The following is a 57671-nucleotide window of genomic DNA, read 5'->3' on the forward strand; positions in this document are numbered from 1 at the left end:
GCCAATGGATTTGGATATGATCCAATCTTTTTTATACCTGAGCTTGGAAAAACGATGGCACAACTAACTTCTAAAGAAAAGAATGAACGGAGCCATCGCTCTATGGCGATCAATAAATTATTTGCCAATCAAGCTGAGTGGAGCTAGGATTAGGAGAGGAGGCTAAACGGATGAAAGCATTAATTATAAGCGATAGCCATGGGTTAGAAGACGAGTTAAACGAAGTCATTGACCGTCATAAAAATGAAGTGGATATTTTCATTCATTGTGGCGACTCAGAGCTTACAAAGGATCATTTTGCTCTCCAAGGCGTAAACGTAGTCAAAGGAAATTGCGATTACGGCGATGATTTTTTAGAAGAATGGGTAGAAACAATTGATGATACCACAATATATGTCACGCATGGTCATTTATATAATGTGAAAATGACCCATGTTCCTTTAAGTTACCGTGCAGAAGAAAAAGGGGCTCAAATTGCTTGTTTTGGCCATTCTCATGTCGCTGGAGCCTTTGAAGAAAATAGCGTGATTTATATTAACCCAGGTAGTATTCGCATGCCGCGCAATCGCAAAGAAAAAACATATTGTATTTGCGCACGAACGTCTACTGAAACAACTGTAACTTATTATGAACAAAATGGTAAAGTCGTTGAAGACCTTACAAGTCGTTTTTAAATAAACTAAAACTTAGGTCTCCCTACTCGATTCTTTGAGACAAGAGTGGGGAGATTTAATAAAAAAATTGAGAAGCTGTTGACATTTAAGATTATTTTGGTTATATTAATATATGTCTTCGACAGAAAAATCACCTTTACTGTGCGGGTGTAGTTTAGTGGTAAAACCTCAGCCTTCCAAGCTGATGTCGTGAGTTCGATTCTCATCACCCGCTTTTTTGTCTCAGTAGCTCAGCAGGATAGAGCAACGGCCTTCTAAGCCGTCGGTCGGGAGTTCGAATCTCTCCTGGGACGTAATTAACTTTGAGAAAACTTAATAGTATCAACGATTGCTTGAGTAAAGTATTTCGAACGGGATTCTAACCCATAAGAAATTTCATCAAGATTTCGTTGCAATCAACCTTCAATTATTTTAATTGGAGGTTTTTTGTTTTGACTAAGAAAAAAGGTATTTTTGACGTTACAGTATCTACTGAAATACTGAAACCGAAAAAAGAAACAATTGCAAAAGGAATGGAAATTGAAAAAGCACTTTCCATCATTGAACGGCAAATGAAATTAAACGGTTATCGTGAGCGTACACTAAATGATTACAATTTAATTTTTAATCAGTTTACTGAAGCAACTGGAGTGAAATATTTAGAAGAAATAACTGTACCAAAAATTTATGAATGGTTGGACAGCATGAATGTTTCTAATTCAACTAAATTAACGAGATTGAAATGTGTCTGAAAGCAGTATTGGGAAAATGTTTTAACAATGGTTACTTTCAATCTAAATTTTGGTTAACAGTTCAAATCAAGGTCGATAAAAAAATTAAAACTGGTGCAAAGGAAAACGATTTAAACGTATTGTTATCGTTATTAGATACCACAACATTTATTGGACTTAGAGATGCCGTAGCAATTCTAACATTTTATAAAACTGGTATCCGAATTAATACACTCGGATAAATGCGAGAAAGTCATATTGATTTTAAAAATAAGATTTTAAATCTTACAGGCGATATTATGAAAAATCATAAATTTTTAAAGTTACCAATAGATGACCAACTAATTGACCTGTTCAAAGTATTAATTGAGCAAAATAATAAAATTCGAACTTATTATGAGCAAGAGAATGACTTCTTGTTTGTTACGATGAAAGGCACAACTATTAATACGAGTAGCACGAATAATGCAATATCCAAGCAGTTAAACAAATATGCTAAACGATATGAGTTGCCTAATATCAACCCTCATGCAATCAGACGAGCATTTGCGAAGAATCTGTATGACAAAGGAGCTAGATGTTGCGTTGATTTCTAAAGCACTTGGTCATTCAAATTTAGCGGTAACTACGCAGTATCTAGATATTAGCATTGAAGAAGTAGCGCAAAGCTTGCTTGATTATTTATAAATTCATTGAGGCAATCACTAAATTGTGATTGCCTTTTATTATGTTAAAATATAGAAAAAGGAGGTCGTAATATGGATATAAAAAGTATGCTAGGAGATTCAGATGTAACTATTTTAGCTAAATTTGTAGAACCCCAATTTGTTGAAACAACTATGGCTGGAAATATTTATTTTGCTAGAAATAAATATTTCATCGAACTGGAAGAAAAAGAAACTAATAAAGGAATAGCAGATAAACATGAAGGCGGTTGGAGCTTTTTACTTCAAAAGGGTGACCAAATAATATTGGAAACAGATGAAGAAAAGCTGGTATTACCTGTTACTCCGAATGTAATTCATACTAGATATGATGTAATATCACAAATTCCAATTTGTTGTTTTGTTTATTTATCGGTAAAAAACGATTTTAAAATTGTACCTAATACAAATCAAATAAAATTAAAACCAGAAGTAGAGATTGAATTAAGAAAACAGTTTAAGGGACGACATTTGATTTTGTTTAGCGATATTACAAAGGTTCTAGAACGCTTTGAAAAAGCAGCTAAAGCAATGGATTTTCATCTAGCAAGAGGGTTGGTCGAATATTTCGATGAACAGAATGATCCACACCCACTCATTAAAGAAGAATATGAAACAAATCCGATTGCTGCATTATTTTATAAAAGTAAATTTTTTGAACATCAAAAAGAATTTCGGTTTGTTATTAGTAAGTTTTTGGATAATGATGTAACAGTAAACGTAGGGAATATTAAAGATATTGCAGTTGAATTAGGCTTGGTTGAAATAGATAAAGAATTACCAATTGAAATGATAATCAAGGAATAATTTTTAATCAAGTTATAGGCATTGCTCGTCATGGAGCGATGTTTTATTTTTGTTTATCAACTTATCTGCTCAGTAAATAAAACGCACACATCGGAAAGCTGTGCACGTTTACTGATAATAAGGCAATCATTGTTTTATCAATTTTGTTCTACTTTATTCCGTATTTCATCTGTAACTTCTACAAGTAAATCAATTGTTTCATGAATAATATTTAAAAATTCAGTTGAAGTTGTATAATTCCCAACTGAAAGTGTTCTTATCACGGAGCCATCTGCTTGTTTTTCTGGGTTTCCAATTCCTGAATCAATTTGGCTTGGTCGGAAATTATGAACGAGATTATTTCTGTATTCATTCATTTTTTTAAACTTTATATTTTGCGGAAGATCATTTAAATAATCAAATAAATCTTTATCTACTGTTTCAAGTTCATTTAAGACCTTTTTTCTAAAACCTAGTTTAGGTTCCACACCCAAATTAAATTTTACATTCACTAAATGATACACAGTATCAATTAAACCTTCAGCTCTTGTAAAAAAGCTTTCCATGTAAAATCCAAACCAATATAAATTAGCAAAATGTCGTTCTTCAAAATGTGGGAAATACGAAATACTAGCACCGTTTTTACCTGGTGATATGTACCATTCATCGTCAGGTATTCCAGCGTCAAAATAAGATTTTAATAATGTGTAATTTTGTGTTAAATCAAACGCTCTATTATTATATTCTCTCACCCAATACTTCAGTTCCACACCATTGTCATATCCAAATAAATCTAATAAAGTGTCCTGTGTTGTTGGTGGTTCAAACCCTAATTTTTCAAATGCACTTGCTTTTTCTTTACAAATTTCTTGCCAATCTTCTTTTGCCGGGTACTTAGCGTAATCATAAATATCCATATTAACACCTCCTACAATACTATTCAACAATTGGAGAAAGATTCCTTTTTAGTTTTCTCTTCCAATATAATTAATATCATCTGTCAAATCTTTACCGATATATATTTCCAATAAGGAAATGTAATTTTATAAATAACTTTCATTGTGCCAATTCCAACATAATATCTTGATATTAACAATCAATTAGCCCTCCGATAATTAGTGAATTTATTTATGTGCAAAAAGGTACACTTTTTGGAACGCATATCATGATACGGTTGAATAAGGGTTTGGGTAGTCTCATATGGTATCTAGCTTACTTTTGAAACGTATCATTTTTACAATTGACCTTTTGATACTAATTCGATACGATAAGAGTATTAAATAACAAGGTGGATTTAACCAATGGATAACAAAGAGTTCGGATATGTTCGAGTAAGTAGTAATGACCAAAACGAAACACAACAACTGGATAGCATGTATGCTATTGGAATTGATGAGCGTGATATCCATATCGATAAGCAAAGCGGAAAAGACTTCAATAGACCTCAATACCAAGCTTTGAAATTGCGTTTACGTAAAGGAGATACATTATACATACATTCATTAGATCGACTTGGTCGTAACAAAAAGGTGATTCTTGACGAGTGGAAAGATATCACACAGAACATCGAAGCGCATATTGTTGTAATTGACATGCCATTATTAGATACACGTAAGTATAATGATTCGATCGGATCTTTTGTAGCTGACTTAGTATTACAGGTTTTGTCGTGGATTGCTGAGGAAGAGAGAATGAAGATTAAGACTCGTCAAGCTGAAGGTATAGCTTCTGCAAAGGCTCACGGTAAACACCTAGGAAGACCTAAAACATCTATAACATCTGAATTTGAGCAGGCTTATAAGCAATGGAAAGCGGGGGATATAACTGCAGTAGAAGCAATGAAGAAATCAAATCTAACTAAGGCTACATTTTATCGCAAGGTAAAGGAATATGAGGCAAGTTAAGAGACTCCTCATGGGGTCTCTATCTAATGAGGATAGAGGGGGATAATTCCACATTTTTAATATGACTATAAATGAGATAAAAGGTAGGTTGGTTCATTCACACCCTATGATTTTTTTGAAACTTTGAATAATTGCCAGAATTACTTAAAGATTTCAATATGTTATCATATTAAATATGAGGACTTGAAAGCAGGTGTAATCATTGTGCAATTAAATGAAAATACAAGAAAGCTTGCCATCGAAATTATTGTGAATTTAGTTAATATAAAGAATCTTATGTATGAACATATCTTAAAGCCAGCTGGCGTTAAAAAGGAGCAATTTGCAAGGTTAAGAAGCCTTAAAAATCCAGAAGGAAAGCCGTTAACAAAAAGAGAAATTGGTATATTATTGTTGGACGAATCAAAAAATCAGATAGAAGAGAAGAAGTTTATTAAATCCCTAATTGAACTTGCTGCCAAGTGGAATAGATTTCATTTAGCTGATAATGAATATAGTGCCAGAGCTATCGTTCAAAAGGCGAGGGAAGAATTGAATACAATTGAAATAATGGAAGCTAACGAGGCACAATTGCTTGAAGAAGAGAAAAAACGTGAAATTCTTAGAGTTGAAGAATTAAAAAGGAAAGTAAGGCAAGATAGAAAAAAAGAGATCTATGAGCGTTCCAAATTATTGTTGCTAATGTTTGACGAGATGGCTACCAAGGAAAAAAATCCACAGAGAAAAGGATATTTGTTAGAAGAATTAACAAATATGTTATTCCAGCTTTATGACATTGCGTTATTAGAAAGCTTTAGAAGGAACAACGGTGGTGAACAGATCGATGGAGCATTTAAATTAGATGGATGGCATTATCTTGTTGAAATGAAATGGACCAATCAACTTACAGATATGAGTCAATTGGATTCATTATATGGGAAGGTTTCCCGTTCTGGCAAACAAACTATGGGATTATTTATATCTATAAATGGATGGTCTCAAAATGTAATTCCTTTAATGAAACAACACCCAGATAAAACTATCTTTTTAATGGATGGATTTGACTTAAGAGTGGTTCTGGCAGGTGAAATAGACTTAATTGAAATTCTGCATAAGAAGATAGCGAAGTTTAACTTATTAGCAGAACCTTTTGTTGGTGCAAAAGAACTTATTTGATAAGGTAAAGGAATTAAGTCATACAACAAAAATTTTCGCAAGTTTGGTATTAAAAATCCTAATGTTACACTTACTATATAACAAGAAGAAGGAGTGGATAGCGTGAGTAAAAATACCAGGCTATATTTCTACTTTGCAAATAAACTAATCATGTCTGGAACTGCTAAAGAATTTATAGAAATGGGAGTTTTTGTACATGATGATTCAAACAATGGAACACCAAAAGAAGAAGATGTACTACTACAACTTGGTGATCGTTTCACTCTGACTGACTTTCCCGCTGAAGGAAATACTATGATTGTTAGAGTGATTGAAATGAAGGCGGGTAACAACTTCGATGATGGAGATTTCATCAAATATTATCTTGAAGAGTACAAGAGTAAATGATTTACGCAATAGGTTATAGAGAAGTTATTAAAGAAGGTCAACACCAATTCATTATAGAAAAACACATAACAAAAGAAGAGTATGAAGAAATCCAGTCTATGTTAGGTGAAGCTAAAAAAATAAATTCAATGACCCATGTTTATCAACTTTTTGAAAGAAACGGTAATGAATTTTTAGCTTACATATCGAAAGTTAATGAAATACTGAATTCAGATAACGAACAAATATATTTAGAAGCCAACCGATTATTGATTAATTACCTTTCTTCCTTGTCTATGTTTATTGATTATGGAGAAAGATACAATCAAAAACATTTTGGAAAACAGAAATTGAAGGAATTTGAAAGTAAAACACATGATTTTTACGATAATCACGTATCATATCGATTTATGGCATTAATGAGGAATTATGCTTTACATTATGGTTTCCCCTTAACAAATATCAGGAGAAGTCTAGTAAATCAAAATGGTGTTTTTGCATCAAAGCGAACATTATTAGGCTTTAAGTCATGGAAACATGCTAGGGAAGATATTGAAATAATGCCTGAATTAATTCGAATTGAACCACATGTAGAAATTTCAATGCTTTTCATAAAACACTTATATGATTCTTATCTTTACGATTTGACTCCTGTCTTGATAAAAGGGCTAGAATACCTAAATGCCCTGATAAAAAGGAATGGTGGAAAAGTACCTTTACTTGCAACATTTAAAGATATTGAAGAATTAAAAAAAGGAAACATTTCAGTCGACCTTATTGAACCCAACACGTATATCAAGGTCCTCGAAATAATAAAAAGCCATCCAAGCATAAATATTATAGAAAAGTAATTGAAGGGAATTGCTTTAAAGTGTAAATAGGAACTGGCTTTAGTACCATTTTTTTAGGAATAACAAGTAATGAAAAGTACTAAAACAGTTATGAATAATTGATATAACTCCATTCAAAAGCCCTTTTGACCCGACCGTGATTTAATGGACAGCACGTATCAATGTCGAAACTATCAATTAAGAAGCCTTATTCCAATCTTCAAGAAATAAGGCTTTTTTTATTAAAAGCACTTCGAAATCATCATTTTTATTGTTTATATTGCTTTAAAGTTATAACTTAATTAAAATGAAGTAGCGATTACGGTCTAAGTTCGAAAAGTGACCGTTATACATAACCTAAGAAAACTATTGATATATTGAGGTTTCCCATTACTTCAAGCACACGCCTTCTAAGCGTGCGGTCGGGAGTTCGAATCTCTCCTGGGACGCCATTTAACTTACATAATAAACGTCTCCATTTCATATTGAAGTGGAGACGTTTTTTGCATGCGTTGGAGCATATTGTAACACTTGCTCAAAATAGATATGCTCATTTTGTAACAACAGTTTGGCATCGTAGAAGACGACACGCCACCTCTGCTTTTTTAATAACCGTACAATTCGCTTTTCGTCTATACCAGGACTAGTCTCTATTAAAGCTAGTTTGAATGGAACGAGTGCAAGGTTAATCCTCACACCATTAATCCAATAATGCGGAGTTGGATAATATAAGTTAGCTTGTAATTGTTCGTAGAGAAATTTTTCCGCAGGAGTATCACAAGTTTGTGATAAATCTTCTACAACAATAAGAGAAGCGCGTGTTCGATTTCTTACGTGTACAAACGGAAATCTCTTTGAAAGTCTCAACCACTTTTTAAAATACTTGACCATCATTTTATCACCCATTAATAGGATGTCCTACCTCTTAAGTTTCTATGCTATTCGTTCCAATGACTTTTTTTCTACAACCCATGTTTTTAAGGCGTCCTGTGGGGAAAAACCAAATTTCATACTAAGCCATTCTTTTAATTAAAATTTAAGCAATATCAATAAAAAATACCAAAGACTTTTCAAAGATTTCTTTCAACTCAAAACAATGCTAATTATCCATATAAATCAATGTTGTAAGCGTATACATATTGATCGACATATCAAAATAGTCAAATTATTTTTTCTAAAGTGGTTGACCATCTTCCTGAATGAGCGTATGATAAACCTCAAACAACAACTATTATATAAACAAATGTCCGCTCAAGAGAGAACATTTCATGCACAAAGCTACATGTATTTTATAGCTACTTAGAAAGTTGCATGAGACATAGGGAGAGTGAGCGTCATGAGTGAACAGTGGATTTATTTAAATGGCGAATTTGTTGAAAAACACGATGCTAAAATCTCCGTTTATGATCATGGTTTCTTATATGGAGATGGTGTTTTTGAAGGTATTCGAGTTTATGATGGAAATGTGTTTAGACTAAAAGAGCATCTTGACCGGCTCTACGATTCAGCTAAGTCTATTATGCTTGTCATTCCTCATACAAAAGAAGAAATGACAGATTTAGTTATAAAGACACTTCAAAGAAATAAATTGCGAAGTGCTTATATTCGTCTTGTTATATCTAGAGGTGTAGGAAATCTAGGACTTGATCCATCGTCTTGTGCTAAGCCACAAATCGTTATCATTGCTGAAGAATTAGCTCTCTTTCCAAAAGAGCTCTATGATAGCGGATTAGAAATTATTACGGTAGCAACAAGAAGAAATCGTCCAGATGTACTTAGTCCTAAGGTTAAATCACTGAATTATTTGAATAACGTTCTTGTCAAGATTGAAGCAAGTCTTGCGGGTGTAAGTGAAGCATTGATGCTGAATGATCAAGGCTACGTTGCTGAAGGATCAGCTGACAATGTGTTTATTATAAAGGGTAAGAAAATCCTAACACCACCAGGCTATATTGGAGCCCTTGAAGGAATTACACGCAATGCTATCATGGAGATTGCTACAGAGCTTGGCTATACTGTCAAAGAAGAGCCATTTACACGTCATGATGTTTATGTAGCTGATGAAGTTTTCTTAACAGGAACTGCGGCCGAAGTGATTGCAGTAGTGAAGGTCGATGGGCGCGTAATTGGAAATGGTGTTCCTGGAAAAGAAACACAACAGCTCCTAGAAGCTTTCCGACACCGTGTGATTGAAGACGGTGAGAAGGTATATAAAGAAGATCAAGAAATAGAAGTTAGTTAAATAGAGAGATAGAAGCAATTGAATAGGGAGCGGGTAGTATGAGAAGTAACATGATAAAAAAAGGTATTGATCGTGCACCTCATCGAAGCTTACTTCGAGCAGCTGGAGTAAAAGAAGATGAGATGGATAAGCCATTTATCGGAGTTTGTAACTCTTATATTGATATCATTCCAGGTCACATGCATTTAAATAAATTTGCAGAAGTTGCTAAAGAAGCAATACGTGAAGCGGGTGGAATTCCTTTTGAATTCAACACAATTGGTGTTGACGATGGTATTGCTATGGGACATATCGGTATGCGTTATTCACTACCAAGTCGTGAAATCATTTGTGACGCTGCAGAAACAGTTATTAATGCGCATTGGTTTGACGGAGTATTTTACATTCCAAATTGTGACAAAATCACACCAGGGATGTTAATGGCATCTGTAAGAACGAACGTCCCATCAGTATTCGTTTCAGGTGGACCAATGGAAGCAGGTAGAACGAAAGATGGTCAGAGCTTATCTCTTGTGTCTGTCTTTGAAGGAGTAGGGGCATTTGCTTCTGGAAAAATGTCACGAGAAGAATTGCTTGAAATTGAACAAAGTGCATGTCCGACATGTGGTTCTTGTTCAGGAATGTTCACTGCAAATTCAATGAACTCGTTGATGGAAATGCTTGGAATGGCTTTGCCAGGTAACGGAACGATTGTAGCAACTTCTAATGATCGTCATCAGCTTATTAAAGATGCCGCAAAGCACTTGATGAATTTAATAGAGAAAGACATTAAACCTAGAGACATTATTACAGAAGAAACAATTGATGATGCGTTTGCACTTGATATGGCAATGGGTGGGTCAACTAATACGGTCCTTCATACATTAGCAATTGCGAATGAAGCAGAAATTGATTATGACTTAAATCGAATTAATAAAGTCGCTGAGCGAGTGCCATATTTAAGTAAGATTAGCCCAGCATCTGATTATTCAATGGATGATGTTCACAAAGCAGGTGGCGTTAGTGCGATCATTAAAGAGCTTTGTGCAATTGAAGGTGCTATACATCCAGAACGAATTACAATCACAGGAAAAAGTTTGTATGAAAATGTAAAAGATGCAGAGATTACAAATGACGATGTTATCCGACGTAAAGATAACCCATATAGTCCAGTTGGAGGACTCTCCATTTTATATGGTAATATCGCACCAGATGGTGGAGTTATTAAAGTAGGAGCTGTAGATCCATCTATTAAAGTTTTTGAGGGAGAAGCAATTGTTTTTAACTCTCAAGAAGAAGCGCAAAAAGGAATTGATGATGGCCTTGTACGTGAAGGGCACGTTGTTGTAATCCGCTATGAGGGACCAAAAGGTGGTCCAGGAATGCCTGAGATGCTTGCTCCAACAGCAGCGATTTCTGGACGCGGATTAGGAACGAAAGTAGCTCTTATTACAGATGGTCGCTTTTCTGGGGCATCTCGTGGGATTTCAATCGGTCATATATCTCCAGAAGCAGCAGATGGTGGCCCAATTGCTTTCGTTGAAAATGGTGATCGTATTCGCATTGATTTAACAAATCGTACAATTGAATGGCTTGTATCTGAAGAAGTTCATGCAGAGCGTAAAGAAGGTTTTGTAGCACCTGAGCCAAAAGTGAAAAAAGGCTATCTTGCTAGATATGCAAAGCTTGTTACATCAGCCAACACAGGCGGAGTCATGAAAATTTAATAGCAAAAAACGAAGAAGAGGAAAAGTACTTATTGGTTGGACATCAACAGAGAGCCGTGCTGCTGAGATGCGGTGTTGTCACCAATGAGGAAGCTCACCTCAGAGTATCAGCCTGAACGATTTTCTAGTAAGGTTGATCGAGTGTTCACAGCACTCGTTATCAAAATGTGGTAAGTGCGAGCTTATCCATAAGATTGAATCAATTCGATTCAATGAATAAGGGTGGTACCGTGGAGAGAAAACCTTTTCACCCCTTAAGCCAACATAATGGCTTTCTATGGGGTGAAAAGGTTTTTTTGTTATATAGTTACCTATTGATTTGATAAATAGAAATTGAATGATTATGCGAGGAGGCACGAGGAGATGAGTATGAAGGTGAAGAAAAACGAAGAACAGACGAGTAATGAGCCAATCGAAGAGTTGTCAGGATCAGGAATGTTGATTGCAGCACTTGCGAAAGAAGGTGTCGATGTCATTTTCGGCTACCCTGGTGGCGCCATTCTTCCAACTTATGATGAAATCTATAAAAAAGGGATTCGTCATATTCTTGCAAGGCATGAACAAGGAGCGATCCATGCTGCACAAGGCTATGCTAGAGTGTCTGGAAAGCCAGGAGTCTGTATCGTGACATCTGGTCCTGGGGCAACAAATGTTGTAACTGGAATTGCAGATGCGATGATTGACTCACTTCCTCTTGTTGTTATTACGGGTCAAGTAGCAACAACTGTTATTGGAACAGATGCTTTCCAAGAGGCTGACATGATTGGGATCACAATGCCAATAACAAAGCATAACTACCAAGTTCGATCTGTAGAGGAGTTACCACGAATTTTAAAAGAAGCGTTTCATATTGCAACGACTGGACGTCCAGGCCCAGTGCTAGTTGATTTACCAAAAGATGTGTCACTGGCAACTGGATTATTTGATTATGACAAGGAAATTGATTTACCAGGCTATCAACCAACAATTGTGCCGAATCGTCTTCAAATTCGTAAGGTAAATGAAGCAGTTTCAACAGCGAAAAAGCCAGTTATTTTAGCTGGTGCAGGCGTATTACATGGAAATGCGTCAGATGAGCTTGTTACATTTGTTGAGAAAAATCAGATTCCTGTTGTCAATACACTTCTTGGGTTAGGCTGTTTTCCTGGAGAGCATGAGTTATTTTTAGGTATGGGTGGTATGCACGGCACTTATACAGCGAATATGGCGATTCATGAAGCTGATTTACTTATCAGCATTGGTGCTCGCTTTGATGATCGACTAACAGGAAATCTAGCTCATTTTGCTCCAGAAGCTCGTGTTGTTCATATTGATATTGATCCAGCTGAGATTGGTAAAAATATCGAAACAGAAATCCCTGTAGTTGGCGATGCGAAAAAAGCGTTGCAAATGTTACTGGAAGAGAATGGTGAGCCTGGAGACACAAAAGAATGGTGTTCAAAACTTCAACAACTGAAGCAAGAATATCCACTTTGGTACAAAGAAGACGGTGAAACAATTAAACCACAACAGTTACTTGAACTTATTCATGACGTAACGAATGGTGAAGCGATCGTGACAACAGATGTCGGTCAACACCAAATGTGGTCAGCCCAGTTTTACAAGTTTAACAGGCCAAACCGTTGGGTAACTTCAGGTGGGCTTGGAACAATGGGCTTTGGTTTCCCAGCAGCTATTGGAGCTCAATTTGCTGAGCCAGAGGCGACTGTTATCTCTGTTGTTGGAGATGCTGGTTTCCAAATGACAGCACAAGAGATGTCAATTTTGCAGGAATTAAATCTACCAGTGAAAATTGTCATTGTTAATAATGCTTCACTAGGAATGGTTCGCCAGTGGCAGCAGTTATTTCATGGCGAACGCTACTCTAATTCCCTATTTCCGATTCAACCAAACTTCGTAAAGTTAGCAGAAGCTTACGATATTAAAGGAATCAGAGTTGATGCAAAATCAGATCTGCGCGCTGCATTAGAAGAAATGATTGCTCACCCTGGACCTGTTCTAATGGATATTCGTGTAGCAAAAGAGGAAAATGTTTATCCAATGATTGCTCCAGGTAAAGGCCAGCATCAAATGGAGGGGATTAAGCCATGAAACGTACAATCACTGCCCTTGTAAATAATACGTCAGGTGTTCTAAATCGAATTACAGGGTTGTTTGCTAGACGTCATTATAATATTGAAAGTATTACTGTTGGAGTGACTGAGAACCCTGCAATTTCGAGAATGACTTTTGTCGTTGCTACTGACAGCATGCAAAATATTGAGCAAGTGATTAAGCAGTTGAATAAGCAAGTTGATGTTCTGAAAGTTCAAGATATTACCGATGAATCTATTGTAGCGAGAGAGCTAGCCTTAATTAAGGTTGTCGTTACTCCGCAACAACGAGGTGAGGTAGCTGCACTTGTTAATCCGTTTAGAGCATCAATTATTGATATCGGTCGTGAAAGCATGACCGTCCAGATTACGGGTGACCACCCAAAGGTTGAAGCTTTTATTGACCTCCTTCGTCCTTATGGGTTAAAGGAAATTGCCCGAACTGGTATTACAGCCTTTAAGCGTAGCACCAAACAACCTGTCAACGATCCTTATCGATTGACACTCATTAATTAGTAAGTGGAATTTTTTATTCCTTTTATAAAAAATAAAAACAACATTAGAGGAGAGATTTATTATGGCAAAGGTTTATTACAATTCAGATGTAAATGAAGGAATTTTAAAAGATAAGAAGGTAGCAGTTATTGGTTACGGTTCACAAGGTCATGCGCATTCTTTGAACATGCGTGAAAGTGGTCAGGATGTTATTATCGGACTTCGCCCAGGAAAGTCTTGGGATAAAGCTGTAGAAGATGGTTTTGAAGTGCTTAGTGTTCGTGAAGCTGCAGCTAAAGCAGATCTAATCATGATTCTTCTTCCAGATGAGCTTCAACCAACAGTATACAAAAATGAAATCGAACCTGAGTTAACAGCAGGTAAGACACTTGCATTTGCACATGGTTTCAATATTCACTTTAACCAAATCGTTCCACCAAGTGATGTAGACGTATTCCTTGCAGCACCAAAAGGACCAGGACATTTAGTACGTCGTGTATTTGAAGAAGGCGGCGGTGTACCAGGATTAATCGCTGTGTATCAAGATGCAACTGGTAATGCAAAAGAAATTGCATTAGCTTATGCGAAGCAAATCGGTTCTGCACGTGCAGGTGTTCTTGAAACAACATTCCAAGAAGAAACTGAAACAGATCTATTTGGTGAACAAGCGGTTTTATGTGGTGGAGCATCTGCACTAGTTAAAGCTGGTTTTGAAACACTAGTTGAAGCTGGTTATCAACCAGAAGTTGCATATTTCGAGTGCTTACATGAATTAAAATTAATCGTTGACCTTATGTATGAAGGTGGACTTGAAACAATGCGTTACTCTATTTCTGATACTGCTCAATGGGGAGATTACGTAGCAGGTCCTCAAATTATTACAGACGACACGAAAAAAGCTATGAAGAAAGTCCTTACTGATATCCAAACTGGTAAATTTGCAAAAGGATGGATCCTTGAAAATCAAGCAAACCGTCCAGAATTTACGGCGATCACTAGAGCTGAAAATCAACATCCAATTGAAGTTGTCGGCCGCGAACTACGTGAAATGATGCCATTCGTGAAAGCAAAATCAAAAATCTAAGGAGTGGTCTGTAGTGCGAAAGATTAATGTTTTTGATACCACGCTAAGAGATGGAGAACAATCAGCAGGTGTAAACTTAAACTTTCAAGAGAAGCTCGAAATTGCAAAGCAACTCGAACGTTTAGGTGTCGATATTATTGAGGCTGGATTTCCAGCCTCTTCACAAGGTGATTTTTCTTCAGTGCAAGCTATCGCACAAACAGTAAAGGGAAGCTCTGTTACAGGCCTTGCTCGTTCGCTTGAGCGTGATATTGAAACAACTTGGGAGGCGCTAAAAGATAGTGCTGAGCCAAGAATTCACGTATTTCTTGCAACATCACCGATTCATATGGAATACAAGTTAAAAATGACACCTGATGAAGTCGTTGAGAATGCTGTTGCAGCGGTGAAATTAGCAGCATCAAAATTCCCACAAGTACAATGGTCAGCAGAAGATGCAAGTCGTACTGAATTGCCGTTTCTTGCTCGCATCATTAAAGAAGTGATTGATGCAGGGGCAACGGTTATCAATTTACCAGATACGGTTGGGTACACGACACCATATGAAATTGGGCAAATGTTTAAATATGTGTCAGAAAATGTATCGAATATTCACAAGGCCATTTTATCAACACATAATCATGATGATTTAGGTATGGCAGTAGCCAATTCCCTTGCTGCGATTCAAAATGGAGCAGGCCAGGTTGAGTGTACGATCAATGGAATTGGTGAACGTGCTGGAAATGCAGCACTTGAAGAAATTGCTGTTGCCTTAAATATTCGCCAAGACCATTATCAAGCTGATACTGGAATCGTGTTAAAAGAAATTAAGCGAACAAGCACCCTTGTTAGCAAGCTGACAGGTATGGTTGTTCCAAGTAATAAAGCAGTTGTTGGAAATAATGCGTTTGCACATGAATCTGGTATTCATCAAGATGGTGTCTTGAAGAACAAGGAAACATACGAAATTATTACACCAGAGCTTGTTGGTGTTTCATCAAATCGTATGGTACTTGGTAAACATTCAGGCCGTCATGCGTTTAAAGATAAGTTAAAAGAGCTTGGCTTTAACGGAACAGATGAAGAGCTTCAAAAGATTTTCATTGCATTTAAAGATTTAGCAGACAAAAAGAAAGAAATCACTGAAGAAGATTTGTTTGCTCTAATGACAGAAGCGACAGTAGGAACAGCTATTGCGCATTACGAGTTAGAAACATTACAAGTCAACTATGGTACGATTAATATTCCGACTGCCACGATTACAATGAAGCTACCATCTGGTGAGGTGGTTCAAGAGGCAGCGACAGGTTCTGGTAGTGTCGAAGCTATCTATAATACACTTGAGAGAGTCATTGATGGTCCTGTTCTATTAACGGATTATCGTATTCAATCAATCTCAGGGGGCCGCGATGCATTGGCAGAAGTATATGTCAATGTGAAGTACGATGGTGTTGAATCATCAGGACGTGGCACAGCTCATGATGTTCTAGAAGCATCAGCAAAAGCTTATATTAATGCGGTTAATCGTACAATTAATCGTCAGCAATATAATCAAAAGCTAACAAAATCAGTAAATGTATAAGAAAAGGGAGGAAGAAAAATGAGAAAACGCATTGCGATTCTCCCTGGTGATGGTATCGGACCTGAAGTATGTGAGGCAGCGACACGTGTGTTAACAGAAATAGGACGTATTTATCATCATGATTTTGAAATAAAGAAAGGTCTTCTTGGTGGAGCGGCTATTGATGCGATTGGTCAACCTTTACCAGAAGAAACGATTTCCCTCTGTAAGCAAAGTGATGCGGTTCTGTTAGGCGCTGTAGGTGGTCCAAAGTGGGATACACTTCCAGGAGAACAGCGACCAGAAAAAGGCTTACTTGGCTTACGAAAAGCACTTGATCTTTTTGCCAACCTTCGTCCTGTAACGATTTTTGATAGTTTAGCTGAAGCATCACCATTGAAGGATGATATTATTGAAGGTGTTGATCTTCTTATCGTTAGAGAGTTAACAGGAGGCTTATACTTTGGTGAGCCGAGGGAACGTAGAAATGAAGGCGGTCAGGAAATCGCTATTGATACGTTAGTGTATTCACGAGCAGAAATCGAGCGAATTGTTAGACGAGGATTCGAGCTAGCAGAGCAACGCCGTGGCGTTTTGACTTCGGTTGATAAGGCCAATGTACTTGAGTCAAGTCGTTTATGGCGAGAAGTCGTTGACGAAGTAGCTAAAGATTATCCGAATGTTGAGTATAGCCATATGCTTGTCGATAATGCGGCAATGCAGTTGGTACGAAATCCAAAGCAATTTGATGTAATGGTAACAGAAAATATGTTTGGAGATATTTTAAGTGATGAGGCATCGATGATTACAGGGTCACTTGGAATGCTGCCATCTGCTAGTTTAAGTGAGTCAGGACCTGGATTATTTGAACCAATTCATGGTTCAGCTCCAGATATTGCAGGAAAAGGAATTGCTAATCCGTTAGCAACTTTATCTTCGGTTGCAATGATGCTTGCTTATACATTACAGATGCCAGATGAGGCTGAGGCTCTCCAAAAAGCTATTAATAATGTATTGGAAAACGGCTATCGTACAGCCGATTTAACAGAGAACCGTGAATCTGCATTGTCAACTGTCGAAATGACAGATAAGGTTCTTGAAGCACTTGATAAAACAACAACTGTTTCGTAAGTGGTAAATGGGGCAATGGAGAATATCCATTGCTCTCATTTCTACCTAAAACTATAAAAGAAGAGGAGGAGCGAAAGATGGCACCAAAAACGATTATCGAAAAAATTTGGGAGAAGCATGAAGTAGTAGCAGAAGAGGGGAAACCAGGACTTCTCTATATTGATTTACACATGGTTCATGAAGTGACATCCCCACAAGCATTCGAAGGATTAAGACTTGCGAATCGTCAAGTACGTCGTCCAGATTTAACTTTTGCAACGATGGATCATAACGTACCGACAGTTAACCGTTACGATATTACGGACCAAATTGCGCGAAAGCAAATGGAAACACTTGAAGAAAATTGCCGTGAATTTGGTATTGATCTTGTTGATCTTAAACATCCTGAAAATGGAATTGTTCATGTTATCGGTCCTGAGCTTGGTTTGACTCAGCCAGGTAAAACGATTGTTTGTGGTGATAGTCATACATCGACTCATGGCGCATTTGGCGCACTTGCATTTGGAATTGGCACGAGTGAGGTGGAGCATGTACTTGCTACGCAAACACTTTGGCAATCAAAACCAAAAACATTAGAAGTTCGTGTAACAGGTAAACTCGCTCCTGACATGGCTGCTAAAGATATCATCTTAGCAATTATCTCAAAATTTGGCGTTGATGTTGGAACTGGTTCTGTGATTGAGTTTACAGGTGAAGCGATTCGCGGGCTAACGATGGAAGAGCGTATGACGATCTGTAATATGTCGATTGAGGCTGGTGCAAAAGCAGGTTTAATCAGTCCTGATCAGGTGACATTTGATTACTTAGAAGGTAGAGAATTTGTTCCGTCTGGAGAAGCTTTTTCAAAGATAGTGGAAGAATGGAAGCAATTAGCTACTGACGAAGGAGCAACTTATGATCGTGTTGTTACGATCGATGCTTCTGAAATAGAACCGATGGTAACATGGGGAACAAATCCATCACAAGGTGTTGGTATTTCAAAAACTGTACCATCTCCTGCAGATGCAAAAAATGAACCAGATAGACGAGCGATTGAACAAGCTCTTGAATATATGGATCTTACACCAGGAACTCCAATTTCAGAGATTCAGATACAACATGTTTTCATTGGTTCATGTACGAATTCACGTCTTAGTGATATTCGTGCTGCAGCACAAGTTGTTAAAGGGCGTAAAGTAGCACCTCATGTACGTGCACTTGTCGTACCAGGATCACAACGAGTGAAACAGCTTGCTGAAGAAGAGGGTTTGGATGCTATTTTTACTGAAGCTGGTTTTGAATGGCGTAGCTCTGGCTGTAGTATGTGCCTTAGCATGAATCCTGATGTCGTTCCTGAAGGCGAGAGATGCGCTTCGACCTCTAACCGTAACTTTGAAGGTAGACAGGGTAAGGGAGCACGAACTCATTTAGTAAGTCCAGAAATGGCAGCTGCTGCGGCAATAGCTGGTCATTTTGTTGATATCCGTGAATTTAAAAATCAGCATGTTTCACAATAAAAAGAGGAGGGAGAACAATGGAACCAATTGTACAGCATAAAGGCAGAGTTGCGACAATGAATCGAGTAAATGTTGACACAGATCAAATTATTCCTAAGCAATTTTTAAAACGTGTTGAACGGACTGGATTTGGTCAATTTTTATTCTTTGATTGGCGTTTTCTAAAAGACGGGACACCAGATCCTGAATTCGAATTAAATAAACCTCATACACAAGGTGCAAGCATCCTTGTAGCTGCACATAATTTCGGTTGTGGTTCATCTCGTGAGCATGCACCTTGGGCCTTACATGACTATGGATTTAAAGTGATCATTGCTCCGAGCTTTGCTGATATTTTCTATAATAATTGTGTGAAAAATGGAATGTTACCAATCCGCTTAGATGAGGATAAGGTACATGAGCTTCTTACAAAAGAAGAGAATCAAGCATTCGATCTAGATGTAAATTTAAAAGAACAAACAATTAGCGGAGATGGATTTGAAGCTACTTTTGTCATCGACCCTTATTGGAAAGAAATGCTATTAAACGGCTGGGATGAAATTGGCTTAACGCTTAAATTTGATGACCAAATCAAAGCATACGAAGAAAAAGTTCTTAATAGCTAAAGAGTAAATTAGTATGAGTCTGACCTCTAAGAAAGCACATATTACTCATCGTACATATTATAATGAGTTTATGTGACAAACTAAGGTCAGACTTTTTATTTTTTCCTCGTGAGGAGAGGAATCGGTGTTGCCCACAGGACGTGGGCGAACTTAGCCGAGTATCTTTAGCTTAAAGACGAGGGCATATGGCCAGGCACTGTGAGGACTAGGATATTTGCAGCTGAATTTGCCTTCAGGATGAGGGTACTTGCCCACAGGAAGTTTCCTTAACCACTTTAATTGTCATGTGATGAGTGAACTGATAAACTGTAAAGAATAGGGTTATCAGACTCAATAGAGAGTGGAGCGGTTCCAATATGGATAAACGATTACATAAAAAAGACAAAAATGTTATTTTATATCCAGGTCTTGTGAAGCGTCTGATTGAAAAAGGGATGGACGCACTGAAGGAAAAGGATGGGGAGGCAGCTTACCAATTTTTTCTTTCAGCAGAGGAGCATGAGCCAGAACATCCTCAAGTGTTGTTTGGCAAAATGCTTAGTCTCGTTGAGTTAGGCCGACTTGAGGAAGCGGTTGAACATACGAGTGAATTATTGCGTGAAGGGATCGGTGATTATTACGATAACCTACAAGTGCATATTTCTTTGCTTGTGCAGCTTGGAAAATATCAAGAGGTTGTTGATATGTTAGATGCTGTAATATCAGAAGATCGCATTCCAGCCCAGTATGCAGAATCATTTTATCAGTTGCTTCATTTTAGTCGACAAATGGTGGGGGATGAGGAGTGGTTGCATCAAATTCAGCCAGATTCAAACCCAGTTCATAAAGACATTATACATATGCTCGAGTCCAAGTCACTAGAACTTCAATCAAATGCTATTCTACAGTTAAAAGAGATCAATCATCCTGATGCAACAGAAGCATTGATTTCCTATCTTATGAAAAGTGACCGTGACCTAGCCCTTCAAAGTCTTGCTCTTAAAGCGCTTTACGAAAAGAAGTATGACAAACCTATACATATAGAAAAACAAGGCAAGAAAATGGATGTCATTCCAAGTCAATTAGATGAACTCGCTCAATTAAGTTTTGGGCGTCGTGTGATTGACAGGTTAAGTGCTGAACTTGAACATGAAAATCCATTTCTATTTGAAATGACGAAGCAGCTTTGTTGGGCGCATTTATTTGCACTCTTTCCTTTTTTACCCGAGCCTAAAGATGAAAATTTCTGGGCTGCGGTATTTCACATTTGTGCATCTGAACGTATTGGAATGGACGGCGAGATGAATGAAATAGAAGAGCGATATCAAGTCATAAAAAAGAATCTACTTGAAAAAGTGACTGAGGTTAAGAAGTTAGAGGCAATGGTCTTTCAAATCGATTCAATTTACTCTCAAGATCAGAATAAAGACAGGGATTAACAGTCAATGAAGTATTATTTGAAATGAACAGCCATTATGGTATACTAGAATGGTTGTCAAAGATTATAGAAGAAATCTATCGTTCGGAAACGAAGATGTGTATAGTTGGAGGGAAAGAAAATGACTGCAAAATGGGAAAAGTTAGAAGGAAATGAAGGCGTTCTTACAATTGAAGTAGCAGCTGAAAAGGTAGACGCTGCTCTTGATCAAGCGTTCAAGAAAGTTGTTAAGAAAGTTAATGTACCAGGATTCCGTAAAGGTAAAGTACCTCGTGCTATTTTTGAGAAACAATTTGGAGTAGAATCACTTTATCAAGATGCTATTGATATCATTCTTCCTGATGCATATGCAAGTGCAATCGATGAAGCTGGTATTGAGCCAGTAGATCGTCCTGAAATTGACGTAGAAACAATGGAAAAAGGTAGTAATCTTGTTTTCACTGCTAAAGTGACTGTTAAGCCAGAAGTTGAACTTGGTGAGTATAAAGGTCTTGAAGTGGAAGAAAAGGATACGACTGTTACAGATGAAGATGTTGATGCTGAACTTAAAAAGCTTCAAGAGCGTCACGCGGAGCTTGTTGTTGTTGAAGACGGAACAATCGAGAACGGTGATACAGCTGTATTAGATTTTGAAGGCTTTGTTGATGGAGAAGCATTTGAAGGCGGACAAGCTGAAAACTATTCACTTGAAATCGGTTCTGGTCAATTCATTCCAGGTTTTGAAGAGCAATTAGTAGGTCTTAAAGTTGGGGACGAAAAAGACGTTGAGGTTTCATTCCCAGAAGAATACCATGCAGAAGACCTAGCTGGTAAACCAGCAACATTCAAAGTGAAAATCCATGATATCAAGCGTAAGGAACTACCAGCACTTGATGATGAGTTCGCTAAAGATGTAAATGAAAAAGTGGAGACACTTGAAGAGCTTAAAGCTGAACTAAAAGAAAAGCTTCAACAAGATAAAGAGAACGAAGCGCAAAATGACGTACGCGATACATTAGTTGAGAAAGCTGCTGAAAATGCTAAAATTGACATTCCTGAAGCAATGGTTAATACGGAAGTTGATCGCATGATGCAGGAATTCGACCAACGCTTACAAGCTCAAGGTATGAACCTTGATTTGTATTACCAGTTCTCTGGACAAGATGAAACTGCTATGCGTGAACAGTTCAAGATTGATGGAGAAAAGCGTGTTCGTATTAACCTTACATTAGAAGCAATTGCAAATGCTGAGAACATTGAAGTTGCTGACGAAGATGTTGATAATGAAATTGAAAAGATGGCTGAGATGTATCAACGTCCTGTAGATGAAATTAAAAATATTTTTGCTGCTCAAGGTGGTCTTGAAGGAATTAAGAGTGATCTTAAAATCCAAAAAGCTGTTGAATTCCTTGTTGATAACAGCAAAAAAGCATAATTGACCTTAAATAGTATAAAAAGATAAAACAAGGCGCGAATTCTCGTGCCTTGTTTTTCCATCATCATATAATGGTTTTGTTTTTCATCCATTGACTTTAAATGTATGGTAACAATGTTTATTGAACAAGCTTATGACAGATACTAATTAGAAGCTTGATTACAACTCAAGTAAAGATATCTGAAAAAGTGGGTGATAAAATAATATGATTTTCCGTAAGAAAAAGGATTTTTATCCCTGAATCTTGAATCTATAAGCAATCCATACATAAAATGAAGTAAGCCTTTATGGATTTACATTTACAAGATGACTTTTTTTGACGATGTACATATGCTTTAAGTTTGTTTTGGTTACGGTTAGGCAGGGGTTTTGCTTAGGTTTTTTTTGTAGTTGTATGATACAATGGCGAAACATACGAATGCAGTGATCAATACTCGTATGATAAGTTTACTCGCTATCCTTCTTAGAGAGGGATTTAATTTAAGTAGAGCCATTATGATGGGCAAATAATGATTGAGGATGGTACAATATTTACTAAGGGGTGATCGAATGTTTAAATTTAACGAAGAAAAAGGACAGCTCAAATGTTCTTTTTGTGGAAAAACACAAGACCAAGTTCGTAAGCTTGTTGCTGGACCTGGTGTGTATATATGTGATGAATGTATCGAGCTCTGCACTGAAATTGTTGAAGAAGAGCTAGGGACAGAAGAAGAAGTTGAATATCAAGAAGTACCTAAGCCACATGAAATTCGTCAAATTCTTGATGACTATGTGATTGGTCAAGATCGTGCGAAAAAATCATTAGCTGTTGCTGTTTATAACCATTACAAGCGCATTAATTCGTTAAGCCGTTCTGATGAAGTAGAATTAGCGAAAAGTAATATCTGTATGATTGGCCCAACTGGTAGTGGGAAAACATTACTTGCTCAAACATTAGCACGAATTTTGAACGTACCGTTTGCAATTGCTGATGCAACATCTCTTACAGAAGCAGGTTATGTTGGTGAGGATGTAGAGAATATCCTTCTCAAGTTAATTCAAGCTGCTGATTATGATGTTGAAAAAGCTGAAAAAGGGATTATCTACATCGATGAAATTGATAAGGTTGCACGTAAATCAGAAAATCCATCAATAACTCGTGATGTTTCTGGTGAAGGTGTGCAGCAAGCCTTACTTAAGATTCTTGAAGGTACAACAGCAAGCGTACCACCCCAAGGTGGACGTAAGCATCCGCATCAGGAATTCATTCAAATTGACACGACAAACGTTCTCTTTATTTGTGGAGGCGCATTTGATGGTATTGAACAAATCATCAAACGTCGTCTAGGTAAAAAAGTAATCGGTTTTGGTTCAGATGTGAAGCAAGAAGAGCTTAAGCCAGGCGAATATTTAGGCAAAGTTCTTCCAGAAGTTTTACTTCGTTTTGGATTAATTCCTGAATTTATTGGCCGACTTCCAGTGATTTCAAGTCTTGAACCACTAGATATCGACGCATTAGTAGAGATTTTAACTCAACCGAAAAATGCGTTAGTAAAGCAATATCAAAAATTACTTGAGCTTGATGATGTAGAACTTGAATTTACAGAGCAAGCTTTACGAGAAATTGCGAATAAGGCGATTGAACGTAAAACAGGTGCTCGTGGTTTGCGTTCAATTATTGAAACACTTATGCTTGATGTTATGTTTGACTTGCCATCACGAGATGATATCGTGAAGTGTATTATTCATGATAAGTGCGTAACAGAAAATGCAGTACCAACATTATTAACAAAAGATGGTACTGAAATTAATCTGTCTAAAGAAGAACCAAAAGAAAGTGCATAAAATTTTGTTGGCCGACTCTTTTTGAAGAGTCGGTTTTTTATTTAGTGTTGATAAACTTGGCTAAAATCGCTCACCTCATGTGAGCAACGCCGAGTACCCAAGTCGTGTGGGCAAACTTTCTTTGATTAGTGTTGTTTATCCCGGTCATACTAAGAGAAACAAACGACTACTTTGGGAGGTTTCATCATGAATTGGACTGGAATTGCTTTGGTGGTACAGCTTTTTTTTGGTGTCGTTATTGGCATATACTTTTGGAATTTGTTGAAGAATCAGCGTAACCAACGTGTTTCGATTGATAGAGAGTCTAAAAAAGAAATGGAACAACTTCGCAAAATGCGTGCAATCTCATTAAGCGAGCCTTTGGCTGAAAAGGTTCGTCCAGTTAGTTTTGAGGATATTGTCGGTCAAGAGGAAGGAATTCGTTCTTTACGTGCTGCCCTGTGTGGACCAAATCCGCAACATATTATTATTTATGGGCCACCTGGTGTTGGAAAAACGGCTGCCGCTCGCCTTGTTCTTGAGGAAGCAAAAAAGAATTCTAGCTCACCCTTCTCACAAGATGCTGTTTTTGTTGAATTAGATGGTACAACGGCTCGGTTTGATGAAAGAGGGATTGCCGATCCGCTTATTGGTTCTGTTCATGATCCTATTTATCAAGGAGCGGGTGCGATGGGACAAGCAGGAATTCCACAACCAAAGCACGGGGCTGTTACGAAAGCACATGGTGGTGTTTTATTTATCGATGAAATTGGTGAACTTCATTCGATCCAATTAAATAAATTATTAAAGGTGCTTGAAGATCGGAAAGTGTTTCTTGAAAGTGCATATTATAGTGAGGAAAACCAACAAATTCCTCGCCATATTCATGAAATTTTTCAAAAAGGATTACCAGCAGATTTTAGGTTAATTGGTGCAACAACCCGAACTCCTGATGAACTTCCTCCTGCAATACGATCACGCTGCTTAGAAGTTTATTTCCGTTCTTTAAAACCTCAAGAGATTATTGCCATTGCTAAAAAAGCTGCTGATAAAATCAGTTTCACTGCTGAAGAAGGGGCAATTGAGCGGATTGCAAAGTATGCAACGAATGGGCGAGAAGCTGTTAATATCGTTCAAATTGCTGCTGGTGTAGCAACTTCAGAAGGTCGACAAGAGTTAACGCTTACAGATGTAGAATGGGTTTTACATGCAAGTCAGCTAGCACCAAGACCTGAACGACGGATTCATCATCATTCAGCTGTTGGACTAGTCAATGGATTAGCTGTTTATGGCCCAAATTTAGGTGCTTTACTTGAAATTGAAGTAAATGTTATTGATAATCCAGGTAAAGGTTCGGTTAATATTACAGGAATTGCTGAAGAAGAGAGTACGGGAAATCAAGTTCGCTCGATTAGAAGAAAAAGTATGGCGAAGGGATCTGTCGAGAATGTTGTAACCGTCTTAAGACGAATGGGTATTCCGACTCAGAACTATGATATTCATGTGAATTTTCCTGGTGGAGGTCCTGTTGATGGTCCTTCAGCTGGCATAGCAATTGCCACAGGCATATATTCAGCTATTCGCAAGGAAAAAGTACGTAATACAATAGCGATGACTGGAGAGCTTGGCATACATGGAAAGGTAAAGCCGGTTGGTGGTGTGGTTGCCAAGGTTGAGGCGGCAAAATTGGCAGGTGCTGATACGGTTGTGATTCCCAAGGAGAATGAACAAGCCTTGCTTCAAGCTGTTACAGGCATTAAAGTGGTTACAGTTGAACATTTTGATGAAGTTCTTCGCTTTGCAATTGAAGAGGAGCAAGAACATGAGGAAATGATCCCGGCAAGTATTGAGGTGAAAACATCCATCGCACCGGTATAAGATTAGACAAAGATATGGTGATAAGATAAAATTGAAAAAGATCATTTCAAATTATTTTAAAAAATCGCCAAATGAATCCAATAGATGTTTTGATCATTTTTTGTTAAATGTTAACAATGGAATCGGATCAACCCCTATATGGAGTTGGATTTGGAAATAGGATGTATGGAGGTGTACGCGGATGGTCGACACAATTAATAGACGACAAATTCCGCTTCTACCGTTACGCGGATTACTTGTTTTCCCTTCAATGGTGTTACATTTAGATGTGGGAAGAGCTAAATCTGTACAGGCGTTAGAGCAGGTAATGGAAGAAGATCATCAAATTTTACTTGCAACTCAAAAAGAGATTTCAATAGATGAGCCTTCTGCCGATGATATTTATTCTGTAGGAACACTGGCAAAGGTCAAAAGTCTTCTGAAATTACCAAATGGAACAGTGCGAATTCACGTCGAAGGATTGCAACGTGCTAAAATTGAACAATATTTTGATAATGATGACTGTATTAAGGTTGAGGCAACCATTCTTGAGGAAGTTGATGCAGAGCTGACTTCAGAGTTACAAGCCATTATGCGCAATCTTTTATCAATGTTTGAGCAGTATACGAAAGCATCAAAGAAAATATCAGCTGAAACACTTACTGCAGTAAAAGACATAACTGAACCAGGACAGTTTGCTGATGTGATTGCAGCAAACTTGCCACTCAAATTAGCCCAAAAACAATCATTATTAGAAATTGCTTCTGTTGAAAAGCGGTTAATGACCCTGATAGAGATTCTGAATAATGAAAAAGAAATTTTGGGACTTGAAAAGAAAATCGGTCAACGCGTAAAGAAATCAATGGAAAAAACACAAAAAGAATATTATTTACGTGAACAGATGAAGGCGATTCAAAAAGAGCTAGGCGACAAAGAAGGTCGAACAGGTGAAGTGTCAACTCTTCGCGAGAAAATTGAAGAGGCAAATATGCCAGAAGCAATCAAAGAGAAGGCATTAAAGGAACTTGATCGTTATGAAAAAATGCCGGCAAACTCTGCTGAAAGCTCTGTTCTTCGTAATTATTTAGATTGGCTTCTTCAATTACCTTGGACGAACGAAACAGAAGATCAGCTTGATGTGATTCGAGCTGAAGAAATTCTAAACGAAGATCATTATGGTCTTGAAAAAGTGAAGGAGCGTGTTCTTGAGTATTTAGCTGTTCAGCAGCTAACTCGTGAGCTAAAAGGACCAATTCTTTGTTTAGCAGGCCCTCCTGGTGTCGGGAAAACATCTCTTGCTCGTTCGATTGCTCGTTCTCTGAATCGAAACTTCGTCAGAATTTCATTAGGCGGGGTCCGAGATGAGGCAGAAATTAGAGGACATCGTCGGACATATGTAGGTGCCATGCCTGGACGTGTTATTCAAGGAATGAAAAAAGCTGGCTCGATTAACCCTGTCTTTTTATTAGATGAAATTGACAAGATGGCGAATGATTTTAGAGGAGATCCTTCAGCTGCATTGCTTGAAGTTTTAGACCCAGAACAAAATAATACATTTAGTGATCATTACATTGAAGAGCCGTATGATTTATCCAAGGTAATGTTTGTGACCACCGCTAATAATATTTCGACAATTCCTGGACCGTTGCTCGATCGAATGGAAATAATTTCGATTGCGGGTTATACAGAAGTTGAGAAGATTCAAATTGCTAAAAACCATTTGCTACCTAAGCAAATGAAAGACCATGGCCTAACAAAAGGGATGCTTCAAGTAAAAGAAGAGGCAATACAAAAAGTTGTCCGTTATTACACTCGTGAGGCAGGGGTACGAAGCCTTGAACGTCAATTAGCTTCCCTCTGTCGTAAAACAGCAAAAAAAATCGTGTCTAATGAGAAAAAGAGAGTCATCTTAACACCAAAAATAGTTGAAGAAATGCTTGGTAAGCCACGCTTCCGCTATGGACTAGCAGAAGTAGAGGATCAAATTGGCGCAGCAACGGGTCTCGCTTATACGTCTGCTGGCGGCGATACGCTCTCAATTGAGGTATCAGTTGCTCCAGGTAAAGGAAAGCTAACTCTCACTGGTAAACTTGGTGACGTTATGAAGGAGTCTGCTCAAGCAGCGTTCAGTTATATTCGTTCACGTTCTGAGGAGCTTAAGATCGACCCAAGCTTTAATGAGAAGAATGATATTCATATTCATGTACCTGAAGGCGCAACACCAAAGGATGGTCCTTCAGCGGGGATTACAATGGCGACAGCTTTAGTTTCGGCATTAACAGGCCGTCCTGTTAAAAAGGAAGTTGGCATGACTGGTGAAATCACTTTAAGGGGACGTGTCTTGCCAATTGGTGGACTAAAAGAGAAATCTATGAGCGCTCATCGTGCAGGATTGACAACGATTATTATTCCAAAAGACAATGAGAAGGATTTAGAGGATATACCAGAAAGCGTTCGAAATGACTTGCAATATATTCTTGTTTCTCATTTAGATGAAGTGCTCGAACAAGCGTTAGGAGAGAAGGAATGAAAGTAACAAAAGCAGAATTAGCAAGAGTAGCTGTGAAGCCGGATCAATACCCGACAACACGATTACCTGAAATTGCTTTATCCGGTCGTTCAAATGTCGGTAAATCATCGTTTATTAATAAGATGATTAATCGTAAAGGTTTAGCGCGAACGTCGCAAAAGCCTGGTAAAACCCAAACTTTAAACTTTTATGAAATTAACGAACAAATTTATTTTGTCGATGTTCCTGGATATGGTTTTGCAAAAGTACCGAAATCAGAGCGCGAAGCATGGGGTAAAATGATTGAGACATATTTACAGGACCGTGAGCAACTAAAGGCAGTTGTACAAATTGTTGATTTACGTCATCCGCCATCTGCTGATGATAAGATGATGTATCAATGGCTCAAGCATTTTGATATTCCTGTCATCGTAGTAGCAACGAAATCTGATAAAATCCCTAAAGGAAAATGGCAAAAGCATCTTAAAGTCATTGCGAAAGATTTGGAAAAGGCTGAGTCTGATCCGATCATGTTGTTTTCTTCAGAAACAGCACAAGGAAAAGAGGAGCTCTGGAAAAAGATTTTGTATTACGCATCGAATTAAAAAGCGTTTTACCATAAACGGCATGAGGAACGGTCGAGAACCGTTCACATGCCGCTTTTATTTTGTTGGTAAGCAGAGCATATAATTGAAATTCATACATTTGCATACGTTGGTTATGCTAAAAATAAATGGGATATAAATAGCGCAGAAAAGGTTTATTGATTAATAATTCAGCAAAATTAGACATGCTTCAATATCTGTTCACAATTTTTTTTTGGAGTCCTAGATTAGACATGTTATAATGTAGACGTGTTATAATGAATAGAGACAAATTAGAGAATAGATTATGTTTTTTATTGTAGTTAGATGAATGAATGGGATGTCTTTACTCACATAGATGATTGTGATAAAGGTCGTATACTTAGAAGATAAACGGTATAAATGTATGGATTTTACTTTGGGGGTGAGCGTCAGGATGCATATACTTGTTGTTGGCTTTAACTATAAAACAGCTCCTGTCGAATTGAGAGAGAAGTTCTCGTTCCAAGAATCAGAGCTTCCAGATGCATTGAAACAGTTGCGGAATATGAAAAGTATTTTAGAGTGCACGGTTATCTCTACCTGTAACCGGACCGAGGTGTATGTTGTTGCGGATCAACTGCACACCGGTCGTCATTTTACTAAGACATTTTTAGCCGAATGGTTCGGATTACAAAAGGAAGAATTTTTGCCATATTTAACAATCCGCGAAGATCAGAATGCAATTGAGCATTTATTCCGTGTTACCTGTGGTCTAGATTCAATGATTCTTGGTGAGACTCAAATTCTTGGTCAAGTTCGTGATAGCTTCTTACTTGCACAAGAGCAACAAGCTACAGGAACGATCTTTAATCACGTTTTCAAGCAAGCTGTAACACTTGCAAAGCGTGCTCATTCAGGAACGGAAATTGGCCAGCACGCTGTATCGGTTAGCTATGCTGCTGTTGAGCTTGGTAAAAATATTTTTGGTGATTTTTCAGGCAAGCATGTTGTTATTTTAGGTGCTGGAGAAATGAGTGAACTCACAGCAAAGCATCTTCATTCAAACGGAGCGGACAAAATTACCGTGGTGAACCGTACTGAAGCTAAGGCTGCAGAGCTAGCTGCTAAATTCCTTGGACAAGCGCGACCGTTTGAAAAGCTTCAGGAGACATTGGCTGAAGCAGATGTTGTGATTAGTTCAACAGGTGCACGGGATTTTGTTGTAACAAAAGAGATGCTTGCAGGCTCTATGAAAAAGCGTAAGGGTCGTCCATTATTTATGGTCGATATTGCAGTACCTCGTGATTTAGATCCAATGCTTGCTGATTTTGATGATGTTTATCTATATGATATTGATGACTTACAAAACATCGTTGAGGCTAATCTTGCTGAAAGAAAACGTGAAGCAGAAAAGATAGAGATTATGATCGAGGCTGAAATTGATGAATTTAAGAGTTGGTTAAATACTCTTGGAGTTGTGCCAATTATTACGGCTCTTCGTACAAAGGCTTTAGTTGTTCAAGCTGAGACGATGGAAAGCATTGAACGTAAATTGCCTCATTTGAGTGAACGTGATAAGAAGGTATTGCGAAAACATACAAAGAGCATCGTAAACCAGCTTTTGCGTGATCCAGTTACTAGAGTGAAAGAACTTGCAGCTCAACCAGATGCGGATGAGGCGCTTGATTTATTTACGAAAATCTTTGCTCTTGAAGGAGAACTGACTGTACAAGAAGAGGATGCTCGAATTGAAGAAGTAGAAATGAAATGGGAGACGCAAAAGCAGGAATATGCTACGGTACCAAGGCAACATACGGCTGTTGTCCGCTCTTAAGAGAGAAGGGACTAGTGATGAACTGGCTTTATCCTGTTACGATTGTCTTATATAGCTTAAGCGTACTTGGCTATTTTATTGATTTCTTACAACACAACCGGAAGGTCAACCGAATGGCCTTCTGGTTGCTTTCTATTGTCTGGGTTCTTCAAACGGTTTTTTTTGTTATTCGCGCTCTCGAGCTTGAACGTTTACCACTGTTGACACCATTTGAAGGTTTGTTCTTTTATGCCTGGCTTGTCGTCACACTTTCGCTTGCGATTAACTGGTACTTCCGTGTTGATTTTCTTGTGTTCTTTACGAATCTGATCGGTTTTAGTATGATGGCATTTAGTCTATTTACCCCAGATGGAGATATACCAGAAGCATTGTCAGCATTACTTGCATCAGAGTTACTCATTATCCACATTTCAATGATTTTGCTTTCTTATGTTGCTTTTACGTTGTCATTTGCTTGTCAAATTATGTATGTGATTCAGCATCAAATGTTAAAACGGAAAATATGGGGAAAACGCTTGCTAAGGTTTGGCGCATTATCAAAATTGGATTCACTCTCATTTATTGCGATATCCATTGCATGGCCTCTTCTTTTAATTGGTCTAATCCTTGGATTTATATGGGCCTATCACAAATTTGCATTTGTACCACTATACGATGCAAAAGTGATTAGCTCTTTGCTTGTTCTAGGAGTGTACTCTGTCTATTTGTATCAACGAGTGGTGAAATATGTTCGTGGCTATAATATGGCGCTGCTAGGGATTGCTGGTTTTTTGATCTTGCTTATTAATTATATTTTGTCGGGACAATACTCAAATTTTCATATTTGGTATTAGTTTATGTTTACAATATAAATAAATTGAACGAATGAAGAAATAAATGGAGGCAAATGATATTATGCGAAAGATTGTTATCGGTTCAAGACGAAGCAACCTTGCACTTACGCAAACAAATTGGGTAATTGCACAGTTGAGTAAACTCGGGCTTCCTTACGAATTTGAAGTAAAAGAGATTGTCACGAAAGGGGATCGTATTCTTGACGTCACTCTTTCAAAAGTGGGTGGGAAGGGATTGTTCGTAAAAGAAATTGAACAAGCTCTTGAAAATAAAGAAATTGATTTAGCTGTACATAGTATGAAGGATGTACCATCTATTCTTCAAGATCAGTTCACACTTGCAGCGATTACAGAACGTGAAGATCCACGTGATGCGTTTATTTCAAATAACCACGTTCGACTTGCAGATTTGCCTGCGGGCGCTATTGTGGGAACGAGCAGTCTCAGACGTTCTGCTCAAATTTTAGCAGTTCGCCCAGATCTTGAAGTGAAATGGATTCGTGGAAACGTTGAAACAAGACTTCGCAAACTAGAGGAAGAGGACTTTGACGCGATTGTTTTGGCTGCTGCGGGCTTAAAGCGTCTCGGTTTTCCAAAGGATCTTGTAACCGAATATTTAGAACCTGATATGTGCGTGCCAGCGGTCGGACAAGGAGCGCTTGGTCTTGAATGTCGTTCTGATGATGAAGACTTGATTCAGCTCTTACAACATATTAAAGATGATTCGACTGCCAAAACGGTAACAGCTGAGCGTACATTCTTACATCGAATGGAAGGGGGATGCCAAGTTCCAATAGCAGGTTATGGGGTAGTGGATGAAGATGGTTCGCTTACACTTACAGCTCTAGTGGGTTCACCTGACGGAAAGGTTCTTTTAAAGGAGTCAGTAAAAGGTAGTGACCCTGTTACACTTGGTGAACAAGCGGCCAAGCGTCTACTCGATCAAGGAGCTAAGGAGATTCTTGATCAAGTAAAAAAAGAGCTTGATCAAGAATGAATCGGTTCCCTTTAGCTGGTAAGACGGTTCTCGTCACACGAGCAAAGGAGCAGGCTCTTGCATTATCTAAGCTGATTAGAAGGCAAGGTGGGGAAGCGATTGAAATTCCTCTTCTTGCCTTTCAACCTTCTACTGATACAGAAAAGCTCGACCTGGCTATCGAAGATATCGCAAACTATCAATGGCTTATTTTTACGAGTGCGAATGGTGTTCGCTTTTTTATGGAACGTTATAACATGATTCATCAAAATAAGGTGAAGCTTCCTGTTTCCATTGCTGTTGTTGGAAAAAAAACAGAAGCTGCTCTTACGCATTATCAAATTAAAGCTGATTTAATTCCAACAGACTATGTGGCAGAAGGATTAGTTGATGCTTTAGCGGGAATTGTAAGCAGTGGAGATCGAATTCTTTTAGCAAGAGGTAATCTTGGTCGAAAGGTTTTGAACGATGAGTTAGTGAGGTTGGGAGCTCTAGTAGATGATATAACAGTCTATGAAACGGTTTGTCCAAAATCAGCGAAGGCTGATTTACAAAAGGTTTTGCTTGCTCAGACCCAGATTGATTATGTGACATTTACAAGCTCTTCGACTGTTTCACATTACATCGAGATTTTAAAGCAACTTCAATCAGATGGCATACTGTTTCAACCGAAAATTGCTTGCATTGGCCCAATTGCAGCTAGAACAGCGAAGGATTTTGGACTTATTGTGAATATTATTCCACCTACATATACGATAGAAGCTCTTGTTGAACAACTTGTTTTTGATACGAAGGAGGAGAATACAAGATGAAAGATTTACACTTTAAACGTCATCGTCGCTTACGTCAAAGCGCATCGATGCGGAGCATGGTGCGTGAAACGCAACTTCATACGGATGATTTGATTTATCCAATTTTTGTAACAGAGGGAACGAATGAAAAAAATGAAGTTCCTTCGATGCCAGATGTATTTCAATTCTCCCTTGATTTAGTTGACGCAGAAGTCGATGAAGTCGTTTCTTTAGGTATTCCAGCTATTATTGTTTTCGGTGTTCCTAATGAAAAAGATGATGTCGGTTCACAAGCTTATCATGACCAAGGTATTGTTCAAAAGGCGATTCGACAAATTAAAGCGAACCACCCAGACCTTACTGTTATTGCAGATACATGTTTGTGCCAATTTACTGATCATGGTCATTGTGGCGTAATTGAAGGTGGCAAAATTTTAAACGATCCAACTCTAGACTTGCTTGCCAAAACGGCTGTTTCTCAAGCGAAAGCAGGTGCGGATATTATTGCACCCTCAAATATGATGGACGGATTTGTTGCGGCAATTCGTCATGGATTAGATGAAGCAGGATTTGAAGATGTGCCAATTATGTCTTATGCCGTTAAATATTCTTCAGCATTCTACGGACCGTTCCGTGATGCGGCCCATAGTTCGCCAAAATTCGGTGATCGTAAAACATATCAAATGGATCCTGCTAACCGCCTTGAAGCATTACGTGAAGCTGAATCGGATATGGAAGAAGGAGCGGATTTCTTAATTGTTAAGCCTGCCCTTTCTTATTTAGATATTATTCGTGAAGTAAAGGATTTCTCTGGCTTTCCGATTGTTGCTTACAATGTGAGCGGAGAGTATTCGATGGTAAAAGCGGCAAGTCAAAATGGCTGGATTAATGAAAAAGAAATCGTTCTTGAAAAGCTAACAAGCATGAAACGTGCGGGTGCTGATTTGATTTTAACTTACCATGCCAAAGATGTTGCACGTTGGTTAACAACAGATAAGTAAAGGAGGTATATAAACATGCGTACATTTGAAAAGTCAAAACAAGCATTTGCAAAAGCGAAACCCCTTATGCCAGGTGGCGTAAACAGCCCAGTTCGTGCATTTAAGTCAGTGAAAATGGACCCTGTATATATGGAGCGCGGGGAAGGATCAAAAATTTATGATATCGATGGAAATGAATACATTGACTATGTATTATCTTGGGGACCGCTTATTTTAGGTCATGCAGATGAGCAAGTCATTTCAGCTTTAAAGGAAACAGCTGAAAAAGGGACAAGCTTTGGCGCACCAAGTGAGCTTGAAACAAAGCTTGCAGAGCTAGTCATTGAACGTGTTCCTTCGATTGAAGTTGTCAGAATGGTTAACTCTGGAACAGAGGCAACGATGAGTGCCCTTCGATTAGCTAGAGGGTATACTGGACGTAATAAGATCTTGAAATTTGTTGGTTGCTATCACGGCCATGGAGATTCATTGCTTATTAAAGCGGGCTCAGGTGTAGCGACGCTTGGATTACCAGATAGTCCTGGGGTTCCAGAATCGATTGCTCAAAACACATTAACTGTTCCTTATAATGATCTTGAGAGCGTACGTTATGCGTTTGAGAAATTTGGAGAAGACATTGCTGGTGTGATTGTCGAGCCGGTAGCGGGCAATATGGGAGTTGTTCCTCCTGAAACAGGTTTCCTTGAAGAGCTACGTAAAATGACAGAGGATAATGGTACTCTTCTTATCTTTGATGAGGTTATGACTGGATTCCGTGTTGGCTATAATTGTGCGCAAGGAAAGTTTGGTGTTACACCAGATCTTACTTGTTTAGGAAAAGTAATCGGCGGAGGACTACCAGTTGGTGCTTACGGTGGTAAGCGTGAAATCATGGAGCAAATCGCCCCAGCTGGACCGATTTATCAAGCAGGTACCTTATCAGGGAATCCTCTTGCGATGACTGCAGGTTATGAGACATTATCGCAGTTAAATGAGGCAAATTATGAGCGTTTTGAACAACTTGCAGAGCGTTTAGCGAACGGATTAGCTGACGCGGCAAATAAGCACGGAATTCCTCACCATATCAACCGTGCAGGATCGATGGTTGGCTTCTTTTTCACAGATGAGAAAGTAACCAACTTCGAAAAAGCTTCAACGTCTAATCTTGATTACTTTACACGTTATTTCCAAGAAATGCTTAAACAAGGAATCTCTCTTCCGCCTTCTCAATTTGAAGGAATGTTCCTTTCCACAAAGCATACAGAAGAAGATATTGATAAAACAATAGCAGCTGCTGATGTTGCATTTTCATTATTGAAATAAAAGATAGAAGAAGCTGACTCTACATTGAGTCAGCTTCTTTTTTGTATGTTAGGAAAGGGGGGAAGTTTTGCAGATATAACCATGTGAGAAGCAAATGTTTGTTTGAACCTCTGTATCGACGTTCACTTTTCATTCGTTTCTAGCATATTGAGGACTGACTTGTCATAGAGTGATATTGTACTGACTAGGATCGTCGCAGATGCAATGTGATTATGATGAGGAGGAATGCAGTGTGACACAAGAACACCCATCTAAGCTATCATTTTCAATTGAAGAATCGGTTTGGTTAAATAAAGGTCAAGAAGTAGAAGAAGTATTAGGAATGTCTCTTGAGCCAGAAATTGTGATTGAGGAACGGGATCAACATGTCTACATTAAAGGAGGATTAAACCTGATTGGTGACTATCAACCAGTAGATCAGGCTGAAGTGATAAATACAGATAGTCATTCACTCGAGGAGCTAGTATCATTTCGATCTCCTGGTGAAATCGAAATATCGGAGAATGGAATAGGGAAAATCAAGCATTTTTTTCCAATTGATGTGACGATACCGATTAGTCGAATTCAAAATCTTGATGATGTGTATGTTCAAGTTGATTCCTTTGATTATGATCTACCTGAAAAAAGCTGCATTCAACTAACAGCTGATATAAGTATTAGTGGGATGACTAGCCAACAAGAAGACACAACTGTTAAACGTTCAAGTAAAGAGGACGATGTGCCAACACTAGAACCAGTTCCAACAGCATTCGCTTTTGAAGCAAAAAAGCAGCCCGTTCTGGAAGATCCTCCTTACGTAAACGAGTATGCAAGAGTGAAAAAACCAGATTCACTGTTAGCATACGATCCAAAAAAAGAACCCAATTTTTCTCAAAGTCATAGAGAAATAATAAAAGAACAAGACACATATGACACAAATAATGAATTAGACCAACAAGTGAAAGATTTTGAAAAAGAGCGCCAATTGAAAAAAGAAATAAATCGTAGTCTGGCTTTTCAGAAAGAAATAGCAAATGAATCTCTGTTAAAAAAGGAAGTTACAGTAGATGAAGTCAATGCTGATCAATTCGTAAAAGAAGATATAAATAACAATCTTACTCCGTTAAAAGCACAGACAAATGAATCTGCTTTGACAAAAGAAGCTCAAGTAGAAGAGGTAACAGCAGTGAGGCAAACGACAGAACATACAGCTCCTGTAATAAAAGTAAAAGAGAGTCCTGTATTAGAAGAAGCTCGTCAAGAGGAGCAAATGGAAGAGAGAGAAGAAGTAGACGTACCTCAACGGACAGAAGAAACGAAAGTAACGCTTGTACCTTTAAAAGAAAATACAGCTATTTCTCTATCAGAAGAGCAACAAAAACAAGAAGAGGAACCAGAAGAGAAAAAGCGACCAACATATCGCGAGGAAAATGCACTTTATTTAACGAAAATGCTGTCGAAAGGAGAAGAGCGTTTTACAAAGTGGAAAATGTGCATTATTCAGCAACATGAGTCATTAGAGACAATCGCGAGCAGATATGATGTGACAACAAATCAGCTTGTTCGGATAAATCGTCTTCAAAAGGAACAGGTAGAAGAAGGACAAATTCTCTATATCCCTGTTTCAGATTCCTAAAAAAGGAGTAAACCAATGGAATTGTTGGATTGGCTCAAGCAGCAATATCAATGGCAGGATGTGAAATTTATAAATGAGGAATTAATTGAGACTGAGCAAGGTAAAAAAAGGTTGTGCTATTGGTCAGATAAAGCGCTCCTTGATTGGCATATCGAATGGCGTGACGGTTGTAGTGTCACGCCCTATGTGCTAGCAGACCGCATGATTAGAAGCAAGGAACAAGAAGCCGCACTGTCTTGGAAAGAAGGGTGGCTAACGGTCCATGATGAAGTAGCAGACTCTCATTTTGTTAAGGCTAGAGCACGAGAGATCGGCACAATGATTGGAGCAATGATTCAACATGGTATAGCGACAGCATCACCTGTGAAAACACTTCTCCAAGATGAACCTATATTTAGGCAATTGTATATGTATGTATCGCACTTATCTAAAGAACAGCAATTACTAGTAACCTCATTATTAAATGAAGCTGAAATAAGAATGAGAAAAGCAACTGCATTAAGAAAACAACTGAAGGATGAACCATTACCGTTACTTGATCCAATCAAATCAGTAAAACAAGCAAAGCAAGTATACCAGGTGTTAATTTGGAATGGAACGATGGGGTACCCTGAAAGAGGATATCGATCCTTACGTACATTTTTAGGTGATTGGCTTGATGTATTTGGAAAAGAAGCATTTTGTGAGCTGCTTGGTGGGATGTATTTGGATGAGCGGTTAACAAGAGAACAGGCTATTTTATTACTTAGCGAATGCTTGAAACCTTACGAGCTAAATCAACTTGTCATTTTAATCAAACAAAATCCAAGCGAACAAAAAATCAATCAAACACTTGAGCAAGCAACAAAAGAATGGGAACAATCCAAACACCTTGTGCAAATGATAAGTGCCTCAATTGATCAGAGAAAGAAGGTGTTGACTCAATGAATGGTGGGCAATCGCCTTATGCCTCTGTCCTTTTTTATTATGATTTATATCCCCAAGAAATTGAAGACCTTGGAAAAGTAAAAAAGATAACAACCCATCAAGGTGTATATGCTTTGAAAGAAACAACAATGACTGCCCATCAAGCTGACGAGTTTATCCATGCTCTTAGAAAATTGACGAGACTTGGATATAAGCAAGCGGTTCCGATACTGCCTACAAAATACGGAGAATACACAATTGCGACAGGAACACACACGTATTATTTAATGCCTTGGATGGAGCCTATTGAATATACAGCAAGAGAATCGCAAGAAGAGAAGCTTGCCTCACAATTAGGAGTTATTCACAGACTGACTGTGAAAACCGAACCATTTTTAAAGGAACAGATCGATGAATCATTTCAACAATTATTAATACGCTGGGAACGGAGGCGTCTCGAATTAACCCGTTTTGCCGATCAAGCTGAAAGAAAAACGTACATGTCTCCGTTTGAGCTAACCTTTTTGACACATGCTTTTATGCTTGATCAAATGGCACTAACAGCTAAAGACCATTTACAGAAATGGTATGACCTTTGTCTTGAAAGGGGAAAATATCGAACTGTTCTTTGTCATGGTCGCATTCAACGGTCTCATGCTCTCTTTTCACCCGCGAATGAACCCCTTCTTTTAAACTTTGAGCGAGCAAGTATTGATACACCAGCACGTGATATTGCAAGTTTTTGTCGTTATAGTTTTCCAAACGCGTATTGGTCTGAGGAAGAGGTGCTTCGCTGGTTCATGCGCTATGAAAGACATTTACCGTTACTTGAAGAAGAAAAATATTTAACATTTGCATATTTAAACTTCCCTGAACCGATTGCTTATGCAATGGAAGCCTACGTCAATAACCAAAGTCAAATGAGTGAACTAGAGCATGTCCAACGGTTAGAAAAGCGCTTGACGTCAATGCGTAAAGTTCAACGACTGACGCAAAAGCTTATTGTTACCTCTGAGCAAAAACAATCTTAACGTTCTCCTTATTAATAAGGGAACGTTTTTTCTTTTTCTAGAGTAAACGAAGAAGCAGGGCACAATATAGTACAATCATTAAAGTTAGTAAAATCACATCAAAAGTAGTAGGGAGAAGAAGGGTGCGAATTAATTGAAAAAAAATAAGTGGCAATAAAATTTGTACTAATATCCCTCGAACTTTCCACCAAAAGCTTGGGCGAGGGTGATGATGAAATTTATGGAAATGACGACGAATCATAACTAGGCACCTCTCTTTTTAGATAACTTTATCTCTATACTTTATGCACAAATGATTCAATGTTTCACTCATCTAGATAGTTGACCAAGAGCATGGCAAATAATTGTCCGCCTTCCAGCGAAATGGTTGATAAGTGGCGCCTTCTGCTTTACTGAGATGTCTAGCTCGCACTAGCTGCTCGAGACACTTTTGCCTAAAATGCTTGCCCAAGGTCGGAGAAACGAATTGTCAGTCTTCCAGTGCATGTCCCAGCTGCCCAAGGTGCTTCCACTTTTCTATGTATATTCATGAAAAAAATGGGTGATGCTGATATTGACGGATGAACACGATTCAAGCTAAAATAAAAGCACAATAAATGAATGCATTGAATAGGAAGAGTAGGTTCAGAACCTTTCAGAGAGAGAGATCATTTGCTGTGAGATTTCTTAAGATGTATGAATCGAATGTCACCTAGGAGCTGCTTTGCTGAACACATGTCCTTTGATATCAGTAGGCATAGCCGGTCACTGACCGTTATCAGTTTTGAGGTGTGTAGCATAGCTTGTTTTGTGCTACAAACAAAGGTGGTCCCGCGAGTAAACTCTCTTCGTCCTTTGGATGGAGGGTTTTTTTTATTTGTTTTTGATGGAAAGCTAAAGGAGGATATTGGTATGAGCAATAAAGAAACAACGATGCCAACAAAGTACAATCCACAAGAAACCGAAGCAAAATGGTATTCTTACTGGCTAGAAGGAAAATTTTTTGAAGCAACAGGAGATGAATCGAAAGAGCCTTATTCAATCGTGATTCCTCCACCAAACGTAACAGGTAAATTACATCTTGGACATGCCTGGGATACAACTTTACAAGATATTCTTGCTCGCGTAAAGCGAATGCAAGGTTATGATACTCTATGGCTTCCTGGTATGGACCATGCAGGGATTGCTACCCAAGCGAAAGTAGAAGGGAAATTAAAGGAAGAAGGGCTAAGCCGCTATGATCTTGGTCGTGAAAAGTTCCTTGAAAAGTCGTGGGAGTGGAAGGAAGAATATGCGTCTTTCATTCGTAATCAATGGTCAAAAATGGGACTATCTCTTGATTATTCACGTGAGCGTTTCACATTAGATGAAGGCTTGTCAAAAGCGGTTCGTGAAGTTTTCGTAAAGCTTTATGAAAAAGGCCTTATCTATCGCGGTGAGTATATTATTAACTGGGATCCGCAAACAAAAACAGCTCTTTCTGATATTGAAGTGATTTATCAAGATGTCCAAGGTGCATTCTACCATATGAACTATCCATTAACAGATGGAAGTGGAACTATTGAAGTAGCGACAACTCGTCCAGAAACGATGCTAGGCGATACGGCTGTGGCTGTTCATCCAGAAGATGAGCGTTATAAGCATCTAATTGGTAAGACAGTTACTCTTCCAATCACAGGACGTGAAATCCCGATTGTAGGAGATGATTATGTTGATATGGAATTTGGTTCAGGGGCAGTGAAAATTACGCCAGCTCATGATCCAAATGACTTTGAAATTGGAAATCGTCATAATCTTGAACGAATCCTTGTGATGAATGAGGATGGCACAATGAACGCTAAAGCTGGAAAATATCAAGGTTTAGATCGTTTTGAATGTCGTAAACAACTGGTGAAAGACTTACAAGAAGAGGGCATTTTGTTCAAAATCGAAGAGCATATGCACTCGGTTGGCCATTCAGAGAGAAGTGGAGCAGTCGTTGAGCCATATCTTTCGACACAGTGGTTTGTCAACATGCAGCCACTTGCAGATGCAGCGATTAATTTGCAAAAATCAGAGGAGAAGGTTAACTTTGTCCCTGAACGTTTTGAAAAAACATATCTTCGTTGGATGGAAAACATTCGTGATTGGTGTATTTCTCGTCAGCTTTGGTGGGGACACCGTATTCCTGCTTGGTATCATAAAGAAACAGGGGAAATTTATGTTGGTCACGAGGCGCCAGCAGATGAAGAAAATTGGAAGCAAGATGAAGATGTTCTTGATACATGGTTCAGCTCTGCTCTTTGGCCGTTTTCAACGATGGGGTGGCCTGATGAAGAGTCACCTGATTTTGAACGCTTCTATTCGACTAATGTACTTGTTACAGGTTATGACATCATTTTCTTCTGGGTATCACGAATGATTTTCCAAGGACTTGAGTTTACTGGAAAACGCCCGTTTGATGATGTGCTTATTCACGGTCTTGTTCGTGACTCAGAAGGACGAAAGATGAGTAAGTCACTTGGCAATGGTGTCGATCCGATGGATGTCATTGAGAAATACGGCGCCGATTCGCTACGTTTCTTCTTATCTACGGGTAGTTCCCCAGGAAATGACTTGCGTTTTTATTGGGAAAAAGTCGAATCAACATGGAATTTCGGTAACAAAATTTGGAATGCATCAAGATTTGCTCTTATGAACATGGATGGTCTGAAATATGAGGAAATTGATTTAACAGGTGAGAAGTCAATTGCGGATAAGTGGATTTTAACGCGTCTTCAGCAAACCATTGAAGATGTCACACGTTTAATCGATGCATATGAATTCGGTGAAGTAGGACGTCTACTTTATAATTTCATTTGGGACGATCTGTGTGACTGGTATATCGAGATGGCGAAATTACCATTATACGGAGAAGACGAAGCAGCTAAACAAACAACTCGTTCTGTTTTAGCGTATGTATTAGATCAAACAATGAGACTTCTACACCCAATGATGCCGTTTATTACCGAGGAAATATGGCAGCATTTGCCTCATAAAGGAGAATCGGTTACCGTTGCTGAGTGGCCAACAAAGCAACAAGAGCTTATTTTCGACGATGCGGTTGAAGATATGGAATTGCTGAAAGAAATCATTCGTTCCGTACGTAACACTAGAGCTGAGCTGAATGTACCAATGAGTAAGCAAATCGAACTTCTCATTCATGCGAAAGGTGAGATCATTCTTAATCAATTACAGCGTGGACAGAGCTATATTGAGAAATTCTGTAATCCAAGCGAATTGGTTATTGGAACAGACGTAACAGCACCAGAAAAGTCGATGGCTCAAGTGTTATCAGGAGTGGAATTATTTTTACCATTAGCGGGCCTTCTTGACCTTGATGCAGAAATCGCACGTCTTGAAAAAGAGCTAGAGAAGCTTAACAAAGAGGTGGAAAGAGTCGATAAAAAGCTTGGTAACCAAGGTTTTATTGCAAAAGCACCAGCAAACGTGATTGAAGAGGAAAAAGCAAAGCAAGCTGATTACATGCAAAAACGTGAAACCGTTCAAGCAAGAATTGCCGAATTAAAAGGATAATGACGCTTTACATGCCTATGTCACCTTTAGACATAGGCATTTTTTCCTTGAAAGATAAGAAAATTCGATGTTGTTTCGCGCAAGCAGCCTAGCCGCGACAAGTACTGGAAGCCTGTAAATGGTTGCCTAAAACCAGCAACATATTGACAGGCTTAAAATGCTGACCGAGCCGATTTCGTTTTTCTCATGATTGAAATGCAAAAGTGTAAGTCGTTATAATGGACGAAGAGATGTACGTGTAACGTAATAAGGAGTGCAGTTTATGTTTATGAATAGAGCAGAAGAGGTCATTGAGTGGATTCACAGCTTACTACCATTTGGGATAAAACCTGGACTAAAACGAATGGAATGGATGCTTGAACGGCTCGATCACCCAGAAAGAAAGATTCAAACGATACATATAGGTGGAACAAATGGCAAAGGATCAACGGTCAGTTTTATGCGTCATGTATTAGAACATGCTGGATATCAAGTAGGTACGTTTACTTCTCCATACATCGAATGCTTTGAAGAGCGGATTTCACTGAACGGGAACCCAATCGAGGCAGACGTACTTGTTGAATGTAGCAATCGAATACGTCCCTTAGTTGAAGAGCTTGCTCAGACTGATTTAGGGAGCCCAACGGAATTTGAAGTGATTACAACAATTGCCTTTGATTATTTTGCTAACATTGCGAAGCCAGATATCGTTCTTATTGAAGTCGGCTTAGGGGGACGTCTTGATTCAACAAATGTTATTTCTCCTCTTCTGTCGATTATAACGTCAATAGGATATGATCATATGCACATACTTGGAGAGACAATATCAGAGATTGCGTTCGAAAAGGCAGGCATTATCAAGCAGAACACAACAATTATTTCAGGTGTTTCTCAGGATGAAGCACGAATGATTATTAAGAACGTGGCACAAGAAAAGAATGCAGAATATATGCAGTTACGTATTGATTTTGATGAACAGGTAAAATCAGTTAGTGAGCAAGAGCAAGCATTTTCTTATTCTGTAGAAGATAAGGAATTGATGGAAGTCGTCATTCGTATGCAAGGTCCTCATCAACGTGAAAATGCAGCAGTTGCAATTACGGCATTAAAACGTTTAGAAGACGATTTTCATTTTAAGATTGGTAATGAAGCTCTTCTTCAAGGAATGGCAGCGACTAAATGGATCGGACGATTTGAGCAATTGAGTAATAAACCATTAATGATTGTTGACGGTGCTCATAATAAAGAAGGAATGGAGTCTTTAGCTCAGACGTTAATTGAGCATTATCCGAATAAGAAATACCGCTTTGTCATTGCTGCTACGAAAGAAAAAGACATGGCACTGCTGCTTAAACCTTTTCAACAAATGGAAGCGACATTTACATTTACGAGCTTTGATTTTTTCCGTGCTGCTGATGCAAGTGAACTATACAATCAGGCGCCAGTTTCTAAAAAACGATTTGATAGCAATTGGGAGCAGGCAATTAAGGATGAACGAAAAGTCATGGAACATGATGAAATGTTGATTATTTGCGGATCGCTTTATTTTATATCAGCAGTGAGAGAAAAGTGGTTTAAGCATGGAGAGGCGATGTGATCGGAAAAATGAAGCAAATAATGCCCCCAGTTTATCATTAAACTGGCGGGCATTATTTTATCAGTGTCTTCTATGATGATTGTACCAATTAGACCAATCAACCCAATCGTACCACCAGCGGTAATGAGAAGAATTGCGATCAGGGCGAGGAGATGTACCTGAATCTGGATCTGAGTAATAAAAACATGACTCATCAACAGATCCTTCAATATTAATAGCTGTTTTCCCTCCACCTGTTTGAATGATTGTATTTTGATGAGGCGAAAAAGAACCTCCAACTGCAATATGTCCCCCAACTTTTATATTTGCATTCGCTCTAGAGGTATAGTTTTGTTCTACTAATAAATCACCTGTTTTTACGAAAATCTCGGCGACATTCCCTACTTCAAAAGAGCCAGTTAAAAATTTAGTCGTAGCCACAATATTTGCTTGAGTGTGAAGGTCAAGAACACCATTGATAATAACAGTATTAGCAATCAAATCAATATGATTTTTCGCTACTAACTTATTAGCATAAAGGGTTTCACTAATGGAAATGGTCGACCCAGTACCAATTTCAATATCACCTATTGCAAATAAATTACCCGTCCCATTAAAGGTGAAATGATTTTGAGCCTCTAGATCTTGCTTAATGATTAAGTCTCCATTCATCGTAATCTCCGAATTATCCCCCTTAAATCGGTCGGTAATAAGGATGACTTTTTTATTTTTACTACCAAAAGTAAAATCGCGATTGATGTTCAATGAATCTGTTTTGAGAATGATGTTATGAGCATTTGATTGATTAATTTCATTTTGTATACGTTGAATGGAGCATCGTTGACAATCGATGACCTTTAACTCTGGTAGATTAGATGTTAGAGATTCAAGTAATGTGATATCATCCAGTACTCTTTCTCTTTCGGCTCTTTTTAGACCAGAAATTGCTTGTTGAACCTTTGGTTCAATAACGACTGGATTATTCGCGATGCTAGATCCCTCGCGTCCTTCCTTTAAAATAATTTTTCCACCTGAACGAGGGACATCAATATAAGGTTCAGAATGGATGAGACAATCACTCTTTGGACCTTCAGTATGAGGTAGGTCACCAATCGGAATAAGAAAATAAGCCTTCGTCTCTTCGGTTCTTTGACATCTGTATGAGGGAGACGTAGATATATTTTGGATAAAAGGGATGGACGACTCTTCGATGTTATAAAATCCATAGCTCGTAAAATCAACTCGAATCAAATCATATTCATAAGAAGTATGATCAACTGCTCGAATATCTCCATTCTCTAATTCTTGTTGCTTTGAAAAAGTAATATCTCGAACTTGAAAGCTAGACTTATCACCATTTAGGCTTTCAATCATTCTACTAGATAAACTTGACCTCTCAGCAATAACGGCTTTTATTTCCTCAAAATAACTATTATAGAAGGTCTCTTCAGAAGAACGATCTGCTTTTTGATAGGCTTTCGTCTGTTGTTCTCTCATGATCGCTTCAAAAAAGGTAATGCCCATTTCAGCTAAATCATACGTTTTCATTTGTTCCTCTGTTTGATTAACTTGCTTTGCCGTTGAAAGAGTAAAGGAAACAATGACTAAAGAGAAAACACTAATAACAGCAATTGTAATTAATACAACCAGTAAAGATGAACCTTTTTCATAGTTCTGCCTAATTGTCATCTCTAAAATCCCTTCTATTCACTCTTTTTATAATCGTACTTGTCTCAAAGCCCATATCAGAATTGATTTTACTCACCAGGCGTAATTGTTCCACGTACAAAATACGATCTTCAGGTCGGATGGTTAAGTGACTTGGAACTGAATCACTAGTATCTAAGGTAACAAATTGCCCTGATTCCTGCTTGATGATCAGCTCAATGTCATATGCTGAATTGGTTAAGTGTCCATTAATTGATAGGACCTGTTCGCCTTTATGGTTATCAATTGAAATCGTATAGGGCTTAGTTGGGTTTTGCTCATGCGTAGAGGATAGGGTTCTAGTAATAATATTTGCTTCTTGTCTTAAATCGTTATGAAGTTTGACAGTCGCTTGTGAGGTAAACGCTTGAACCAACACTTGAGAAGCAACGACAGTAATAATCGCTGAAATACTAATTGCAAGCAAAAGCTCAATTAATGTTAGGCCGTTTTGATCATGTCTAATTGATTTTGCTCTTCTCATAGTTGTGACTCCTTTGTTTTCTCACTATTTATTTGTAACATCTTTCTTATCTTTCAACGTTAGGGGGCAAGAACATACCCGTGAGTTTCTGTTAGAAGTGTTGCTTTATTGTTGTTGTCAAATAGCTTAACATGAAGCTGATAAAGCTCAAATTCTTTTTCCTTATGTACAGTTGTTTCTAGAAAAAAAGAGTGATTCCCTCTTTCAACTGTGCAAGTAGACGAGTCAAAGTTATTGAGGCTGGTCAAAATGGAATCATGACAGGAAAGAGTGTACTGGTTCGACTGTTCAATTGGCTGATACTCTGTTTCTAGTAAAACAAGTATTTCTCTAGCAGTATCTGCTGCGAGAAGATTTTCCTCATTTTTTACTGAGAATATCATTCCTTGTGAAAAAAACGTAAAAAAAGACGTGAGTACAATCGATATAATCACAAGTGACACAAGGAGTTCGAGAAGGGTTAAACCATTCTCTTTTGAAAGATATTGTTTCATGAATCCTCCTTATAATAAAAGAATTGAAAAGAGTGACTATTTAAATGAGACAATCTACCGAAATATAGTAATATCACCTTGTTGTCCCTTTTATCGTTACCTTTTTTGAATAGACAGGGGGCAATTTACTCGTTTTTTTCATTTACCTTATCTTTATTATACAATAATCTCAATATCGCTGATACAATTGGAAGGTGGCTATTTTCATAGTTTGATCTTGTTACATTTTAAAAAAGTGGGTGAACGACTAGTATGGACCTTTTCTTATATCTAATCATTGGGACGATTTTTCTCATTTTTGTTTTTCTGAAAAAACCTCGTTTTTTTTCATTGAAATTAAGGCTTCAGGTAGTGTTTATTTCCGCCCTTCTTGTTTGTTTAGCTACTGTGCTTTTCTTTCTATATAATCTGTTCATTGCGACTTTAGCTTTTATTGGTTTTTTTCTGTTATTCGGTTTGATGATCGGAAAGCAATATGAAATGGAGATGGCACTAAATGGAGAGGGAGGAACACCGAATAACATTACTGAAGCTGCAGCATATGAGAAGGATGAGCTCCTATTTGAAGCAGAAAAAGAAGAGGTAATAGAAGGGCTACGTAATAAGGAAGATGAGGAAAGTCTGTGGCACCAGGAAGATGAACAATTTGAAAAACGTAAAATGTCTGAAAAAGAAAACAGCGAGGATAACTTTGATTATTTCGAAGCGCCTCTTAGGAGAACACTGCTTGTTCAAGATGACGAACAAATACTTGAGTCTCCTTTGTTAGGACGAGGAGCAAGCAACGAACAAGAGCTTGAGGAAGATCTGCCGATTCGAATTCCGTATCAAGAAGATGATGAAAGTGATGAGCATGAATTGATACAAGAAGCTCATCGTATAGATGAAAAGGTTACCAAAGAGGTAATGACTAATCGGCAAAGACTGTTTGATAGCCTAGAAGAAAATGAAAGATTAAGGGTGAAGCCACATGAGTAGACAACCCTATTTAATAGCCTTTCTATGTCTGTTCATATGCTCAGCTGTACTAATACTTTTTACAGTAGGAGGACAAATGGCTGTTGGTCAATTTTTGCCATTTGAACAAACCTATGATGATGGTACGCTGATTGCCAATGAGGAAGTTGGAGGAATGACTGAAGATGAAGCGGCTGAATTATTACATTCGAAAATAAATCAATGGCGTACAGAAGCAAATGTAAACTATGTCTTACTAGAACAACGAAAAGCAATGCCAAATGAAGCTATTCTTTTTGATGTGCGTGCAGCGTTAGAAGAAGCATGGACACAGCGCTCTGTTGATCTTTTGGCAACGGTAGATGAGCAAATCATGAGAGATGAGCTTATGACGATAGGGCATTATGAAACGGGCGATCGTATCGATTTTAGTTTGCTTACAAGGCAATTAACTGAGGACGTTCGTTCAATGAAACGATCCAATAAGACCTATCAATTGCAAGAGTTTTTTCTACCAGATTTTCAATTAAGAGAAGAAGTAGTGTCTGAAGTAACATTAGATGTATCTGGCGCTTATTTGGCAGAGTGGGCACAGTCGCTTAATGGATATATCATTGAGCCGCAAGCGCTTTTTTCGATGCAAGAGGCACTTGATCAAAGTGGAGTGACAGTGCTTGACAGTGAGGCACTTGATGTCTTTGCGACGGGACTATTTCAGCTCTTTACAAAAACGAACTTTAACCTACTAGAGCGCCATGTGAATTTAACATTACCTGCCTATGCGACGGTAGGCTATGCTGCAGCTGCTTCACCAAATTCAATGGATTTAAAGGTACTTAATCCAAATCATCACTCATATGAGCTTTCTTTGTCATACGTAAATAATCAACTACGAATATCGTTAATGGGTTTATCCTTTATTCATGATTATTCACTTGTAGTTGAAAACATTGAAGAGATTGAACCTCGAACAATTGTACACATTTCACCTAGAAGAACAATCGGTGATAAGCAAGTGATGAGTGAAGGAGCACTTGGTTTTTCTGCAGATGTGTATCAGGTGGTGTCCTCAAGTGAGGGTACGATGATTGAGAGAAACAGAATTGCGAGCGATTACTATCCTGCTATGCACCGTATTGAGGAATTGAGTTTACAAGAAGCGCAAGAAGAGGAGCAAGAGGATAACCCATTTGAAGGAATACTTCCTGTGCCTGTTCCACCTTCTGAAAATAATGCAGATAACTCAAATGATCGTCATGTAAATTCAGGTTCAGAATCAGGTACTAATTCAAATACGAGTTCAGATTCAACGAACTCAACTGAAGGAGAGAACCAAGGATCTGCAAATACACCTGTTCAGGATGAAGATGGAGACTACAGTAGTCACGACAATAATCAAGTGAAACAAGAGCATGTAATCGTCAAAGGTGAAGAATAGCATAGGGGTGAGACAATGGCGACGCAGCGAAAACGTCTAGGTGATCTTTTAGTGGAAGAGGGTTTGATTTCCAATCAACAGCTAACAGAGGTTCTAAATACAAAAAAGGATGGTCAAAAGCTTGGAGATGCCCTGCTTGAACGTCATTTAATTTCTGAACAACAATTAATCAAAGCTCTTGAAATTCAGTTAGGGATTGAACAAATAAGCTTATATCGATTTCCGATTGACCTTAATGCCATAAAGCTTGTTCAAAAGGATTTTGCGAAGCGTAATATGTTGATTCCAATAAAAAAAGACGGAAATCAACTCCTTGTTGCGATGATGGATCCGATGGATTACTTTGCCATTGATGATTTGAGAATGGTAACTGGTCTTCAAATTGAAACGGCAATTGCTACAAAAGATGAAATTCTTCAAGCGATTGAACGATATTACAATATTGACGATGTCTTTGTTGGTGAACTGAGTGAGCAGGACATAGAAGTGGTTGCTAGTAGTGATGGTGGTCAAGGGATGGAAAATGAAGCCCCTGTCATTAAGCTCGTCAATCAAATTCTACAAACAGGGCTTATTCAAAAGGCAAGTGACATCCATATTGATCCTCTAGAAAAGAAAATGGCGATTAGGTACCGAGTCGATGGGGTGTTAAAGACGGAGCGGTCTTTCCCAAAGCAAGTTCAAAATGCACTGGTTGCTCGTGTAAAGATTATGGCTAATTTAAATATTACGGAAACACGTCTCCCGCAGGATGGGCGCATCAAAACGTATCTGAATTTGACGCCGATTGACTTGCGAATTTCAACTTTACCGACTGTGTATGGAGAGAAAATTGTCATTCGTATTCTTGACTTAGGAAGTACAATGAATAATATCTCGCAACTAGGTTTTAACAAATTAAATCATCAAACATTTATCAGGATGATCGAACAACCATCAGGGTTAATCTTAATCACAGGTCCAACAGGCAGTGGGAAATCCTCTACTCTCTACGCTGGCTTGAATCATTTAAATACTGATGAAGTTAATATTATTACGATTGAAGATCCTGTTGAATATCAAATTGAAGGTATCAATCAAGTACAGGTAAATAATCAAGTAGGCTTAACATTTGCGACTGGCTTGCGCTCAATTTTACGGCAAGATCCCAACATTGTGATGGTTGGGGAAATTCGTGATACGGAAACCGCAGAAATTGCCATTCGAGCATCTTTAACAGGTCATTTAGTATTAAGTACTCTTCATACCAATAGTGCGATTGCAACGATTCCCCGTCTCATTGATATGGGTATCGAGCCTTATCTTGTCGTTTCATCCTTAACAGGCATTGTCGCACAAAGGCTTGTCAGAAAGAACTGTCCTCACTGTCTATTAGAATATGACCCGACGAATATGGAAGAGGATTTATTCAAGAAGCGAGGAATAAAGCCAGGAAATGTGTTTCGAGGTGCTGGTTGTAAAGTTTGTAATGACACTGGCTACAAAGGTAGAGTAGCGATTCAGGAAGTGCTCGTCTTTGATGATCGACTTAGACAAATGATGATGAACAACAAATCGATGGGTTCAATTCGGGATTATGCGATGGAAAATGGTATGATCTTCTTAATTGATGATGGATTGTTGAAAGTCAAACAAGGACTAACGACAGTTGAAGAAGTGTTACGTGTCGCAATGGATGAATAAGGAGGAAACGAGTATGAAAGAACGTCTAGAGGCACTCTTAACAGATGCTTTTCATCAAGGTGCGTCTGATATTCATTTGACCGTAGGTGTCCCCCCTACCTTACGTATCAACGGCGAGCTCCAGCCTTATGGGGATGAAATATTAAAGCCAAAGGATACTGAAGCAATGGCAAAGGCTATTATCCCCGAAGCACTGTGGAACGCGTTTCAAAAGCGAGGAGAACTTGATTTTTCGTACGGGATTCCAAAAGTGTCGCGCTTTCGCGTGAATGGATATTTTCAACGTTCATGCGTTTGTCTTGCAATTCGTGTCGTTCCAACTGTCATTCCTAGTCTAGAGGATCTAAATATGCCTGAGGTTTTACGGGATATTGTACAAAAACCTCAAGGACTCGTGCTTGTTACTGGGCCAACAGGGAGCGGGAAGTCGACTACGTTAGCAGCGATGATTGACTATATCAATGAGCGCTACAACAAGCATATTATTACGTTAGAAGACCCAATTGAATATTTACATCGTCATAAAAAATCGATTGTCAATCAGCGTGAAGTAGGTTTTGATACACAAAATTTTGCAAATGGCTTAAAAGGCTGTCTAAGGCAAGATCCAGATATCATTCTAGTAGGGGAAATGCGTGATTTGGAGACAATTTCAACTGCGATTACGGCTGCGGAAACAGGTCACCTAGTCCTTGGTACTTTACATACGACGGATGCACCAGCAACAATCGATCGGATTATTGATGTCTTTCCGCCTTCGCAGCAACCACAAGTACGGATCCAATTAGCATCTGTTCTTGGTGCAGTGATTTCACAACGGTTGTTTAAGAGGAGTGACGGCAAAGGACGTCATGCCGCAACTGAAATACTGATTAACAACTCAGCAGTCAAAAACCTGATACGGAATGAGAAAATTCATCAAATTCCTAGTGTGATGCAGACGAGTAAAGCGAGTGGGATGCACACGTTAGCCATGTCGATTAAGGATCTTGTTGAAAGACAAATTCTTAGTAATGAAATAGCTGCTCCTTATTTAAGTGAGAGTGGTAGTTAAATGGCTGTATATCAGTATCAAGGGCGAAATCGAAAAGGGCAGATTACGAAGGGTAAAGTGAAGGCTGCTTCTGAAAGAGAAGCGAGACTTAAGCTTCGAGAAAATGGTATTGCTGTTACAACCGTTCATGAATTAAAAAGCATTCTTTATCAGGATATAACGATAGGGAAAATGAAAGTGAAATCTCAGGATTTTGTTATTTATTTACGTCAGTTCGCCACACTTCTTCAAGCTGGGATATCGGTTGTCGATGCAACAAATATTTTAGCTGAGCAAACATCGAGTAAACTGTTAAAATCATCTTTACGTGACATCGAAGAGGAACTACGTGCTGGGAACCCATTTTCAGATGCTGCACAAAAGCAGCGTAAGATGTTTCCGCCGCTATTTATTAACATGATGCGTGCTGGTGAGCTAGGTGGAAATCTTGATGAAATCCTTGAAAGGCTTGCTGTCTATTATGAAAAGCAGCATAAGACAAGGCAAAAGGTCTTTTCAGCGATGTCTTATCCACTTGTTGTTGGATTTATAGCCCTCGTCGTTGTTATATTCTTGCTTTCCTTTGTTGTACCAACATTTGCGGATATGTTTGCAAGCTTTGATTCAGAGCTGCCTATTTTAACGATTATGGTTTTACATGCTGGTGGATTCTTCGGGAGATTTTGGTGGATGTTTATCTTGCTCGGGCTTGGGGTATATATTGGATGGGTTGTCCTTCGACAACGTCCTCAAACTAGTTATTATATTGATTATTTTATGTTGCGAATCCCGATTTTTGGGAAGCTTCTTCAAAAAGCTACTCTTGCTCGAATGACGAGAACCTTGAGTTCGCTCTTTTCTAGCTCGGTCCCGATTTTACAGGCTGTCTCTATCGTCGAGCGCGTTGCGGGTAATGAAGTTGTTGCCCGAGTTCTAAGAGAAGCCAGAAATTCTCTGGAAAAGGGAGAATCTATTGCTACACCGATGGAAAAGCATTGGGTCTTTCCACCACTTGTAACACAAATGATTATTGTTGGGGAAAAAACAGGCTCTCTTGATTTGATGTTAGATAAAGTCGCTGATTTCTATGAATCAGAAGTTGATGCTACGACAGATCAAATCAAGTCCTTAATTGAACCGATCATGATTGTTGTGTTAGCTGGAGTTGTTGGCATTATAGTCGCATCAATCGCGATTCCAATGTTTGAGATCTTTGATTCTGTTGGATAATATGACTAATGACTAGACAAACGTAAAAATGAGCAGTAAAATCTACTTAGTTTATAAAGAGAAAGATAGTATAATAGATAACTTAAAAATGGAAAGCAAAGAAATGTTACCTGTATTTGGGCACTTAGGTAACATGGAGCGAGTAGTGCAACCGGCTAATTTTGTATGTGTTTTTGCGAAATTAGTCATTTTTTAAAGGATTTATTATCCTGATATATTATATTGATAAAATGTAGGAGGAGAATATGATGAAAAAATGGTTTCAAAGAGCGAAAAATGAAAAAGGTTTAACGCTGATTGAATTATTAGCCGTTGTCGTAATTTTAGGCATTATTGCAGCAATCGCTGTACCGAGTATTGGTGGAATTATTGATAATAGTAAGAAGGATGCGCATGTGGCCAATGCCCAGCAAATGATTAATTCAGCTAGACTTGCCGTAACAGGGAATCCAAGCCTGCAGCCACAAAATAATGCAAATACTAAAGTAATTTCTTTGAAATATTTAGAAGAAGAAGGATATATTGAAACTATTGCTGATCCTGACAGTGGAGGATATTTAACAGGTACTGCAGCAGGTGGTGCCCGAATAGGTGATAATAGTCAGTCTTATGTTTTGGTTACAAGAGATAACACGGCTAATTTTTCGTTCTCTGTTAAATTACTAAACGGTATAAGAGGGGTTCAGACTTCTAGTAAAGGGCCTGTGAACCAAGAGGACCTAAGTAGGGATTCAGTTCTGGAAAATTAAGATCTTTCAAATAGAATTCCTAAAAGCCTATCGCTTATGATAGGCTTTTTAACTAGTCAAACAAATATAACTCACGCTCGCCTCTATCTTAATTCCTGTGGTATGGTAGTAAATGAAGATGGAGAGAATGGCTATACGATTTCTTTGATTAAAAGATAAATGAAAAGAAGGTATGAAGCGATGATAATAGTGATGATTCTATATCTCTTTCTAATCGGTAGTGTGTTAGGCTCTTTTTTTAATGTGGTTGGGATACGCGTGCCACGTCGGGAGTCGATTATTCGTCCTCGCTCGCATTGTTCAATATGTAAAAGAAATTTAACGGCAGCTGATTTGGTGCCGATTTTTTCGTACCTTTTTTTAAAAGGAAAATGTCGCAAATGTGGAACGCGTATTTCGCCGTTGTATCCACTTGTAGAAGCGGGAACTGGGCTATTATTTGTCGCTTCTTTTCTTGTGTTTGGTTGGACAGGCGAGATGATTGTTTCTCTTGTATTGATGTCGATGCTTGCGATTATTTTTGTTAGTGATATCCGCTATATGATTATTCCAAATAAAGTGTTGCTCTTTTTTGCTCCTCTTTTTCTTGCATTACGTTTAGTGTGGATACCACTAGATCCGTGGTGGGATGCACTTGTTGGAGCGGGAATTGGTTTTGGTTTACTGCTTATGATTGCCGTCGTTAGTCGCGGTGGAATGGGTGGCGGTGATATTAAACTCTTTGCAGTCCTAGGGCTCGTGTTAGGGTGGCAAGGGACACTGCTCGCTTTTTTCTTTTCGTGTTTATTTGGAGCTTTAATAGGTGGGGTGGGTCTCTTAGTAGGTAAGGTTGAAAGACGTAAGCCAATTCCTTTTGGACCATTTATTGTACTAGGGACAATTACTGCTTATTTTTTTGGTTCGATTTTAGTAGAATGGTATCTAAGTAGATTTATCTTTTAGGGAATTTTGGTGAATGCTGATGAAATGGTGGATAAAAAGGAAAGAGGCGCGTCATGCGCTTGTGATAAAAGACCATGTAATTCGTTATGTCGGAAGTAAGAGTCCTGATTTATCAACAATTTTTGCACATGAGGAGAGGTATTTACCTATTGGTGTCGTTCGTGATGGACAAATTGTACATGCTGATACACTTTTGCCGATTTTAGCTGAATGTATAAATGAATGGGGTTTGCAGAGGAAAGAGGTTCAATTTTGCGTTCCAGATGGTCAAGTGATTATTCGCACCCATAAAGTTGACGGGGCGATACCTGATGATGAAATAAAAGGTCAGCTTTATCTTGAACTGGGAGAGACATTACTTTTACCATTTGATGATCCTATTTTTGATTATGTTGTTCTTGGCCTGAATGAAGGTGAAAAAGATATCCTGTTATTTGCTTCAAAAGAGAAAATGATTCAAGAATATGTAGTGATGTTAGAAGAGTTGCGTTTAAAACCCAATACAGCTGATTTAACCGCACTTAGTGCCTATCGTTTATTTCATGAGTTAGAGCATACGTCTCCTTTTGGCTATACGATGTTGATTCAGATTGATGTGACGTCAACAAATATGACTTTTTTTCATGAGCATCACCCAGTTTTTTCACGTTCAGTCTCTTTTGAAGTTGAACAGGAAAGTTGGGAGATTGATTACCAAGCTGATCAATCATCACTTATTTGGAAAGATGATGAAGATGCATTAAAGAGTCAACTTGAAGAGCAGGTAAGTGAGATTGAGAAGGTTATGAATTTTTATCGTTTTAATGTACTGCAAGGAAAAAGAGATATTGGAAAGTTGCTCGTTTGCGGTGATCACCCATATATGAAAAGAGTTATAGAACGATTACAGCAAGCATTCTCGATTACTCTTATCAGCTTAGATCAGAATAATGAATTACGATTACCAGCACGTTATTATGACGTGATCGGTCTATCGTTGAAAAAAGAGGTGCGCTGATGCTTGTTGAAGTTAATCTTCTACCTGAAAAGAATAAGCAAGATGTCACTTATGTCTTTATTCTTTTGACTACATTATTGTTGATTGCGCTTGGGACAACGGTTTTGTATTTTTATCATTCATATGTTGCGAAAGAAGTGAATGGCTTAAACCAAGAGGTATATTCTGTTCAAATGCAGTCTACTGAATTAAACCAACAAATGGTTGAAGAAGCAGGGACTGAGCTTGAACGACTTCAGCAGGCTGTTGGCGAGCTACAAAGCCGAGTAGTTCCTACCTCTCTTTTACTTGATCATTTAGTAAGGCTCCTTCCTGAACGTGGATATTATTTGACCTTTAATTATGAACTTCCAGGAACGGTGATGTTTGATGCTAGCTTCGATCGAATGGAAGAAATCGCAGCCTATCATCAAGCACTTGAGCAGTCAGATGTGGTTTCATCGATCTCCCTATCAGTTGTTGAGGCAAATGAAATGCTTGATGATCAAGAATTTGATGTTAATAATGACAACGTTCTTCCTCGCTATATCGCTAGTTTTACACTTGAAATTCACACGGAGAACGTTAAGAAATTAGGTGACTCCTCATGAAACTAGTGTGGACAAGGCAACACATTCTTGTTGCAATCGCTGGATTATTTATTGTGATTGGTTTTTTGACGTTTTTGTTTATTCGGATTGTGGAACCTATTCAGTCTGAACTTGATCAAACGGAACAACAACTTGCGAATGAACGCCAGATTCTTAGTACACTACAGCAGCAAGTTGAAGGTGAAGAACCATCAATTCGAATTGAATCAAGTGTTAGTCTGCAACAACAGCTTCCTGTGAAGCCACTTATCGATCAACTTCTGCTTGCTTTGGCGAGAGCTGAAGGAATCTCAGATACATATATTAGATCGATTAATATAGAAGAGAGCGATGATGTTGGTTTTCTGACTAATGATAGTGAAATGGAGGAAGAGGTAGAAGTAGAGATAGAAGTAGAAGAAGAGGAAAGTTTTTCTCTAGAAGTGACAGAAGAAGAGCCATCACAGACAGTGGTAGAGGTTGAATCATTACCGACAAATATAGAAGGTTTGAGGACCATTCGTTTTCTTGTTACGGTTCGTGCAAAGGATTACGAAGGAGTAGCTCGTTTTGCAGAAGAGATTGATACACTTGAACGCATCATGAATGTTGATTCTATCTCCTATGTTAGTCCAGAAGAGCAAGTTCAAGTCGATCAAGAGCTTGATCCATTAGAATTTTTTATTGTTATATCTTCCTTCTATTATCCAGAGGCAAATGAGTTAAAGTCTGAATCTCCAATGGTTGACTATCCAAACTCGGCTGGTAAACGCACGCCATTATATCAGGAATAAGGGTTAGTCTAAAAGAAGGATCATTTTTAAGATTCTTCTTTTTGTCATTTTCTCGTTCTATTATTTGATTTCGATTAATAGAATAAAAGTAAAGAATGAGAGATGAGAGGGGGGCTTTATATGGAGAGA

General features: G+C 38.3%; 53 protein-coding genes, 2 tRNA genes, 1 riboswitch and 2 other annotated features (2 of these 58 cut by a window edge). Of the genes, 49 read left to right on the forward strand and 6 right to left on the reverse strand.

Features of this window, described 5'->3' with window-relative positions:
- The 8 genes from IQ10_RS08540 to IQ10_RS08565 form a co-directional block, all read left to right on the forward strand.
- Positions 1–147: the 3' end of an XTP/dITP diphosphatase gene (locus tag IQ10_RS08540; protein WP_144450074.1), read on the forward strand. It extends 450 nt beyond the left edge of the window; only the last 147 of its 597 coding nucleotides appear in the window; its start codon lies beyond the left edge, outside the window; the stop codon is at positions 145–147.
- Positions 148–170: 23 nt separating this feature from the next.
- On the forward strand, positions 171–674 hold the full coding sequence (locus IQ10_RS08545) for a metallophosphoesterase family protein (protein WP_144450075.1): 504 nt from the start codon (positions 171–173) through the stop codon (positions 672–674).
- A 143-nt stretch (positions 675–817) separates the two neighbouring features.
- A tRNA-Gly gene (locus IQ10_RS08550) sits at positions 818–888 on the forward strand.
- Positions 889–893: 5 nt separating this feature from the next.
- Positions 894–967 (forward strand) — tRNA-Arg (locus IQ10_RS08555).
- A 138-nt stretch (positions 968–1105) separates the two neighbouring features.
- On the forward strand, positions 1106–1405 hold the full coding sequence (locus IQ10_RS18765) for a site-specific integrase (RefSeq protein WP_367613664.1): 300 nt from the start codon (positions 1106–1108) through the stop codon (positions 1403–1405).
- Between the two features lie 278 nt (positions 1406–1683).
- Complete coding sequence (locus tag IQ10_RS18770) at positions 1684–1980, forward strand: tyrosine-type recombinase/integrase (protein ID WP_367613665.1); 297 nt, start codon at positions 1684–1686, stop codon at positions 1978–1980.
- On the forward strand, positions 1946–2071 hold the full coding sequence (locus IQ10_RS18775; protein ID WP_367613669.1) for a hypothetical protein: 126 nt from the start codon (positions 1946–1948) through the stop codon (positions 2069–2071). Before IQ10_RS18770 ends, IQ10_RS18775 begins: the two co-directional genes overlap by 35 nt.
- 71 nt (positions 2072–2142) lie before the next feature.
- Complete coding sequence (locus IQ10_RS08565) at positions 2143–2895, forward strand: hypothetical protein (protein ID WP_144450076.1); 753 nt, start codon at positions 2143–2145, stop codon at positions 2893–2895.
- Positions 2896–3032: 137 nt separating this feature from the next.
- Here the strand turns inward: IQ10_RS08565 and IQ10_RS08570 are convergent, their stop codons facing one another.
- The gene (locus IQ10_RS08570) at positions 3033–3791 is read right to left on the reverse strand and encodes a Cthe_2314 family HEPN domain-containing protein (protein WP_144450077.1); all 759 of its coding nucleotides are present in this window, start codon (positions 3789–3791) and stop codon (positions 3033–3035) included.
- A 384-nt stretch (positions 3792–4175) separates the two neighbouring features.
- Between IQ10_RS08570 and IQ10_RS08575 the strand changes: the two genes are divergently transcribed.
- From IQ10_RS08575 to IQ10_RS08590, 4 genes are all read left to right on the forward strand, one after another.
- Positions 4176–4778: a recombinase family protein gene (locus IQ10_RS08575; protein ID WP_144450078.1), complete on the forward strand. Its 603-nt coding sequence runs from the start codon at positions 4176–4178 to the stop codon at positions 4776–4778.
- Between the two features lie 204 nt (positions 4779–4982).
- Positions 4983–5933: a hypothetical protein gene (locus IQ10_RS08580; RefSeq protein ID WP_144450079.1), complete on the forward strand. Its 951-nt coding sequence runs from the start codon at positions 4983–4985 to the stop codon at positions 5931–5933.
- Positions 5934–6035: 102 nt separating this feature from the next.
- A complete protein-coding gene (locus tag IQ10_RS08585; protein WP_144450080.1) occupies positions 6036–6320 on the forward strand; it encodes a hypothetical protein in 285 nt (94 codons plus the stop codon).
- Positions 6317–7150: a hypothetical protein gene (locus IQ10_RS08590; RefSeq protein WP_144450081.1), complete on the forward strand. Its 834-nt coding sequence runs from the start codon at positions 6317–6319 to the stop codon at positions 7148–7150. Before IQ10_RS08585 ends, IQ10_RS08590 begins: the two co-directional genes overlap by 4 nt.
- Positions 7151–7609: 459 nt before the next feature.
- Here IQ10_RS08590 and IQ10_RS08600 read toward each other — a convergent pair whose 3' ends face one another.
- On the reverse strand, positions 7610–8020 hold the full coding sequence (locus tag IQ10_RS08600) for a hypothetical protein (protein WP_144450082.1): 411 nt from the start codon (positions 8018–8020) through the stop codon (positions 7610–7612).
- 445 nt (positions 8021–8465) lie between these two features.
- On the opposite strand from IQ10_RS08600, the gene ilvE reads away from it, so the two are divergent.
- The 24 genes from ilvE to ysxE all read left to right on the forward strand — a co-directional run bounded on the left by ilvE (position 8466) and on the right by ysxE (position 39376).
- Positions 8466–9371 (forward strand): branched-chain-amino-acid transaminase, encoded by a 906-nt coding sequence (ilvE, locus tag IQ10_RS08605; protein ID WP_144450083.1) that lies wholly within the window; start codon positions 8466–8468, stop codon positions 9369–9371.
- A gap of 38 nt (positions 9372–9409) precedes the next feature.
- On the forward strand, positions 9410–11077 hold the full coding sequence (gene ilvD, locus IQ10_RS08610; protein WP_144450084.1) for a dihydroxy-acid dehydratase: 1668 nt from the start codon (positions 9410–9412) through the stop codon (positions 11075–11077).
- Between the two features lie 3 nt (positions 11078–11080).
- Positions 11081–11335 (forward strand) — a binding site (T-box leader).
- Positions 11336–11446: 111 nt separating this feature from the next.
- Positions 11447–13168, forward strand: coding sequence for an acetolactate synthase large subunit (gene ilvB, locus IQ10_RS08615; protein WP_437177677.1), 1722 nt, complete (start codon positions 11447–11449; stop codon positions 13166–13168).
- Positions 13165–13686, forward strand: coding sequence for an acetolactate synthase small subunit (ilvN, locus tag IQ10_RS08620; RefSeq protein WP_144450086.1), 522 nt, complete (start codon positions 13165–13167; stop codon positions 13684–13686). The genes ilvB and ilvN overlap by 4 nt, the downstream gene beginning before the upstream one ends.
- A gap of 61 nt (positions 13687–13747) precedes the next feature.
- Positions 13748–14749, forward strand: a complete 1002-nt coding sequence (gene ilvC, locus IQ10_RS08625; protein ID WP_144450087.1) for a ketol-acid reductoisomerase — start codon at positions 13748–13750, stop codon at positions 14747–14749.
- A gap of 13 nt (positions 14750–14762) precedes the next feature.
- Entirely contained in the window at positions 14763–16310 is a 1548-nt protein-coding gene (locus tag IQ10_RS08630; RefSeq protein WP_144450088.1) for a 2-isopropylmalate synthase, read from the forward strand.
- An 18-nt stretch (positions 16311–16328) separates the two neighbouring features.
- Complete coding sequence (gene leuB, locus IQ10_RS08635; RefSeq protein ID WP_144450089.1) at positions 16329–17420, forward strand: 3-isopropylmalate dehydrogenase; 1092 nt, start codon at positions 16329–16331, stop codon at positions 17418–17420.
- 77 nt (positions 17421–17497) lie between these two features.
- Entirely contained in the window at positions 17498–18916 is a 1419-nt protein-coding gene (leuC, locus tag IQ10_RS08640; protein WP_144450090.1) for a 3-isopropylmalate dehydratase large subunit, read from the forward strand.
- A 17-nt stretch (positions 18917–18933) separates the two neighbouring features.
- Complete coding sequence (leuD, locus tag IQ10_RS08645) at positions 18934–19521, forward strand: 3-isopropylmalate dehydratase small subunit (RefSeq protein ID WP_144450091.1); 588 nt, start codon at positions 18934–18936, stop codon at positions 19519–19521.
- 356 nt (positions 19522–19877) lie between these two features.
- On the forward strand, positions 19878–20939 hold the full coding sequence (locus IQ10_RS08650; RefSeq protein WP_144450092.1) for a tetratricopeptide repeat protein: 1062 nt from the start codon (positions 19878–19880) through the stop codon (positions 20937–20939).
- 120 nt (positions 20940–21059) lie between these two features.
- Positions 21060–22352: a trigger factor gene (gene tig / locus IQ10_RS08655; protein WP_144450093.1), complete on the forward strand. Its 1293-nt coding sequence runs from the start codon at positions 21060–21062 to the stop codon at positions 22350–22352.
- A gap of 549 nt (positions 22353–22901) precedes the next feature.
- Entirely contained in the window at positions 22902–24176 is a 1275-nt protein-coding gene (gene clpX, locus IQ10_RS08660) for an ATP-dependent protease ATP-binding subunit ClpX (protein ID WP_144450094.1), read from the forward strand.
- Between the two features lie 186 nt (positions 24177–24362).
- The gene (lonB, locus tag IQ10_RS08665; protein ID WP_144450095.1) at positions 24363–26033 is read left to right on the forward strand and encodes an ATP-dependent protease LonB; all 1671 of its coding nucleotides are present in this window, start codon (positions 24363–24365) and stop codon (positions 26031–26033) included.
- A gap of 181 nt (positions 26034–26214) precedes the next feature.
- Entirely contained in the window at positions 26215–28542 is a 2328-nt protein-coding gene (gene lon / locus IQ10_RS08670; protein ID WP_144450096.1) for an endopeptidase La, read from the forward strand.
- Positions 28539–29126 carry a ribosome biogenesis GTP-binding protein YihA/YsxC gene (gene yihA / locus IQ10_RS08675; RefSeq protein ID WP_144450097.1) on the forward strand — a complete coding sequence of 196 codons (588 nt, stop codon included), beginning with the start codon at positions 28539–28541 and terminating at the stop codon, positions 29124–29126. Before lon ends, yihA begins: the two co-directional genes overlap by 4 nt.
- A 415-nt stretch (positions 29127–29541) precedes the next feature.
- Entirely contained in the window at positions 29542–30921 is a 1380-nt protein-coding gene (gene hemA / locus IQ10_RS08680; protein ID WP_144450098.1) for a glutamyl-tRNA reductase, read from the forward strand.
- A gap of 17 nt (positions 30922–30938) precedes the next feature.
- Positions 30939–31754: a cytochrome C assembly family protein gene (locus IQ10_RS08685; RefSeq protein ID WP_144450099.1), complete on the forward strand. Its 816-nt coding sequence runs from the start codon at positions 30939–30941 to the stop codon at positions 31752–31754.
- Positions 31755–31815: 61 nt separating this feature from the next.
- Complete coding sequence (gene hemC / locus IQ10_RS08690) at positions 31816–32751, forward strand: hydroxymethylbilane synthase (protein ID WP_144450100.1); 936 nt, start codon at positions 31816–31818, stop codon at positions 32749–32751.
- Positions 32748–33542: a uroporphyrinogen-III synthase gene (locus tag IQ10_RS08695; RefSeq protein WP_144450101.1), complete on the forward strand. Its 795-nt coding sequence runs from the start codon at positions 32748–32750 to the stop codon at positions 33540–33542. Before hemC ends, IQ10_RS08695 begins: the two co-directional genes overlap by 4 nt.
- A complete protein-coding gene (gene hemB, locus IQ10_RS08700; protein ID WP_144450102.1) occupies positions 33539–34522 on the forward strand; it encodes a porphobilinogen synthase in 984 nt (327 codons plus the stop codon). Before IQ10_RS08695 ends, hemB begins: the two co-directional genes overlap by 4 nt.
- Positions 34523–34537: 15 nt before the next feature.
- Positions 34538–35824 carry a glutamate-1-semialdehyde 2,1-aminomutase gene (hemL, locus tag IQ10_RS08705; protein ID WP_144450103.1) on the forward strand — a complete coding sequence of 429 codons (1287 nt, stop codon included), beginning with the start codon at positions 34538–34540 and terminating at the stop codon, positions 35822–35824.
- Between the two features lie 232 nt (positions 35825–36056).
- Positions 36057–37439, forward strand: coding sequence for a stage VI sporulation protein D (spoVID, locus tag IQ10_RS08710; RefSeq protein ID WP_158640016.1), 1383 nt, complete (start codon positions 36057–36059; stop codon positions 37437–37439).
- 15 nt (positions 37440–37454) lie between these two features.
- On the forward strand, positions 37455–38366 hold the full coding sequence (locus tag IQ10_RS08715) for a hypothetical protein (protein ID WP_144450105.1): 912 nt from the start codon (positions 37455–37457) through the stop codon (positions 38364–38366).
- Complete coding sequence (ysxE, locus tag IQ10_RS08720) at positions 38363–39376, forward strand: spore coat protein YsxE (RefSeq protein ID WP_144450106.1); 1014 nt, start codon at positions 38363–38365, stop codon at positions 39374–39376. Before IQ10_RS08715 ends, ysxE begins: the two co-directional genes overlap by 4 nt.
- A gap of 37 nt (positions 39377–39413) precedes the next feature.
- Here the strand turns inward: ysxE and IQ10_RS18915 are convergent, their stop codons facing one another.
- On the reverse strand, positions 39414–39617 hold the full coding sequence (locus IQ10_RS18915) for a YszA family small membrane protein (RefSeq protein WP_144450107.1): 204 nt from the start codon (positions 39615–39617) through the stop codon (positions 39414–39416).
- A gap of 355 nt (positions 39618–39972) precedes the next feature.
- Positions 39973–40214 (forward strand) — a binding site (T-box leader).
- 53 nt (positions 40215–40267) lie between these two features.
- Here IQ10_RS18915 and IQ10_RS08730 point away from each other — a divergent pair.
- Complete coding sequence (locus IQ10_RS08730; RefSeq protein WP_144450108.1) at positions 40268–42910, forward strand: valine--tRNA ligase; 2643 nt, start codon at positions 40268–40270, stop codon at positions 42908–42910.
- Between the two features lie 262 nt (positions 42911–43172).
- The gene (locus IQ10_RS08735; protein WP_367613666.1) at positions 43173–44486 is read left to right on the forward strand and encodes a bifunctional folylpolyglutamate synthase/dihydrofolate synthase; all 1314 of its coding nucleotides are present in this window, start codon (positions 43173–43175) and stop codon (positions 44484–44486) included.
- A 60-nt stretch (positions 44487–44546) separates the two neighbouring features.
- Here the strand turns inward: IQ10_RS08735 and IQ10_RS08740 are convergent, their stop codons facing one another.
- From IQ10_RS08740 to IQ10_RS08750, 3 genes are read right to left on the reverse strand one after another with little or no spacing between them, the layout of a single operon-like run.
- A complete protein-coding gene (locus IQ10_RS08740; RefSeq protein ID WP_144450109.1) occupies positions 44547–46154 on the reverse strand; it encodes a hypothetical protein in 1608 nt (535 codons plus the stop codon).
- Complete coding sequence (locus tag IQ10_RS08745) at positions 46144–46656, reverse strand: PulJ/GspJ family protein (protein ID WP_144450110.1); 513 nt, start codon at positions 46654–46656, stop codon at positions 46144–46146. The genes IQ10_RS08740 and IQ10_RS08745 overlap by 11 nt, the downstream gene beginning before the upstream one ends.
- A gap of 59 nt (positions 46657–46715) precedes the next feature.
- Complete coding sequence (locus IQ10_RS08750) at positions 46716–47150, reverse strand: prepilin-type N-terminal cleavage/methylation domain-containing protein (protein ID WP_144450111.1); 435 nt, start codon at positions 47148–47150, stop codon at positions 46716–46718.
- A 252-nt stretch (positions 47151–47402) separates the two neighbouring features.
- Between IQ10_RS08750 and IQ10_RS08755 the strand changes: the two genes are divergently transcribed.
- The 11 genes from IQ10_RS08755 to IQ10_RS08805 all read left to right on the forward strand — a co-directional run.
- The gene (locus tag IQ10_RS08755) at positions 47403–48128 is read left to right on the forward strand and encodes a hypothetical protein (RefSeq protein WP_144450112.1); all 726 of its coding nucleotides are present in this window, start codon (positions 47403–47405) and stop codon (positions 48126–48128) included.
- Entirely contained in the window at positions 48121–49545 is a 1425-nt protein-coding gene (locus IQ10_RS08760; protein WP_158640017.1) for a VanW family protein, read from the forward strand. Before IQ10_RS08755 ends, IQ10_RS08760 begins: the two co-directional genes overlap by 8 nt.
- 15 nt (positions 49546–49560) lie before the next feature.
- On the forward strand, positions 49561–51228 hold the full coding sequence (locus tag IQ10_RS08765; RefSeq protein WP_144450114.1) for a GspE/PulE family protein: 1668 nt from the start codon (positions 49561–49563) through the stop codon (positions 51226–51228).
- A gap of 13 nt (positions 51229–51241) precedes the next feature.
- Complete coding sequence (locus tag IQ10_RS08770; RefSeq protein WP_144450115.1) at positions 51242–52282, forward strand: type IV pilus twitching motility protein PilT; 1041 nt, start codon at positions 51242–51244, stop codon at positions 52280–52282.
- Positions 52283–53491 (forward strand): type II secretion system F family protein, encoded by a 1209-nt coding sequence (locus IQ10_RS08775; protein WP_144450116.1) that lies wholly within the window; start codon positions 52283–52285, stop codon positions 53489–53491.
- A gap of 82 nt (positions 53492–53573) precedes the next feature.
- Positions 53574–53657, forward strand: a riboswitch (cyclic di-GMP riboswitch).
- A 79-nt stretch (positions 53658–53736) separates the two neighbouring features.
- Positions 53737–54240, forward strand: a complete 504-nt coding sequence (locus IQ10_RS08780; RefSeq protein ID WP_144450117.1) for a competence type IV pilus major pilin ComGC — start codon at positions 53737–53739, stop codon at positions 54238–54240.
- Between the two features lie 180 nt (positions 54241–54420).
- Positions 54421–55182 (forward strand): prepilin peptidase, encoded by a 762-nt coding sequence (locus tag IQ10_RS08785; protein WP_242009795.1) that lies wholly within the window; start codon positions 54421–54423, stop codon positions 55180–55182.
- A 19-nt stretch (positions 55183–55201) separates the two neighbouring features.
- On the forward strand, positions 55202–56179 hold the full coding sequence (gene pilM, locus IQ10_RS08790; RefSeq protein ID WP_158640018.1) for a type IV pilus biogenesis protein PilM: 978 nt from the start codon (positions 55202–55204) through the stop codon (positions 56177–56179).
- Positions 56179–56769, forward strand: a complete 591-nt coding sequence (locus tag IQ10_RS08795) for a hypothetical protein (RefSeq protein ID WP_144450119.1) — start codon at positions 56179–56181, stop codon at positions 56767–56769. The genes pilM and IQ10_RS08795 overlap by 1 nt, the downstream gene beginning before the upstream one ends.
- Positions 56766–57542, forward strand: a complete 777-nt coding sequence (locus IQ10_RS08800; protein ID WP_144450120.1) for a type II secretion system protein M — start codon at positions 56766–56768, stop codon at positions 57540–57542. Before IQ10_RS08795 ends, IQ10_RS08800 begins: the two co-directional genes overlap by 4 nt.
- Before the next feature lie 120 nt (positions 57543–57662).
- A protein-coding gene (locus IQ10_RS08805) for a hypothetical protein (protein ID WP_144450121.1) crosses the window boundary here: on the forward strand, positions 57663–57671 show its 5' portion. It continues 1026 nt past the right edge of the window; 9 of the gene's 1035 nt are visible here — the first part of the coding sequence; its start codon is at positions 57663–57665; its stop codon lies beyond the right edge, outside the window.

This window comes from Halalkalibacter nanhaiisediminis (assembly GCF_007830185.1).
GTDB classification, from domain to species: domain Bacteria; phylum Bacillota; class Bacilli; order Bacillales; family Bacillaceae_D; genus Halalkalibacter; species Halalkalibacter nanhaiisediminis.

Excerpts from the sequence above, each read along its gene's own strand:
- ilvB (WP_437177677.1), top strand. The coding sequence starts at position 11,447 with ATGAAGGTGAAGAAAAACGAAGAACAGACGAGTAATGAGCCAATCGAA.
- IQ10_RS08780 (WP_144450117.1), top strand. The coding sequence starts at position 53,737 with ATGATGAAAAAATGGTTTCAAAGAGCGAAAAATGAAAAAGGTTTAACG.
- IQ10_RS08590 (WP_144450081.1), top strand. The coding sequence starts at position 6,317 with ATGATTTACGCAATAGGTTATAGAGAAGTTATTAAAGAAGGTCAACAC.
- IQ10_RS08795 (WP_144450119.1), top strand. The coding sequence starts at position 56,179 with ATGCTTGTTGAAGTTAATCTTCTACCTGAAAAGAATAAGCAAGATGTC.
- IQ10_RS08735 (WP_367613666.1), top strand. The coding sequence starts at position 43,173 with ATGTTTATGAATAGAGCAGAAGAGGTCATTGAGTGGATTCACAGCTTA.
- clpX (WP_144450094.1), top strand. The coding sequence starts at position 22,902 with ATGTTTAAATTTAACGAAGAAAAAGGACAGCTCAAATGTTCTTTTTGT.
- IQ10_RS18775 (WP_367613669.1), top strand. The coding sequence starts at position 1,946 with ATGACAAAGGAGCTAGATGTTGCGTTGATTTCTAAAGCACTTGGTCAT.
- tig (WP_144450093.1), top strand. The coding sequence starts at position 21,060 with ATGACTGCAAAATGGGAAAAGTTAGAAGGAAATGAAGGCGTTCTTACA.
- IQ10_RS08545 (WP_144450075.1), top strand. The coding sequence starts at position 171 with ATGAAAGCATTAATTATAAGCGATAGCCATGGGTTAGAAGACGAGTTA.
- hemC (WP_144450100.1), top strand. The coding sequence starts at position 31,816 with ATGCGAAAGATTGTTATCGGTTCAAGACGAAGCAACCTTGCACTTACG.
- IQ10_RS08600 (WP_144450082.1), bottom strand. The coding sequence starts at position 8,020 with ATGGTCAAGTATTTTAAAAAGTGGTTGAGACTTTCAAAGAGATTTCCG.
- IQ10_RS08765 (WP_144450114.1), top strand. The coding sequence starts at position 49,561 with ATGGCGACGCAGCGAAAACGTCTAGGTGATCTTTTAGTGGAAGAGGGT.
- IQ10_RS08565 (WP_144450076.1), top strand. The coding sequence starts at position 2,143 with ATGGATATAAAAAGTATGCTAGGAGATTCAGATGTAACTATTTTAGCT.
- pilM (WP_158640018.1), top strand. The coding sequence starts at position 55,202 with ATGAAATGGTGGATAAAAAGGAAAGAGGCGCGTCATGCGCTTGTGATA.
- lon (WP_144450096.1), top strand. The coding sequence starts at position 26,215 with ATGGTCGACACAATTAATAGACGACAAATTCCGCTTCTACCGTTACGC.
- hemL (WP_144450103.1), top strand. The coding sequence starts at position 34,538 with ATGCGTACATTTGAAAAGTCAAAACAAGCATTTGCAAAAGCGAAACCC.
- ilvD (WP_144450084.1), top strand. The coding sequence starts at position 9,410 with ATGAGAAGTAACATGATAAAAAAAGGTATTGATCGTGCACCTCATCGA.
- ilvE (WP_144450083.1), top strand. The coding sequence starts at position 8,466 with ATGAGTGAACAGTGGATTTATTTAAATGGCGAATTTGTTGAAAAACAC.
- IQ10_RS18770 (WP_367613665.1), top strand. The coding sequence starts at position 1,684 with ATGAAAAATCATAAATTTTTAAAGTTACCAATAGATGACCAACTAATT.
- IQ10_RS08740 (WP_144450109.1), bottom strand. The coding sequence starts at position 46,154 with ATGACAATTAGGCAGAACTATGAAAAAGGTTCATCTTTACTGGTTGTA.
- yihA (WP_144450097.1), top strand. The coding sequence starts at position 28,539 with ATGAAAGTAACAAAAGCAGAATTAGCAAGAGTAGCTGTGAAGCCGGAT.
- IQ10_RS08755 (WP_144450112.1), top strand. The coding sequence starts at position 47,403 with ATGGACCTTTTCTTATATCTAATCATTGGGACGATTTTTCTCATTTTT.
- IQ10_RS08785 (WP_242009795.1), top strand. The coding sequence starts at position 54,421 with ATGATAATAGTGATGATTCTATATCTCTTTCTAATCGGTAGTGTGTTA.
- IQ10_RS18915 (WP_144450107.1), bottom strand. The coding sequence starts at position 39,617 with ATGATTCGTCGTCATTTCCATAAATTTCATCATCACCCTCGCCCAAGC.
- IQ10_RS08695 (WP_144450101.1), top strand. The coding sequence starts at position 32,748 with ATGAATCGGTTCCCTTTAGCTGGTAAGACGGTTCTCGTCACACGAGCA.
- IQ10_RS08745 (WP_144450110.1), bottom strand. The coding sequence starts at position 46,656 with ATGAGAAGAGCAAAATCAATTAGACATGATCAAAACGGCCTAACATTA.
- hemB (WP_144450102.1), top strand. The coding sequence starts at position 33,539 with ATGAAAGATTTACACTTTAAACGTCATCGTCGCTTACGTCAAAGCGCA.
- IQ10_RS08750 (WP_144450111.1), bottom strand. The coding sequence starts at position 47,150 with ATGAAACAATATCTTTCAAAAGAGAATGGTTTAACCCTTCTCGAACTC.
- IQ10_RS08775 (WP_144450116.1), top strand. The coding sequence starts at position 52,283 with ATGGCTGTATATCAGTATCAAGGGCGAAATCGAAAAGGGCAGATTACG.
- IQ10_RS08650 (WP_144450092.1), top strand. The coding sequence starts at position 19,878 with ATGGATAAACGATTACATAAAAAAGACAAAAATGTTATTTTATATCCA.
- IQ10_RS08800 (WP_144450120.1), top strand. The coding sequence starts at position 56,766 with ATGAAACTAGTGTGGACAAGGCAACACATTCTTGTTGCAATCGCTGGA.
- IQ10_RS08685 (WP_144450099.1), top strand. The coding sequence starts at position 30,939 with ATGAACTGGCTTTATCCTGTTACGATTGTCTTATATAGCTTAAGCGTA.
- IQ10_RS08715 (WP_144450105.1), top strand. The coding sequence starts at position 37,455 with ATGGAATTGTTGGATTGGCTCAAGCAGCAATATCAATGGCAGGATGTG.
- lonB (WP_144450095.1), top strand. The coding sequence starts at position 24,363 with ATGAATTGGACTGGAATTGCTTTGGTGGTACAGCTTTTTTTTGGTGTC.
- leuD (WP_144450091.1), top strand. The coding sequence starts at position 18,934 with ATGGAACCAATTGTACAGCATAAAGGCAGAGTTGCGACAATGAATCGA.
- hemA (WP_144450098.1), top strand. The coding sequence starts at position 29,542 with ATGCATATACTTGTTGTTGGCTTTAACTATAAAACAGCTCCTGTCGAA.
- IQ10_RS08770 (WP_144450115.1), top strand. The coding sequence starts at position 51,242 with ATGAAAGAACGTCTAGAGGCACTCTTAACAGATGCTTTTCATCAAGGT.
- ilvC (WP_144450087.1), top strand. The coding sequence starts at position 13,748 with ATGGCAAAGGTTTATTACAATTCAGATGTAAATGAAGGAATTTTAAAA.
- leuC (WP_144450090.1), top strand. The coding sequence starts at position 17,498 with ATGGCACCAAAAACGATTATCGAAAAAATTTGGGAGAAGCATGAAGTA.
- ysxE (WP_144450106.1), top strand. The coding sequence starts at position 38,363 with ATGAATGGTGGGCAATCGCCTTATGCCTCTGTCCTTTTTTATTATGAT.
- IQ10_RS08730 (WP_144450108.1), top strand. The coding sequence starts at position 40,268 with ATGAGCAATAAAGAAACAACGATGCCAACAAAGTACAATCCACAAGAA.
- leuB (WP_144450089.1), top strand. The coding sequence starts at position 16,329 with ATGAGAAAACGCATTGCGATTCTCCCTGGTGATGGTATCGGACCTGAA.
- ilvN (WP_144450086.1), top strand. The coding sequence starts at position 13,165 with ATGAAACGTACAATCACTGCCCTTGTAAATAATACGTCAGGTGTTCTA.
- IQ10_RS08575 (WP_144450078.1), top strand. The coding sequence starts at position 4,176 with ATGGATAACAAAGAGTTCGGATATGTTCGAGTAAGTAGTAATGACCAA.
- IQ10_RS08570 (WP_144450077.1), bottom strand. The coding sequence starts at position 3,791 with ATGGATATTTATGATTACGCTAAGTACCCGGCAAAAGAAGATTGGCAA.
- IQ10_RS08760 (WP_158640017.1), top strand. The coding sequence starts at position 48,121 with ATGAGTAGACAACCCTATTTAATAGCCTTTCTATGTCTGTTCATATGC.